This is a genomic window from Streptomyces sp. NPDC033845, assembly GCF_055576225.1.
Genome location: NZ_JBVIRI010000009.1, coordinates 115343 through 172274, shown reverse-complemented (window position 1 = coordinate 172274; position 56932 = coordinate 115343). Strand labels below are relative to the sequence as shown.

General features: G+C 73.9%; 49 protein-coding genes (2 of these 49 cut by a window edge). 35 read left to right on the top strand and 14 right to left on the bottom strand.

Going from position 1 to position 56932, the window contains the following annotated elements:
- Together ACZ50K_RS20895 and asnB are read left to right on the top strand one after the other, a co-directional pair.
- Positions 1-22 carry the 3' end of a thioesterase II family protein gene (locus tag ACZ50K_RS20895; RefSeq protein WP_468905030.1) on the top strand. The gene continues 749 nt to the left of window position 1, outside the view, so 22 of the gene's 771 nt are visible here — the last part of the coding sequence; the start codon falls outside the window, past its left edge; the stop codon is at positions 20-22.
- A 58-nt stretch (positions 23-80) separates the two neighbouring features.
- Positions 81-1925, top strand: coding sequence for an asparagine synthase (glutamine-hydrolyzing) (asnB, locus tag ACZ50K_RS20890; RefSeq protein WP_468905027.1), 1845 nt, complete (start codon positions 81-83; stop codon positions 1923-1925).
- A gap of 47 nt (positions 1926-1972) precedes the next feature.
- On the opposite strand, the gene ACZ50K_RS20885 is transcribed toward asnB, so the two are convergent.
- Entirely contained in the window at positions 1973-2428 is a 456-nt protein-coding gene (locus ACZ50K_RS20885) for an Lrp/AsnC family transcriptional regulator (RefSeq protein ID WP_468905025.1), read from the bottom strand.
- 126 nt (positions 2429-2554) lie between these two features.
- Here ACZ50K_RS20885 and ACZ50K_RS20880 point away from each other — a divergent pair, with 126 nt between their 5' ends.
- A complete protein-coding gene (locus ACZ50K_RS20880; protein WP_468905022.1) occupies positions 2555-3556 on the top strand; it encodes an asparaginase in 1002 nt (333 codons plus the stop codon).
- 121 nt (positions 3557-3677) lie between these two features.
- Positions 3678-6890, top strand: coding sequence for an NACHT domain-containing protein (locus ACZ50K_RS20875; RefSeq protein WP_468905020.1), 3213 nt, complete (start codon positions 3678-3680; stop codon positions 6888-6890).
- Here the strand turns inward: ACZ50K_RS20875 and meaB are convergent.
- From meaB to ACZ50K_RS20855, 4 genes are read right to left on the bottom strand one after another with little or no spacing between them, the layout of a single operon-like run.
- On the bottom strand, positions 6881-7870 hold the full coding sequence (gene meaB / locus ACZ50K_RS20870; RefSeq protein WP_468905017.1) for a methylmalonyl Co-A mutase-associated GTPase MeaB: 990 nt from the start codon (positions 7868-7870) through the stop codon (positions 6881-6883). The two genes, ACZ50K_RS20875 and meaB, sit on opposite strands and share 10 nt — an antisense overlap.
- A 9-nt stretch (positions 7871-7879) precedes the next feature.
- Complete coding sequence (gene scpA, locus ACZ50K_RS20865; RefSeq protein WP_468905014.1) at positions 7880-10066, bottom strand: methylmalonyl-CoA mutase; 2187 nt, start codon at positions 10064-10066, stop codon at positions 7880-7882.
- On the bottom strand, positions 10063-11949 hold the full coding sequence (locus ACZ50K_RS20860) for a methylmalonyl-CoA mutase family protein (protein ID WP_468905011.1): 1887 nt from the start codon (positions 11947-11949) through the stop codon (positions 10063-10065). Before ACZ50K_RS20860 ends, scpA begins: the two co-directional genes overlap by 4 nt.
- Before the next feature lie 23 nt (positions 11950-11972).
- The gene (locus ACZ50K_RS20855; protein WP_468905009.1) at positions 11973-13226 is read right to left on the bottom strand and encodes an ROK family transcriptional regulator; all 1254 of its coding nucleotides are present in this window, start codon (positions 13224-13226) and stop codon (positions 11973-11975) included.
- Positions 13227-13937: 711 nt separating this feature from the next.
- Between ACZ50K_RS20855 and ACZ50K_RS20850 the strand changes: the two genes are divergently transcribed.
- The 6 genes from ACZ50K_RS20850 (at position 13938) to ACZ50K_RS20825 (ending at position 20090) form a co-directional block, all read left to right on the top strand.
- Positions 13938-14984: a TauD/TfdA dioxygenase family protein gene (locus ACZ50K_RS20850; protein ID WP_468905007.1), complete on the top strand. Its 1047-nt coding sequence runs from the start codon at positions 13938-13940 to the stop codon at positions 14982-14984.
- A gap of 168 nt (positions 14985-15152) precedes the next feature.
- On the top strand, positions 15153-15725 hold the full coding sequence (gene ssuE, locus ACZ50K_RS20845) for an NADPH-dependent FMN reductase (protein ID WP_468905005.1): 573 nt from the start codon (positions 15153-15155) through the stop codon (positions 15723-15725).
- A 40-nt stretch (positions 15726-15765) separates the two neighbouring features.
- Positions 15766-16800, top strand: coding sequence for an ABC transporter substrate-binding protein (locus ACZ50K_RS20840; protein ID WP_468905002.1), 1035 nt, complete (start codon positions 15766-15768; stop codon positions 16798-16800).
- An 8-nt stretch (positions 16801-16808) separates the two neighbouring features.
- Entirely contained in the window at positions 16809-17600 is a 792-nt protein-coding gene (locus ACZ50K_RS20835) for an ABC transporter ATP-binding protein (RefSeq protein ID WP_468904999.1), read from the top strand.
- Complete coding sequence (locus tag ACZ50K_RS20830; protein WP_468904996.1) at positions 17597-18637, top strand: ABC transporter permease; 1041 nt, start codon at positions 17597-17599, stop codon at positions 18635-18637. Before ACZ50K_RS20835 ends, ACZ50K_RS20830 begins: the two co-directional genes overlap by 4 nt.
- An 88-nt stretch (positions 18638-18725) precedes the next feature.
- Positions 18726-20090: an LLM class flavin-dependent oxidoreductase gene (locus ACZ50K_RS20825; protein ID WP_468904994.1), complete on the top strand. Its 1365-nt coding sequence runs from the start codon at positions 18726-18728 to the stop codon at positions 20088-20090.
- Positions 20091-20225: 135 nt separating this feature from the next.
- Here the strand turns inward: ACZ50K_RS20825 and ACZ50K_RS20820 are convergent, their stop codons facing one another.
- From ACZ50K_RS20820 to ACZ50K_RS20810, 3 genes are all read right to left on the bottom strand, one after another.
- The gene (locus tag ACZ50K_RS20820) at positions 20226-21143 is read right to left on the bottom strand and encodes an NADP-dependent oxidoreductase (protein WP_468904991.1); all 918 of its coding nucleotides are present in this window, start codon (positions 21141-21143) and stop codon (positions 20226-20228) included.
- A gap of 82 nt (positions 21144-21225) precedes the next feature.
- A complete protein-coding gene (locus ACZ50K_RS20815; protein WP_468904989.1) occupies positions 21226-21972 on the bottom strand; it encodes a DUF2470 domain-containing protein in 747 nt (248 codons plus the stop codon).
- Positions 21973-22019: 47 nt separating this feature from the next.
- Complete coding sequence (locus ACZ50K_RS20810) at positions 22020-22640, bottom strand: TetR/AcrR family transcriptional regulator (protein ID WP_468904987.1); 621 nt, start codon at positions 22638-22640, stop codon at positions 22020-22022.
- Between the two features lie 97 nt (positions 22641-22737).
- Here ACZ50K_RS20810 and ACZ50K_RS20805 point away from each other — a divergent pair, with 97 nt between their 5' ends.
- From ACZ50K_RS20805 to ACZ50K_RS20790, 4 genes are all read left to right on the top strand, one after another.
- Positions 22738-23133, top strand: a complete 396-nt coding sequence (locus ACZ50K_RS20805; RefSeq protein ID WP_468904985.1) for a cell division protein SepF — start codon at positions 22738-22740, stop codon at positions 23131-23133.
- A gap of 67 nt (positions 23134-23200) precedes the next feature.
- A complete protein-coding gene (locus ACZ50K_RS20800; RefSeq protein ID WP_468904982.1) occupies positions 23201-24526 on the top strand; it encodes an AAA family ATPase in 1326 nt (441 codons plus the stop codon).
- The gene (locus ACZ50K_RS20795) at positions 24523-24882 is read left to right on the top strand and encodes a nucleotide pyrophosphohydrolase (protein WP_468904980.1); all 360 of its coding nucleotides are present in this window, start codon (positions 24523-24525) and stop codon (positions 24880-24882) included. Before ACZ50K_RS20800 ends, ACZ50K_RS20795 begins: the two co-directional genes overlap by 4 nt.
- Before the next feature lie 120 nt (positions 24883-25002).
- On the top strand, positions 25003-25602 hold the full coding sequence (locus ACZ50K_RS20790; protein ID WP_468904977.1) for a DUF6099 family protein: 600 nt from the start codon (positions 25003-25005) through the stop codon (positions 25600-25602).
- A 111-nt stretch (positions 25603-25713) separates the two neighbouring features.
- On the opposite strand, the gene ACZ50K_RS20785 is transcribed toward ACZ50K_RS20790, so the two are convergent.
- Complete coding sequence (locus ACZ50K_RS20785; RefSeq protein ID WP_468904975.1) at positions 25714-25914, bottom strand: hypothetical protein; 201 nt, start codon at positions 25912-25914, stop codon at positions 25714-25716.
- Positions 25915-26124: 210 nt separating this feature from the next.
- Between ACZ50K_RS20785 and ACZ50K_RS20780 the strand changes: the two genes are divergently transcribed.
- From ACZ50K_RS20780 to ACZ50K_RS20765, 4 genes are all read left to right on the top strand, one after another.
- Positions 26125-27048, top strand: a complete 924-nt coding sequence (locus ACZ50K_RS20780; protein ID WP_468904973.1) for an LLM class F420-dependent oxidoreductase — start codon at positions 26125-26127, stop codon at positions 27046-27048.
- 5 nt (positions 27049-27053) lie between these two features.
- Positions 27054-27917 (top strand): homocysteine S-methyltransferase, encoded by an 864-nt coding sequence (gene mmuM, locus ACZ50K_RS20775; protein ID WP_468904972.1) that lies wholly within the window; start codon positions 27054-27056, stop codon positions 27915-27917.
- A gap of 122 nt (positions 27918-28039) precedes the next feature.
- Positions 28040-29560 carry a 3' terminal RNA ribose 2'-O-methyltransferase Hen1 gene (locus ACZ50K_RS20770; RefSeq protein ID WP_468904970.1) on the top strand — a complete coding sequence of 507 codons (1521 nt, stop codon included), beginning with the start codon at positions 28040-28042 and terminating at the stop codon, positions 29558-29560.
- Complete coding sequence (locus ACZ50K_RS20765; protein WP_468904967.1) at positions 29557-32190, top strand: polynucleotide kinase-phosphatase; 2634 nt, start codon at positions 29557-29559, stop codon at positions 32188-32190. Before ACZ50K_RS20770 ends, ACZ50K_RS20765 begins: the two co-directional genes overlap by 4 nt.
- Positions 32191-32204: 14 nt before the next feature.
- Here ACZ50K_RS20765 and ACZ50K_RS20760 read toward each other — a convergent pair whose 3' ends face one another.
- Complete coding sequence (locus ACZ50K_RS20760; RefSeq protein WP_468904964.1) at positions 32205-33641, bottom strand: MFS transporter; 1437 nt, start codon at positions 33639-33641, stop codon at positions 32205-32207.
- A gap of 352 nt (positions 33642-33993) precedes the next feature.
- Between ACZ50K_RS20760 and ACZ50K_RS20755 the strand changes: the two genes are divergently transcribed.
- From ACZ50K_RS20755 to argF, 3 genes are all read left to right on the top strand, one after another.
- Positions 33994-34491: a hypothetical protein gene (locus ACZ50K_RS20755; protein WP_468904961.1), complete on the top strand. Its 498-nt coding sequence runs from the start codon at positions 33994-33996 to the stop codon at positions 34489-34491.
- Between the two features lie 46 nt (positions 34492-34537).
- Positions 34538-35764 (top strand): arginine deiminase, encoded by a 1227-nt coding sequence (locus tag ACZ50K_RS20750; protein ID WP_468904958.1) that lies wholly within the window; start codon positions 34538-34540, stop codon positions 35762-35764.
- 113 nt (positions 35765-35877) lie between these two features.
- Positions 35878-36882, top strand: a complete 1005-nt coding sequence (gene argF / locus ACZ50K_RS20745) for an ornithine carbamoyltransferase (RefSeq protein ID WP_468904956.1) — start codon at positions 35878-35880, stop codon at positions 36880-36882.
- A 50-nt stretch (positions 36883-36932) separates the two neighbouring features.
- On the opposite strand, the gene ACZ50K_RS20740 is transcribed toward argF, so the two are convergent.
- On the bottom strand, positions 36933-37394 hold the full coding sequence (locus tag ACZ50K_RS20740; RefSeq protein WP_468904953.1) for an ATP-binding protein: 462 nt from the start codon (positions 37392-37394) through the stop codon (positions 36933-36935).
- A gap of 220 nt (positions 37395-37614) precedes the next feature.
- On the opposite strand from ACZ50K_RS20740, the gene ACZ50K_RS20735 reads away from it, so the two are divergent.
- Complete coding sequence (locus tag ACZ50K_RS20735) at positions 37615-38442, top strand: enoyl-CoA hydratase family protein (protein ID WP_468904947.1); 828 nt, start codon at positions 37615-37617, stop codon at positions 38440-38442.
- 4 nt (positions 38443-38446) lie between these two features.
- On the top strand, positions 38447-40693 hold the full coding sequence (locus ACZ50K_RS20730; RefSeq protein WP_468904944.1) for a bifunctional salicylyl-CoA 5-hydroxylase/oxidoreductase: 2247 nt from the start codon (positions 38447-38449) through the stop codon (positions 40691-40693).
- Positions 40694-40718: 25 nt separating this feature from the next.
- On the opposite strand, the gene ACZ50K_RS20725 is transcribed toward ACZ50K_RS20730, so the two are convergent.
- Both ACZ50K_RS20725 and ACZ50K_RS20720 read right to left on the bottom strand, forming a co-directional pair.
- Positions 40719-41528 carry a PaaX family transcriptional regulator gene (locus tag ACZ50K_RS20725; protein WP_468904942.1) on the bottom strand — a complete coding sequence of 270 codons (810 nt, stop codon included), beginning with the start codon at positions 41526-41528 and terminating at the stop codon, positions 40719-40721.
- Positions 41529-41532: 4 nt separating this feature from the next.
- A complete protein-coding gene (locus ACZ50K_RS20720; protein ID WP_468905376.1) occupies positions 41533-43158 on the bottom strand; it encodes an AMP-binding protein in 1626 nt (541 codons plus the stop codon).
- 130 nt (positions 43159-43288) lie between these two features.
- Between ACZ50K_RS20720 and ACZ50K_RS20715 the strand changes: the two genes are divergently transcribed.
- From ACZ50K_RS20715 to ACZ50K_RS20705, 3 genes are all read left to right on the top strand, one after another.
- Positions 43289-44437: an acyl-CoA dehydrogenase family protein gene (locus ACZ50K_RS20715; protein ID WP_468904939.1), complete on the top strand. Its 1149-nt coding sequence runs from the start codon at positions 43289-43291 to the stop codon at positions 44435-44437.
- Positions 44434-44832 (top strand): RidA family protein, encoded by a 399-nt coding sequence (locus ACZ50K_RS20710; protein ID WP_468904936.1) that lies wholly within the window; start codon positions 44434-44436, stop codon positions 44830-44832. Before ACZ50K_RS20715 ends, ACZ50K_RS20710 begins: the two co-directional genes overlap by 4 nt.
- A gap of 124 nt (positions 44833-44956) precedes the next feature.
- A complete protein-coding gene (locus ACZ50K_RS20705) occupies positions 44957-45412 on the top strand; it encodes a hypothetical protein (protein ID WP_468904934.1) in 456 nt (151 codons plus the stop codon).
- Between the two features lie 61 nt (positions 45413-45473).
- Here ACZ50K_RS20705 and ACZ50K_RS20700 read toward each other — a convergent pair whose 3' ends face one another.
- Complete coding sequence (locus ACZ50K_RS20700) at positions 45474-46844, bottom strand: aminopeptidase P family protein (RefSeq protein WP_468904931.1); 1371 nt, start codon at positions 46842-46844, stop codon at positions 45474-45476.
- Between the two features lie 211 nt (positions 46845-47055).
- Between ACZ50K_RS20700 and ACZ50K_RS20695 the strand changes: the two genes are divergently transcribed.
- From ACZ50K_RS20695 to ACZ50K_RS20655, 9 genes are all read left to right on the top strand, one after another.
- Positions 47056-49437 (top strand): collagenase, encoded by a 2382-nt coding sequence (locus tag ACZ50K_RS20695; protein ID WP_468904929.1) that lies wholly within the window; start codon positions 47056-47058, stop codon positions 49435-49437.
- Positions 49438-49508: 71 nt separating this feature from the next.
- Positions 49509-50687, top strand: a complete 1179-nt coding sequence (locus ACZ50K_RS20690) for an NAD(P)/FAD-dependent oxidoreductase (protein ID WP_468904928.1) — start codon at positions 49509-49511, stop codon at positions 50685-50687.
- The gene (locus tag ACZ50K_RS20685) at positions 50684-50992 is read left to right on the top strand and encodes a (2Fe-2S)-binding protein (RefSeq protein ID WP_468904926.1); all 309 of its coding nucleotides are present in this window, start codon (positions 50684-50686) and stop codon (positions 50990-50992) included. The genes ACZ50K_RS20690 and ACZ50K_RS20685 overlap by 4 nt, the downstream gene beginning before the upstream one ends.
- Positions 50973-52418, top strand: a complete 1446-nt coding sequence (locus tag ACZ50K_RS20680) for an FAD/NAD(P)-dependent oxidoreductase (RefSeq protein ID WP_468904924.1) — start codon at positions 50973-50975, stop codon at positions 52416-52418. Before ACZ50K_RS20685 ends, ACZ50K_RS20680 begins: the two co-directional genes overlap by 20 nt.
- Positions 52419-52495: 77 nt before the next feature.
- Positions 52496-53419 (top strand): dihydrodipicolinate synthase family protein, encoded by a 924-nt coding sequence (locus ACZ50K_RS20675; protein WP_468904922.1) that lies wholly within the window; start codon positions 52496-52498, stop codon positions 53417-53419.
- A gap of 31 nt (positions 53420-53450) precedes the next feature.
- Complete coding sequence (locus ACZ50K_RS20670; protein WP_468904919.1) at positions 53451-54455, top strand: proline racemase family protein; 1005 nt, start codon at positions 53451-53453, stop codon at positions 54453-54455.
- Positions 54443-55519 carry a proline racemase family protein gene (locus ACZ50K_RS20665; RefSeq protein ID WP_468905373.1) on the top strand — a complete coding sequence of 359 codons (1077 nt, stop codon included), beginning with the start codon at positions 54443-54445 and terminating at the stop codon, positions 55517-55519. Before ACZ50K_RS20670 ends, ACZ50K_RS20665 begins: the two co-directional genes overlap by 13 nt.
- Before the next feature lie 35 nt (positions 55520-55554).
- The gene (locus tag ACZ50K_RS20660) at positions 55555-56484 is read left to right on the top strand and encodes an ornithine cyclodeaminase family protein (RefSeq protein ID WP_468905371.1); all 930 of its coding nucleotides are present in this window, start codon (positions 55555-55557) and stop codon (positions 56482-56484) included.
- Positions 56485-56535: 51 nt separating this feature from the next.
- Positions 56536-56932 carry the 5' portion of a GntR family transcriptional regulator gene (locus ACZ50K_RS20655; RefSeq protein WP_468904916.1) on the top strand. Its footprint extends 263 nt past the window's final position, so only the first 397 of its 660 coding nucleotides appear in the window; it begins with the start codon at positions 56536-56538; the stop codon falls past the right edge of the window.

Here is a 56932-nt window from a genome sequence, read left to right as displayed (position 1 = left end):
GCCGTGGCTGTCCGCCCCGTGAGGGGCACACCGAATTCCGACACATCAGCAGATACGCGTATCCAAACGGGGGTTGTGACATGTGCGGTATAGCCGGCTGGGTCTCCTTCGACACCGATCTGACCCGTCGGGGCGAGACCATCGACGCGATGACCGGGACCATGGCGTGTCGCGGTCCCGACGGCAGCGGCACCTTCGTCCGCACCCACGTCGGCCTCGGACACCGGCGCCTCGCCGTCATCGACCTGCCCGGCGGGGTGCAGCCGATGACGGTGGGCACCCCGGCCGGCGACATCGCCCTGGTGTACTCCGGCGAGGCCTACAACTTCCAGGAACTCCGCACCCGTCTGAAGTCCCTCGGGCACGCCTTCCGGACCGACAGCGACACCGAGGTGGTCCTGCACGCCTACCTGGAATGGGGCGAGAGCCTCGTCGACCACCTCGACGGCATGTACGCCTTCGCCGTCTGGGACGGGCGGGAGGGCCGGCTGCTGCTGGTGCGCGACCGCATGGGCATCAAGCCGCTCTTCTACCACCCCACCCCGGACGGTGTCCTCTTCGGCTCCGAGCCCAAGGCGATCCTGGCGAACCCGCTGGTGCGCAAGGCCGTGGACACCGACGGGCTGCGCGAGCTGTTCGCCCAGACCAAGACCCCGGGCTGGGCCCTGTGGAAGGGCATGCACGAGCTGCTGCCGGGCACTCTGATGAGCGTGGACCGCGACGGCATCCGGCAGCGGACGTACTGGCGGCTGGAGGCGGCCGAGCACACCGACAGCCGCGAGGACACCGTGGCACGGATCCGCGAGTCCCTCACCGGGGTGGTCGACCGGCAGCTGATCTCGGACGTCCCGCAGTGCGTGCTGCTCTCCGGCGGCCTGGACTCCAGCGCGCTCACCGGGCTGGCGGCCGAGCGCCTGGGCCTGCGGGGCGAGCGGGTCCGCACCTTCTCGGTGGACTTCGCCGGCCAGGAGGAGAACTTCGTCCCCGACGAGATGCGGGAGACCCCCGACTCCCCGTTCGTCCGCGACGTGGCGGCGCACGTCGGGTCCGCGCACCGGGACGTGGTGCTGGACCCGGCGGACCTCTCCGACCCGGCGGTGCGGCGCGCGACCGTGGCCGCCCGGGACATCCCCAACGGGTTCGGCGACCTCGACAGCTCCCTCTACCTGCTGTTCAAGGCGATCCGGGAGCAGTCCACGGTGGCGCTGTCGGGGGAGTCGGCGGACGAGGTGTTCGCCGGCTACCCCTGGTTCCACCACGAGCCGCTGACCCGGGTCCGGACGTTCCCGTGGATGGCGGTCATCCCGCCGCTGAGCCTCGCGGCCCGTACCGACCACGTCGAGCCGGGTCTGCGGGCGCGGCTGGACGTGGCGGGCTACACCGCCGACCAGTACGCGAGCGCCCTCGGCCAGGTCGAGTACCTCGACGGGGAGTCCGAGCAGGACCGCCGGATGCGCGCCGTCTCGCACCTCCACCTGACCCGTTTCGTGCGCCACATGCTGGACCGCAAGGACCGGCTGTCGATGGCGGTCGGCCTGGAGGTCCGGGTGCCGTTCTGCGACCACCGGCTGGTGGAGTACGTCTACAACACCCCGTGGGCGCTCAAGTCCTTCGACGGGCGGGAGAAGAGCCTGCTCCGGCACGCCACCGCGCACGTGCTGCCGCGCTCGGTCGTGGAGCGGGTCAAGAGCCCGTACCCCTCCCCGCAGAACCCGCAGTACGCGGCGAACCTCCAGCAGCAGGTGAAGGAGCTCCTCGCGGAACCGGACGCGGCGGTGTTCGCGCTGGTGGACCGGGACTGGTCGCAGCAGGTCGTGGGCCAGGACCCGGCGACCATGAACACCGCCGTCCGGGCCGGTCTGGAGCGGGTGCTCGACCTGCACACCTGGCTGGACCTGCACTCCCCGGAGCTGCTGCTGGACTAGCGGCCGCCGGACCGGGCGGCTGCCGGACCGGGCGGGACGGAGTGTGCTCAGGAGCCCACCGGAAGGCCGGTGGGCTCCTTGATGCGCTTCATGATGATCTGCGAGTTGACCTCGGTGACGCCCGAGAGCGCGGTCAGCTGCTCGATCCACAGCCGCTCGTAGGCGCGGAGGTCCGCCACCGCGATCCGGAGCAGGCAGCCGGGGCTGCCGAAGAGCCGGTACGCCTCGATGACGTCCGGAATGTCCTGGAGCGCGGCCTCGAAGGCCTCCACCGCCTCCCGGTCCCGGCGGACCTCCACCGATACCAGCACCTCGAACCCGCGCCCGACCGCCGCCGGGTCGATCACCGCCCGGTAGCCCTGGATCACCCCGTCCTGCTCCAGCTGCCGGACCCTGCGCAGACAGGGGGCGGGGGTGAGGCCCACGCGCTGGGCGAGCTCCTGGTTGCTGAGCCGGCCGTCCCGCTGGAGCTCGCGCAAGATATCTCTGTCAATCGCGTCCATGACGCAATTATCCCTCACTGTTTGTGAACCGGAGCCTTGGATTCGCAATCGTATTGCGCACCGGTCTCCCTATCATTGCGGCGTACGAATGGGTGTGCGGAAAACGGACGGAAGGGCGGGCAGACCGTGGGACGGATCGTCGTCATCAGCACCGGCGGGACGATTGCGAGCCGCTGGCAGGGTTCCGGTTTCGCCGCGGACGCGGACGGGCGCGAGGTCATGGCCACCGCCCCGCTCCCGGAAGGCGTGATCGTCGAGGTCGTCGACCTCTTCAGCGTCAACAGCCCCCGACTGACCACCGCACACCAGCTGACCCTGCTGCGCACCGTCCACGAGGTGCTGGCCGACCCCGGGGTCGAGGGCGTCGTCGTCACCCACGGCACGGACACCCTGGAGGAGTCCGCGTTCCTGCTGGACCTCCACCACCACGACGAGCGGTCCGTGGTGTTCACCGGATCGCAGCTGCCGATGGACGCGGCGGACGCGGACGGCCCCGGCAACCTCTACGACGCCCTGCTGGTGGCCTCCCGGACCCGCGGACTGGGCGTCCTGGTCTCCTTCGCCGGCCGGGTGCACGGCGCCCGCGGCACCATCAAGACCCAGACCCTGGCGGCCGACGCCTTCTCCGACCCGTCCGGCGAATGGCTCGGAAAGATCGGCTTCGGCAAGGTGACGGTCCTGCGGAAGCCCCGCCGGCCTGTTCCGCTGGCCCTGCCCCCGATGCCCGACACCCAGCCCCGGGTGGACATGGTCATGCACCACGCCGACGGCGATCCGGTCCTGCTGAACGCGGCCATCGAGGCCGGCGCCCGCGGGGTCGTCCTGGTCGCCACCGGGGCGGGCAACGCCACCCCGGAGATCGTGGCGGCCGTCGAGGCGGCGGTGGCGCGCGGGGTCCTGATCGCCCTGACCACCCGGGTCCCGGCCGGCCCGGTCACCGAGATCTACACCCACGGCGGAGCCGTGGACCTGGTGGCGGCGGGCGCCGTCCCCACCGGCACCCTGCGGGCCGGACAGGCCCGGATCGCCGTACTGGCGGCCCTGCTGGCCGCCGGCGACCCGGTCGAACAGGGCCGCGTCCTGCGCAGCATCCTGGAGGCCCCCGCCTCGGTCCCGGCCGACGCCTGACCTTCTGCCGTCTTCCGCCCGCCGTCCGCCGTCCACGGGGTTTTCCACAGGCCCCGGGGGCGGCCGCGGCGCACCGCCTAGGATTCTGAGTGTCATTCAGAACCGGGTGGGGGGCTGGGTCATGGAACCGTTGAGCGTAGGGGTGCGGCTGGCGTCGACGGCGGTCGCCCCGCTGGTCAAGAGGCTGTTCGTGCACGACCAGCCCGGAGCCGGGCTGGTCGACAAACCGGTCAAGCTGTCGGGCTATGTCTCCTTCCGCGGCGAGCAGCGCACGCTCACCGCCGCCGATCTCCGGAAGCTGGCGGGCAAGCTGGTCGACCAGGCGCTGAGACACGGCGAGCGGCCCGTCGGGGAGGACGAGCGGGAGGCGGTGGCCGATGCCCTCGCCACCACCCTGCGCGCCCTCGGGGACATCGAGCTCACCGACCTCGACGCGGTCCGCCTCGGCCACCGCGAGTTCGCCCGCGAACTGCGGCGCGCCGCCGGCGCCGACCCGGCCCGGGACCTCTCCGCCGACGCGACCCACTTCTACGAGCGGCTGCTGGACACCGCCTGCCTGCACATCCTCCAGTTCTTCACCCAGCGGTCCACCTTCGTGGCCCACGCGCTGGTGCAGCAGACGCGCGGCCTCGGCGAACTCACCGCCAAGGTCGACGAACTGATTCGCCGCCAGCCCCTGCCGGGCGGCGAGGACGCCGCCTTCGAGCAGGACTACCTCGCCCATGTCGTCGCCAGACACGGCAAGCTGACGATCTACGGCATCGACCTCAACAACACCCCCGGCCGCTGGCCGCTGGACGTGGCCTATCTGAACCTGGAGGTCACCTCCTCGTACGGCTGGTCGGCCTGGCCCGACGCGGAGCACGACCCTGACGACCCCTTCGTCCTGCGCCGAGCGCTCATCGACCAGAAGCCCGCGGACCGGGCGCTGACCGAGACCCCCCGAGTGCTCCTCCGCGGTGAGGCCGGTTCCGGCAAGAGCACCCTGGTCCAGTGGCTGGCCGTCACCGCGGCCCGCCAGGACCTGGACCAGCACCTGGAGTACCTGGCGGACCGGATCCCGTTCGTCCTCCCGCTGCGCACCCTCACCCGGCACGGCGAGCGGCTGCCCGCCCCCAAGGACTTCCTGTCGGCCACCGGCTCCCCGCTCGCCGGGACCCAGCCGGCCGGCTGGGAGCACCGGGTGCTCAGGGCCGGCCGGGCACTGGTCCTGGTCGACGGGATCGACGAGGTCCCCGACCCGGAGCGGGAGCGGACGCGCAGATGGCTGCGCGAGCTGATGGACACCTATGCGGGGGGCAACCGCTGGCTGGTCACCTCCCGCCCGTCCGCGGTGCGGGAGAAGTGGCTGGAGGAGGAAGGGTTCGCGGAGCTGACTCTGTCCTCCATGGGCCCGGCCGAGGTCGCCACCTTCATCCGGCGCTGGCACCGGGCCGCCCGACCCGACGCCGAGGACCGGGCCGTCCACGACGGATACGAAAGGCAGCTGCTGGCCGCCGTCCGCGCCAAACCGGATCTGGGCCGGCTCGCCACCAACCCGCTCATGTGCGGACTGATCTGCGCCCTGCACCGGGACAGGAAGGGCTTCCTGCCGTACGGCCGGAAGGACCTCTACGAGGCCGCCCTGACGATGCTGCTGAGCCGCCGGGACCGGGAGCGGGACATCAAGGGGCCCGAGCTTCGCGAGGAACCGCAGCTGGAGCTCCTCCAGCGGCTGGCCTACTGGCTGATCAAGAACGGCCGGACCGAGCTGGACCGCTCCAGGGCGGAGGAGATCATCGGCCGGATCCTGCCCTCCGTGCCGGAGGCCGCCACCCTGGGGGAGGCCCCGGCCGTCTTCGAGCACTTCCTCCAGCGCAGCGGCCTGCTCCGCGAACCGGCTCCGGGCGTCGTCCACTTCGTGCACCGCACCTTCCAGGACTTCCTGGGGGCCCGGGCGGCCGTGGAGGAGGGAGACTTCGGGCTCCTCGCCGAGCACGCGGACGACGACCAGTGGGAGGACGTCATCCGGATGGCCGTCGCCCTGGCCCACCGCCGGGACCGGGTCGTCCTCTTCCGCGACCTCCTGGACCGGGGCGACCGGGCCGAGGACACCCGGATCCGGGCCCGCATCCACCTGCTCGCCGCCTCCTGCCTGGAACAGGCGACCGTCCTGGACCCGGAGGTGCGCGAAGCGGTCCAGCTGCGGACGGAGGCCCTGATCCCCCCGGCGACCGAGGAGGAGGCCCGGTCCCTGGCCGGGGTCGGCCCGCTGCTCCTGGACCTGCTGCCCGGACCGGACCAGGTGGACTCGCTGAACGGCTACATGACGGTGGTCGCGGCCTCGCACGTGAGATCGGATGCGGCGATCGGGTTCCTGGCACAGTACGTCCGGCACCCGCTGATCCTCGTGCGGGCCCAGCTGATGTGGTCGTGGTCGCGGTTCGACACGGCCGAGTACGCCGAGGAGATCATCGCCCGGCTCGATCCGGACGACCTCGACTACATGGTCCAGTCCGACGAGCAGCTGGAGCAGCTGACCCGCGTCGGGGTCCGGCCCCTGAGGATGCAGGTCAGGGCGGGAGTGGGAGTGGTCCGCATCCGGGAGTACCTCCGCCGTACCCCGCTCCGGTCACTGATCATCTCCCACCCGGAGGTGGAGGACCTGGAGTTCCTGTCCGGGCACCGGCAGCTGCGCAAGCTGACCGTCGAGAGATGTCCCCGGCTCGCCGGACTGTCCGGGATCGAGGGCCTACCGGTCATGGAGCTGGAGGTCGTCTCGCCGCGGGCCGCCTTCGACCTCGGCGCGCTGTCGCAGCTGCCCCACCTGAGGCAGCTCGCCCTGCGGGGCACCGCCTCCCTGGCCATCGGCGGGGCGTTGGGGTCGGGCACCCCGCTGCGTGAGCTCCGCCTCGGCCACGGGATCCGGCTCACCGACGGCCTGCGGGGAATCGGCACCTGCACCGGTCTGGAGGAACTGGTCCTGAGCGATCCGGATGCTGGGTGCTCGCCCGAGGACTGGCGGGAACTGCTCCGGCTCCGCTCGCTCACCCATCTGCGGGTCCCCGCCCCCCTGCTGGACTCCCTGCCGACGGACGGCGGCGCGGCCGCCGTCACCTCCCTGGTCCTCACGGGCGGCGAGGACTCCCTGCGGGCCGCGGTCGCTCGGCTGCCCGCCGGCTTCCCCCGGCTGCGGACCCTGCGGCTCGACGCCGATCCGGAGCTGAAGGACACCCTGGACATCGCATCGCTGGCCGGGCTGCCCGAACTGGTCACCCTGGAACTCTCCGTACCGGAGGACCGGATACGTGGAGCAGCTGCACTGCCCGAGTCGGTGCAGCTGCGTCACTTCTGATCGCCGAAGGCGGCCAGGATGCGGTCCGCCGCCAGGGTGGCGGTCAGTTCGCCGTTGCGGACCGCTTCCTCCAGGCCGGGGGCCAGGGCGCGGACCGCGGGGTCGGAGCGGAGGCGGTCGAGGAGTTCCTCGCGGACCATCGACCAGGTCCACTCCACCTGCTGGGTGCTCCGCTTCGCGGCCAGCCGGCCGGTGGACTCCAGCAGGGTGCGGTGGGCCTCCAGCCGGGACCACACCTCGTCCAGACCGGTGCCCTCCCGGGCGCTGCAGGTCAGGACGGGCGGGGTCCAGCCCGCGTCCACCGGGTGCATCAGGCGGAGCGCCCCGGACAGCTCCCGGGCGGCGGCCCGGGCGTCCCGCTCGTGCGGGCCGTCCGCCTTGTTGACGGCGAGGACGTCCGCGAGCTCCAGGACGCCCTTCTTGATGCCCTGCAACTGGTCGCCCGTCCGGGCGAGCGAGAGAAGAAGGAAGGAGTCGACCATGCCCGCCACCGCGGTCTCCGACTGGCCCACACCCACCGTCTCCACCAGGATCACGTCGTATCCCGCGGCCTCCATCACGATCATCGACTCGCGGGTGGCCTTGGCGACCCCGCCCAGGGTCCCGGCGGACGGGGAGGGGCGGACGAACGCGGCCGGGTCCACCGCCAGCCGCTCCATCCGGGTCTTGTCGCCGAGGATGGAGCCGCCGGTGCGGGTGGACGAGGGGTCCACGGCCAGCACCGCCACCCGGTGCCCGAGCCCGGTCAGCAGGGTGCCGAAGGCGTCGATGAAGGTGGACTTGCCCACCCCGGGGACCCCGCTGATGCCGATCCGGCGGGCCGCCCCCGCGTGCGGGAGCAGCTCCGTCAGCAGCTTCTGGGCGAGGACCCGGTGATCGGGGCGGGTGGACTCGACGAGGGTGATGGCGCGGGCCACCAGGGCGCGCCTCCCGTCGAGCACGCCCTTCGCGTACGCGTCGATGTCGATTCTGGGGGGCATTCCCTCGGCCTACAGGTCGAGGCCGAGGTCACCGGCCAGCCGGGTCACCAGGTCGTACGCCGCGTCGGGGATGATCGTGCCGGGCGGGAAGACCGCCGTGGCGCCCATCTCCAGCAGCGTGGGGACGTCCGCCGGCGGGATGACCCCGCCGACCACGATCATGATGTCCTCCCGGCCCTCCGCCGCGAGCTGCTCGCGCAGCGCCGGCACCAGGGTGAGGTGTCCCGCGGCCAGCGAGGACACGCCCACCACGTGGACGTCCGCCTCGACGGCCTGCCGGGCGACCTCCTCCGGGGTCTGGAACAGCGGGCCGACGTCCACGTCGAAGCCCAGGTCGGCGAAGGCGGTCGCGATCACCTTCTGGCCGCGGTCGTGACCGTCCTGGCCCATCTTGGCGACCAGGATGCGGGGCCGTCGGCCCTCCGCCTCCTCGAACCGGTCGACCAGCGCGCGGGTGCGCTCCACCGACGGGGACTCGCCTGCTTCGTTGCGGTACACACCGGAGATCGTACGGATCTGGCTGGCGTGCCGCCCGTACACCTTCTCCAGGGCGTCCGAGATCTCGCCGACGGTGGCCTTGGCGCGGGCCGCGTCCACGGCCAGCGCGAGGAGGTTCCCGTCGCCGCGGTCGGCCGCGTTGGTGAGGGCCCGCAGGGTGTCCTGGGTGACGGCCTCGTCGCGTTCCTCGCGCAGCCGCCGCAGTTTGGCGATCTGCTGGGCGCGGACCGAGGAGTTGTCGACCTTGAGGACGTCGATCTGCTCGTCCGAGTCCACCCGGTACTTGTTGACGCCGATCACCGGCTGCCGGCCCGAGTCGATCCGGGCCTGGGTGCGGGCCGCCGCCTCCTCCACCCGGAGCTTGGGGATGCCCGCGTCGATGGCCTGCGCCATTCCGCCGGCCGCCTCGACCTCCTCGATGTGCTGCCAGGCCCGGCGCGCCAGGTCGTAGGTCAGCTTCTCCACGTAGGCGCTGCCGCCCCACGGGTCGATGACCCGGCAGGTGCCCGACTCCTGCTGGAGCAGCAGCTGGGTGTTGCGGGCGATCCGGGCGGAGAAGTCGGTGGGCAGCGCGAGGGCCTCGTCCAGGGCGTTGGTGTGCAGCGACTGGGTGTGCCCCTGGGTGGCGGCCATGGCCTCGATACAGGTGCGGGTGACGTTGTTGAACACGTCCTGCGCGGTCAGCGACCAGCCGGAGGTCTGCGAATGGGTGCGCAGCGACAGCGACTTGCTGTTCTTCGGGTCGAACTGCTTGACCAGCCGGGCCCACAGCAGCCGGGCCGCGCGCAGTTTGGCGACCTCCATGAAGAAGTTCATGCCGATCGCCCAGAAGAACGACAGGCGCGGCGCGAACGCGTCCACGTCCAGCCCGGCACCCAGCCCGGCCCGCAGGTACTCCACGCCGTCGGCGAGGGTGTAGGCCAGCTCCAGGTCGGCCGTGGCCCCCGCCTCCTGGATGTGGTAACCGGAGATCGAGATGGAGTTGTAGCGGGGCATCTTCTGCGAGGTGAAGGCGAAGATGTCGGAGATGATCCGCATCGACGGCTTCGGCGGGTAGATGTAGGTGTTGCGGACCATGAACTCCTTGAGGATGTCGTTCTGGATGGTCCCGGCGAGCTTGTCGGGGGAGACGCCCTGCTCCTCCGCCGCCACGATGTACAGGGCCAGGACCGGCAGCACCGCGCCGTTCATGGTCATGGACACCGACATCTTGTCCAGCGGGATCCCGTCGAACAGCTGCCGCATGTCGTAGATGGAGTCGATGGCCACGCCCGCCATGCCGACGTCGCCGGTCACCCGGGGGTGGTCGCTGTCGTAGCCGCGGTGGGTGGGCAGGTCGAAGGCGACCGACAGGCCCTTCTGGCCGGCCGCCAGGTTGCGCCGGTAGAAGGCGTTGGACTCCTCTGCGGTGGAGAAGCCGGCGTACTGCCGGATCGTCCAGGGCTGGTTGACGTACATGGTGGGGTAGGGGCCGCGCAGATAGGGGGCCACGCCCGGGTAGGTGGCCAGGAAGTCCAGGCCCTCCAGGTCCCGCCCGGTGTAGAGCGGCTGCACGCCGATGCCCTCGGGGGTCTCCCACAGCAGGTCCGCGGGGGAGCTGCCGGTGGACTCCTTGACGGCGGCCCGCCACTGGTCCTCGGAGCCCGCCGCGGCGGGCCCGGGGCCGAGCGGGAGCTCGGAGAAGTCGGGGATGCTCATCGGGCGACTCCCATCCGGTCGAGTACGGAGGACAGCACGGCGACCGCGTCGCAGCCGGCGAAGACGTACTCGTCCACGGCGTCGGCGGCGGTGCCGGGCCGGCCGGCGAGGAACAGGGTGCGGGCACCGGCGGCGCGCAGGGCGGCGGCGACCCCTTCGGCCTGCTCCTCGTACAGGGCGTCGCTGGAGCAGAGGACGGCGGTGCCGCCGTCCGCCCCGCTGGCGGCGAAGGCCGCGGCGGCGGTCTCCACGGTCACCGTCACCGGGTCGTGGACGGCCTCGATGCCGCCCGCCTGGAACAGGTTGGCGGCGAAGGTGGCCCGGGCGGTGTGTGCGGCGGCCGGGCCGAGTGCGGCCAGGAAGATCCGGGGCCGGGAGCCGGTGGCGGCCAGATGGGCGTCCGAACGGGCGCGCAGCGCCTCGTACGCCTCGTCGCGGCGGACCCGGGGGAGTCCGCCGGCGGGCCGGGCGGGGGCCGGTTCGCGGGTCGGCAGGGTCTCGGAGAGCAGCGGGAACTCGCTGACCCCGGTGACGGGTTCGCGGCGGGTGGCCAGCTTCCTGGAGCGTTCCGCCCAGGTGGCGGCGAGCCGTTCGGCGACCATGCCGGAGCGCAGGGCGGCGGCCAGTCCACCGGCCTTCTCCACGGTCTGGAAGAACACCCAGGCCGCGTGCGCGAGTTCGTCGGTGAGCTGTTCCACGTACCAGGAGCCGCCGGCCGGGTCGATGACCCGGGCCAGATGGGACTCCTCCAGCAGCACCGTGGAGGTGTTGCGGGCGATCCGGCGGGCGAAGGCGTCCGGCAGGCCGATCTCCTGGTCGAAGGGGAGCACGGTGACCGAGTCGGCGCCGCCCACCCCGGCGGCCATGCAGGCCACGGTGGTGCGGAGCATGTTCACCCAGGGGTCGCGTCGGGTCATCATCACCGGGGAGGTCACCGCGTGCTGCCGCTGGGCGCCGGCCGCCGGGGCCCCCGAGGCCTCGGCGATCCGGGCCCACAGCCGGCGGGCGGCGCGCAGCTTGGCGATGGTCAGGAACTGGTCGGCGGTGGCCGCGTAGCGGAACTCCAGCTGCCCGAAGGCCGCTTCGGTGCTCAGCCCGCCCTCGGTGAGGGCCCGGAGGTAGGCCACCCCGGTGGCCAGGGACAGGCCCAGTTCCTCGGCGGTGCTGCCGCCCGCCTCGTGGTAGGGCAGGGCGTCCACGGTGAGGGCGCGCAGACCGGGCCGGCCGGCCGCGTTCTCCCGGGCCAGTCCGACGGCCGGGGCCGGGTCCAGGGCCTCGCCGGTGCGGGCCTCGTGGCCGAGCGGGTCGGCGCCCAGGCTGCCGCGGATCTCCGCCGGAGAGGTTCCGCGCTCGGCGTGCAGGCGCAGCAACTCGGCTGCCGCCTCGGCGTATTCGGCGCCCGCGTCCAGGGCGATCGGGGCGAGGTCCAGATAGACCCCGTCCAGGGCCCGGGCGAGTCCGGAGACCGGCAGGCCGGCCCGGCCCACGGTGAGCCACAGCGAGGTGACCCCGTTCTCCAGGTCGGCGAGGACCGCCTCGTTCAGCCGGGCCGGGTCGGTGTGCACCAGCCGCTGCCGTACGTCCCAGCCCCCGGCGGCGTTGCCGGCCGCCCGGCCGCCGCGTACGAAGGGGGCGAACCCCGGCAGTCCGGTGGCCGGCACCCCGGGCGCGTCGGGGGTGCCGGCGGTGGAGGCCGCGGTGTACAGGGGGCGGGTGCGGAGCCCGTCCTGGAGCTTGGTGGACAACGCGTCTTCCGCGGCGGTGCCGGAGGCTTCCCTGCCCGACTTTCGCAGTACGCCCTCTACCAGGCGCTGCCACTGCTCATGTGTCGCGTCAGGGAACTCGGCGGCCAGGGAGAGCCCGTCGTCAGGCTGGACCGTCATGGCTCGAATGCTAGGGGGGCCGCTCATGCGAGACCATAAGCGTCGGATGTGATCTCGCCCTCTCGGCGGATACCGGATGTTCCGGATGGAACGGGCGTTCCGGATGTGCCCGAGGGATCGTGGAACAGCGGCCCCAGCAGCACCGCCGCCGCGGCCTGGGGCAGCACGGCCGCCCCGGGGAGCGGCACCACGATCCGCCGTGGGTCGGTGACCACGTGCGACAGCTCGACCGCCGCGCCGCGGATCTCCTCCAGATAGGTCTCGTGCAGCAGGCTGGCCAGCTCGGTGACCACCATGACCGCCGGGTTGAACACGTCCAGCAGCAGGGCGGCGGCCCGGCCCACCGACCGGGCCCGCTCCCGGACGAGGCGGTCCGCCCGGGCGTCCCCGGCCGCCGCCGCGTCCACCAGCAGGCCCACCACCGGCTCCGGAACGATGCCCTGCCGGACCGCCTCCTCGGCCAGCGCCCCCTCCGAGACGGTCGCCTGGAGGCAGCCGGTGCGCCCGCAGCCCGGGCAGGAAACCGTGGACCCCGGTACCGGCAGATGGGTGACGTCCCCGGCCGCCGCGCCCGGCCCCTGGTGCAGGGAGCCCGCCACGGCGAACGCGGCGTCCACCACATTGCCGATGAACAGGTGGACCAGACTGCTGCGGGCCTCGGGCCGGCCGAAGAGCAGTTCGGCCCCGGCCACCGCCCGTGCGTGGTTGTCCACCCGCACCGGCAGCCCCAGGGCCTCGGCCAGCTCCCGGCCCAGCGGCCGGTCCCGCCAGCCGAGCACGTCGTGGCGGACCACCACCCCGTCCACCGGCCGGATCCGGCCACCGAGCGCCACCCCGACCCCGAGCAGTGGCCGACTGCCGCCGAACTCGTCCAGGAACCGGGCCAGTTCGGCGGCGATCAGGGCGGGGGAGTGGTCTCCGCGGTGCGGCATCGTGCGCTGGGCCAGCACCCGGCCGCGCAGGTCCACCAGCCCGAAGGTGGAGGACGGCACCCCGATGTGCAGGGCGGCGGCCACCGCCCCGCCCACCGGCCCGGTGTGCAGGTCGAGCGGGATCCGCGGCCTGCCGATGCCCCCGGTGGCGGCCCGGTCGGCGGGTTCGCGCAGCTCCCGCAGCAGGCCGCTGCGGATCAACCCGGTGGTCTGCCGGGACACGGCGGCCGGACTCAGCCCGCAGAGCCGGGAGATGGCGCTGCGCGCCACCGGACCGTGGTCCAGCACCGTGCGCAGCACCGCGGCCGCGTTCACCGACGCGCGGTCGTCCCCTGCGTGTGTCACGTCGACTCCTCGTCTCCTTCGTCGGCAGCATGGCGGTTGCGTTGCGGGGCCGTGAAATCCCCCGGTGGTACCGACCGGTCGGTGGCACCCTCGCCCATACCCCCGGAGTCGGGCTGAATCCGCAGGTCAGAAGGGGTGCGGTGCGGGACGGTGAACGCCAGTGCGGAGAACGATTGAACCAGGACTGCGGCTCCGGGGGCGTTACGGCCGCCCCGGGCGGGCCTTGACCGTTTCCGGCCACGCTGACACGCTCCGAGCCATGACCGCGACCGAGAACCTCGCCCCGCGGCTCCACACCTCCGGCCCGGGCCACGCCCCGGCGGGATGTCCGGGCCGCTGTTGTCCGGCCCGCCGCCGCGCCTAGCCCGACCCTCCGGCGGCCCGGACCCGTACCGCCGGTGACCCCGCCCGCAGGGCGCGGTCCGCGCACCGGCCGGGTCCGTCCCGGCGCCGCGGGCCGCCGGCCCGTCTGACGGGCTCCGTCCGACCGGCTCCTTCTGCCGGGCCGGCTCGCGCACGTTCCGTCCGGCACTCCCCGTTCCGCTGTCGCACCACCCCGCCGAGCCGTCGGCGCGGGCTCCGAACCCACACCCCCGGCGCCCGCGCCGGCTCACGCCCCGAGCCGTGCCCGTACCCGTATTTCTTCCGCTGCGGAAAGAATCTCGTTCCGCTTTCCCCCCGGTCCCGCACCGGTGCCCCAGGAGGCATGTCATGGCCACTGCAATCCAGACCGAGTCCCAGACCGACTCCCAGACCGAGCCCCAGTCCCCCACCGAGTCCGCGTCCGAGTCCCAGGCCCGTTCCGGGCTGACCGTCACGAAGATCGGCGGCCGGATCGGTGCGGAGATCGGCGGGGTCCGCCTCGGCGGGGACCTCCCGCCCGAGACCGTCGCCGGGATCCGGGCCGCCCTGCTCGCCCACAAGGTGGTCTTCTTCCGCGGCCAGGACCACCTCGACGAGGACTCCCACGAGGCCTTCGCCCAGCTCCTCGGCACCCCCGTCGCCCACCCCACCGTCCCCTCCGCGGACGGCCGTTACGCCCTCGGCATCGACTCCCACCACGGCGCCCGCGCCAACCAGTGGCACACCGACGTGACCTTCGTGCCCGCCTACCCGGCCTTCTCCATCCTCCGCGCCGTCACCATCCCGCCCTACGGCGGCGACACCCTGTGGGCCAACACCGCCACCGCCTACGACAGCCTCCCCGAACCGCTCCGCGCCCTCGCCGACGGCCTGCGCGCCGTCCACTCCAACGAGTACGACTACGCGGCCCTGCGGCCCGACGCGCTGCCCGAGGCCCTGGCCCAGTACCGCGAGGTGTTCACCTCCACCAAGTTCCTCACCGAGCACCCGGTGGTCCGGGTGCACCCCGAGACCGGCGAGCGCACCCTGCTGCTCGGCAACTTCGTGCAGCGGATCAGCGGCCTCACCGGCCGGGACTCCCGCACCCTGCTGGAGCTGTTCCAGGCGCACGTCGAGAGCCCCGAGAACACCGTCCGGCACTCCTGGCAGCCCGGGGACGTCGCGATCTGGGACAACCGCGCCACCCAGCACTACGGGGTCGACGACTCCGACGACCACGAGCGCACCCTGCGCCGGGTGACCGTCGACGGTGACGTCCCGGTGGGCCCGGACGGCCGGCCCTCCGTCCTGATCAGCCCGGAGACCGTGCCCGACCCGTCCTTCGGCATCCCTTCCGGCGCGTCCACCGACGCAGCGGCCACCGAGGCCGCCGAGGCACCCGCCGCCACCGTCTGACCGCCCACCGCCCGACCGCCCCCGGCCCGTCACCACCCCACCCGCCACTGCCCGACCACCAGGGCCGCCCCGGTCCGTCCGCCGGGCCGGCCCCACCACCGGCACCCGCCGTCACCGCCACCACAGGCACCCGCCCGCCCCGCCCGCGCCGCCCCGGAAAGAGAACCCGTGCCCCGCATCCTCGCCCTCACCGGTAGCCCCTCCCTCCACTCCCGCACCGCGGTGGTGGCCGAGCACGCCCTGCGCCGCCTCGGCCACGACGGCCTGGAGACCGGCCACCTGGCCGTCCGCGACCTGCCCGCCGCCGATCTGCTCGCCGCCCGCACCGGACAGCCCGAACTGCGCCGGGCGCTGGCCGCCGTGGCCGAGGCCGACGGCCTGGTCATCGCCACCCCCGTCTACAAGGCCTCGTACACCGGGCTGCTCAAGGCCTTCCTCGACCTGCTCCCGCAGGACGGACTGGCCGGCAAGACGGTCCTGCCGCTCGCCACCGGCGGCAGCCTCGCCCACGTCCTCACCATCGACTACGCGCTCCGCCCGGTGCTCGCGGCCCTCGGGGCCCGCCACGTCACCGCCGGCCGGTTCCTCCTCGACTCCTCGGTGGAGCGCGGGGACGGTCCGGACCGGCTGCGCCCCGAGGCCGAACTCGACCTCTACCAGGCGGTGGACGAGTTCGCCCGGGCCGTCCACGCCGACCACGCCACCCGTTCCGTCCGGCTGCCCGCCGCCGCGACCTCCTGACCCGTCGACCGATCCGCCGTACCGACAAGGAACCATGATCATGTCCGCAGCACGCATCCCGTCCACCACCTCCCGGCGCCAGTTCCTCACCCTGCTCGGCATCTCGGCGGCCGCGGTGAGCTGCGGCACGGCCACCGCCAAGAACGGGGGCTCCGGCGGTCAGGTCAAGACCCTCAAGTACCAGGGCTCCGTCGGCCAGGTGACCCTGGCCGAGCTGGCCGCGGACCTCGGCTACCTCGGGGACCTGAAGCTGGAATGGGTCGGCAACACCATCAGCGGCCCGCAGGACATCCAGTCGGCGGCCACGGGTCAGATCCACTTCGGCGGCGCGTTCAACGGCGCCATCGTCAAGCTCGCCGCGGCCAAGGCCCCGATCCAGGCCGTCGTCTCCTACTACGGCAGCGACCAGTACGCCTACAGCGGCTACTACGTCCTGGCGGACAGCCCGATCCGGTCCGCGCGCGACCTGATCGGCAAGAAGGTCGGCATGAACACCCTGGGCGCCCACTCCCAGGCCATGCTGGAGATCTACCTCGGCCGCAACGGCCTCTCCAAGGACGAGATCGGCAAGGTCGAGTCCCTGGTGGTCCCGCCGGTCAACACCGAACAGGCCCTGCGGGCCGGCCAGATCCAGGTCGGCGTCCTGGGCGGGGTGCTGCGCGACAAGGCCCTCGCGGCCGGCGGCATCCGCCCGCTGTTCACCGACTTCCAGCTGCTGGGCGCCTTCAGCGCCGGCTCGTACGTGATGACCAAGCGGTTCCTGAAGGAGAACCCGGACACCGCCCGCACCTTCGTCACCGGGGTCGGCCGGGCCATCGAATGGACCCGGACCACCCCCCGCGACCAGGTCATCGCCCGGTTCACCGAGATCGTCGGGAAGCGCGGCCGCAACGAGGACACCGCCACCCTCAAGTACTGGCACTCCTACGGGGTCGCCGAGACCGCCGGCCGGATCCCCGACAAGAGCTTCCAGCTGTGGCTGGACTGGCTGGGCGAGCGCGGTGAGGTGAAGAAGGGCCAGCTGACCGCCACCGACCTGTTCACCAACGAGTTCAACGCTCCCGGAAAGGGGTGACCACCGCCATGGCGAAGATCGTCTTCGACGGGGTCGGCAAGTCCTTCGGCGAGTTCACCGCCCTCGACGGCATCGACCTGGAGATCGAGAGCGGCGAGTTCACGGTGGTCGTCGGCCCCAGCGGCTGCGGCAAGTCCACCCTGCTGGACCTGCTCGGCGGTCTGGCCCGCCCCACCGCCGGCCGGATCCTGCTCGACGGGAAGCCGGTCACCGGGCCCGGTCTGGACCGGGGCATCGTCTTCCAGCAGTACGCGCTGCTGCCGTGGCGGACCGCCCAGGGCAACGTGGAGTTCGGCCTGGAGGCCACCGGCGTGCCCCGCCGGCACCGGGCCGCCCGCGCCCGGGAGTTCCTCGACCTGGTCGGGCTGACCGGCTTCGAGGGACGGCACCCGCACCAGCTGTCCGGCGGCATGCGGCAGCGGGTGGCCATCGCCCGGGCGCTGGCCTACGACCCGGACGTGCTGCTGATGGACGAGCCGTTCGCGGCCCTGGACGCGCAGACCCGGGAATCCCTCCAGGACGAGCTCCGGCGGATCTGGCAGAGCACCGGCAAGACCGTCGTGTTCATCACCCACGGCATCGAGGAGGCCGTCTACCTCGGCCAGCGGGTGGCCGTCATGACCTCCCGGCCCGGCCGGATCAAGGAAGTGGTCCCGGTGTCCTTCGGCGACCGCTCCGGGCTGCTGGGCGAGGACCTGCGGTCCAGCCCGGAGTTCGCCCGCTACCGGCACGAGATCTGGACCCTCCTCCACGACGAGGTGGCCCGCGCCCAGCAGCTTGAGAAGGAGTCCGTCGCATGACCCCGCCCACCACGACCGGACCGGCCCCCACCACGACCGGACCGGCCCCCGCCGCCCCGTCCGCCCCCGCCGGGGCGAACGCCACGGCTCCGGCCGACGCACCAGTGGCAGTTCCGGCCGGAGCCCCGGCCGACGCGCTCGCCGACGTACGGGACGAGGACCGGGCCGGAGCGGCCGCCGGTGTGCCGGAGCGGGCCCCGGCCGAGGCGCCGGACGGCACGCCCCGCAAGGCGCCGGCCGGGCGCGGCGGGCGGGCCGCCGGGGCGGCCGTGCTCCGGGTGCTGCGCGCCCTGGCCCTGCGGTCCGCCGCGATCCTCGCCCTGGTCGCCCTCTGGGAGATCGCCCCGCGGGCCGGCCTGGTCGACGCGACCTTCCTGCCGCCGATCAGCGAGGTGGCCGTGGCCTGGTGGGAGCTGGTGCTGGACGGCCAGCTCGCCGAGCACGTGGAGGCCAGTCTGGTCCGGGCGCTCGGCGGGTTCGGGATCGCCGTCGCGGTGGCCGTCCCGCTGGGCCTGCTGATCGGCTGGTACCGGCCGGTCGCCGATCTGCTCGGCCCGCTGCTGGAGGTGTTCCGCAACACCGCCGCGCTGGCCCTGCTGCCGGTGTTCGTCCTGCTGCTCGGCATCGGCGAGACCTCGAAGGTGTCCATCGTCGTCTACGCCTGCGTCTGGCCGGTGCTCCTCAACACCATCAGCGCCGTCCGCAACGCGGACCCCACCCTGGTCCGGCTGGCCCGGTCGATGGACCTCTCCACGCCCCGGCTGTTCCAGAAGGTGATCCTCCCTGCCTCCGTACCGGCCGTCTTCACCGGGATCCGGCTGGCCGGGGCGGTGTCGGTCCTGGTGCTGGTGGCGGCCGAGATGATCGGCGCCAAGGCCGGCCTGGGCTATCTGATCAACGCCTCCCAGTTCAACTTCGCGATCCCGCAGATGTACGCCGGGATCATCACCATCTCGGCGATCGGCGTGGCCTTCAACCAGATCCTCGTCTCCGTCGAACGCCGGCTCAGCCTCTGGCGCGTCCCGACCAACCCCTGACCCGAGGCCCTCCCGCCGCCCGACGGTCCTCCCACCGCCGGACGGTCCGCCCGCCGCCCGACCGCCCCGAACACACCCAGGAAGCGCCATGACCGACCAGACGCCCCAGACCGACCGGACCTCCCCGACCTCCCGGACCCTGCACCTCAACGCGTTCCTGATGAACGCCGGCCACCACGACGCCGCCTGGCGGCACCCCGACAGCAGCCCCGAGCGGGTCACCGACCTGGCCTACTTCCAGGACCTGGCCCGGACCGCCGAGCGCGGCAGGCTGGACTCGATCTTCTTCGCCGACGGCCTCGCCCTCTGGGGCAAGGCCCGCCACAACGCCCTCGGCGGTTTCGAGCCGCTCACCCTGCTGGCCGCCATCGCCGCCGTCACCCGGCACGTCGGCCTGATCGCCACCGTCTCCACCACCTTCAACGAACCCTTCCACCTGGCCCGGAAGTTCGCCTCCCTCGACCACATCAGCGGGGGCCGGGCCGGCTGGAACATCGTCACCTCCGGCACCGTCGACGAGGCCCGCAACTTCAACCGGGACGAACACCTCGAACACCATGTCCGCTACGAGCGGGCCCACGAGTTCCTGGACGTGGCCACCAAGCTCTGGGACAGCTGGGAGGACGACGCGATCGTCCTCGACAAGGAGAACGGCGTCTACGCCGACACCGACCGGCTGCACCCGGCGGCGCACCGCGGCGAGCACTTCCAGGTGGCCGGCCCGCTCAACGTGCCCCGCTCCCCGCAGGGCTACCCGCTGCTGGTGCAGGCCGGATCCTCCGAGGACGGCAAGGAGTTCGCCGCCCGGCACGCCGAGGCCGTCTTCACCGCCCAGCAGACCCTCGGGGACGCCCAGACCTTCTACAAGGACCTCAAGTCCCGGCTGTCCCGCTACGGCCGCACCGAGGACGAACTGCTGGTCCTCCCCGGCATCGCCCCCGTCATCGGTTCCACCGAGGCCGAGGCCAAGGCCCTGGAGCAGCAGCTCACCGACCTCCAGGTGCCCGAGTACGGGCTGGCCCAGCTCTCCGGGATGCTCGGCGTGGACCTCTCCGGCCTCCCGCTGGACGGACCGCTGCCCGACCTCCCGGAGGAGCGGGACATCAACGGCAACAAGAGCCGGTTCACCCTGGTCGCCGAACTCGCCCGGCGGGACGGGCTGAACCTGCGGCAGCTGATCGCCCGGCTCGGCGCGGGCCGCGGCCACCGGGTGTTCGCCGGGACCCCCGAGCAGATCGCCGACCAGCTCCAGGAGTGGTTCGAGAACGGCGCGGCGGACGGGTTCAACATCATGGCCCCGGTGCTGCCCACCGGACTGACCGACTTCGTCGACCAGGTGGTGCCGATCCTCCAGCGGCGCGGGCTCTTCCGCACCGAGTACACCGGGCGCACCCTGCGCGAGAACTACGGTCTGGCCCGCCCGGCCAACCGGAACCTGCGGGCCGGGGTCTGAGCCGGGCCGCCTGACGGGCGGCGGCCGCCGCCGGGGTCCCGACCGGACCCCGGCGGCACCGTCGTGTCCGGGCAGGTCGTGTCCGGGCAGGTCGTCTCCGGGCGTGACGTGTCCGGCTGCGTTCGTGGCAGGGGCTCAGACGGTGATGACGATCTTCCCGCGGGTGCGTCCGGACGCGCTGAGCTCCCAGGCCTTGGCGGCGTCCGCCAGCGGCACCGCGTGCGCCACGCTGACCGAGAGCCTCCCGGTGTCGGCGAGTTCGGCCAGGAAGGCGAGATCGGTGGTGTCGGGCCGGACCCACAGCTGGTGGGCGCCCTTCTCCGCCGCCCGGTAGTCGGCGATGGACACCACCCGGTCCGGGCGGCCGACCAGCGACTGCAGCGGCTCCACCCCGTCCCCGTGGAAGTCCAGACCGGCGTCGACGCCCCCGGGGGCCAGGGCGCGGATCCGGTCCGCCAGGCCCTCCCCGTAGAGCACGGGTTCCGCGCCCAGCGAGCGCAGGTAGTCGTGGTTGTGGGCGCCGGCCGTGCCGATCACTCGCAGTCCCAGGGCGACGGCGATCTGCACCCCGAGGGAGCCGGTGCCGCCGGCCGCGGAGTGGATCACCACGGTCTCGCCGGCCGTGACCCCGACCCGCCGCAGCGACTGGTACGCGGTCAGGCCGGCCAGGGGGATCCCCGCGGCCTGCTCGAAGCCCAGCTCCCGCGGCTTGCGGGCGATGGTGCGGACCGGGGCGGAGACCAGCTCCGCGTAGGTGCCGAGCTCCAGCCACTCCTTGCGGACGTATCCGTAGACCTCGTCGCCGACCGCGTATTCGGAGGTGTCCTCGCCGAGGGCCTCGACGACCCCCGCCACGTCCCAGCCGGGTATGACGGGGAAACGCGTCTCCAGGATGGGGTCGAGGAAGCCGGACGCCAGCTTCCAGTCGATGGGGTTCACTCCCGCGGCCTTGACCCGGATGAGCACCTCGCCGGGGCCGACCTTGGGTTCGCGGATGTCAACGAGCTTGAGGGAGGCGGGAGTTCCGTATGCGTCGTAGCTGATTGCCTTCATGGCCAGGGCCAACCGTCCGCCCCGGAGGGGTATTCCTGGTCCGGCCCGTTTCCCTTGGGCGGTTTGTCTTCTCCGTCCCGGATCAGGCGGGCAGGGTGTTGCGGTGCGAGTGGCGGCGCGCCGCGCTCAGCAGGGCCTGGATCTGGGCGCCGGACTGCTCGACGTCGTCCAGCGGGGACGGGAACGGGAGCCGTACGTCGCGGTGGCCGAGCCGGCGCTCCAGCCGCAGGGTCAGCCCGTACCGGTCGAGCGCCACCGGCAGGGCGCGCAGCACCGGGCCGCCCGCGGAACCGGCCGCCGGCACCAGCCGGAGCAGCAGGGTGACCAGCTCGGGGTGGTCGTCGAGGAGATGGGTGAGCATGCCCGCCTCGTAGGTGGCGAGCGGATCCGGGTAGGCCTCGTCGAGTTCGTCGAGCCCGAGGTGGGTGAGGGTGCCGTCCCCGGTCTCCAGCACCGCGTGGCCGTACTCCACGCAGGTGCTCGCCGAGAGGTCGGGGCCCTCGGCGGCGAACGGGGTCAGCAGCCGGCCCAGCACGGTGACCCGGGCGCGCACCCGGTCGCGGACCGGGGTGGGGGCGATGTCGGTGAACTCCAGCCGGATCGCCGGGCGGGCGTCGGCGGCCCGGCCCGGGGCGGCGGCCGGGGCGGGGTGGAGGTGGAAGCGTCCGAGCACGTCCGAGCCGTCCATCTGCCGGACCTCGGTCCGCACCCCCTCGGTGATCACCGTCATGGAGTGGGCGGCGGCCAGCACGGACCGCACCCGTTCGGCGTCGGTGGGCCGGGCGGGGTGGGCGGTGCTGGTGGCCGGGGTGGCGCCGGGCATGCGCATGCGGATCTCTCCATCATCCCGAGGAGGGGTGGTTAGGTATGCCTAACCTAACCCATCCTGTCCTCGCTGAGTAGCCTCCGCGCCGCCCGGCCCAGTCCGCGCACGATCCGCTCGGGGTCCATGCCCAGGGTCTGGCGCTGGTACTGGAAGGTCTCCGGGGCCAGCGGACTCAGCGCGATGTCCGCGCAGGCGTCGGGATCCTCCACCCCGGCCTCGGCCAACAGGGTGCGCACGTGCCGGCGCCAGTGCGCGTACGCCTCGGTGTGGAACCGGGCCGCGCCGCCCCCCGCGCCCAGGGCCAGCGGAAGATGCCGTTCCAGCAGCTCGACGGCAGCCTCGTAGAAGGCGGCGAGCCGCTCCGCCGCGGGCGCCCCCGGCCCCAGCGGGGGCGGGCCGCAGTCCAGCCGGCCCTGGAGCAGCAGCTCGTGCTCGTCCAGCAGGGCCGCGGCCACCGACCGGGTGTCGGGGAACCGGCGGTACAGGGTGGCCCGGCCCACCCCGGCCTCCTTCGCTATCGAATCCATGGTGACCGTCCGCGGATCCTGCGAGGAGAACAACTGCTCCGCCGCGGCCAGGATCTGCTCGTGGTTGCGCACGGCGTCGATCCGCCGGGTCCGGGGGAGGGGCGGGGCCAGGGGCAGGGGACGGGCCCCATCGCTACCGCTCATGGCGCGACCCTACGTCGTTCGTGTCGGTGTTGGGCTGAACGGGTGAAACGAGAGAGGATGGCCCGATGCACATGAAGCGTGGGGCCGAGGTGGGCCGGTGAGCAGGTACGACGTCACCGACGAACAGTGGGAGGGGCTCGCGCAGGTCGTGCCCCTGCGCAGTCGCAACGAGTGGCCCTCGCGGGTGGACCACCGGACCATCCCCACCGCCCCCGGGGACACCGGCGCCGAGCAGCGGCGTTTCGTGGTCATCCGGGTCCAGGTCTTCGCGGACGCCCGCGAGGTCGCCGAGTACCTGATCGCACAGATCCCGGTGCTGCTCGACCTGACCGGCGCCGACGGCGAAGTGGCCAAGCGGATCCTGGACTTCAGCAGCGGTGTGGTGTTCGGGCTGGGCAGCGGGATGCACCGGGTCGACCGGAACGTCTTCCTCCTCGCCCCGGTGGGCACCGAGGTGGAGGGGATCGCGGCCGCGGCCGTCCCCCGATCGTAGGAAGACGGCCGCGGCGGAACGGTTCGGCGGTGCAACCGGCCGTCCGGGCGGCCGTACCGTCCGCCGCATGGACCTCACCACCGCCCCGAGCGCTCCGGCCGTGCCCGATCCCCGGACCGGCGACTGGCGGTCCGGCCACCGGCCGGCCGAACCCGCCGGGTCCGCCCCGTCCTCCGATGCGCAGCCACGGCCGGTCCTGGCCGAACTCCGGCTCTCCGCCTACGGAAGGCACCGCGGCACCCTCCTGCGGCTAGGACCGGTCACCCTGCTGTCCGGACCCAGCGGCTGCGGCAAGTCCCAGGCCCTGGAAGCCTGCACGGCCCTGGCCGGACTCGCCGCCGGGGCCTCCCTGGGCGAGGTGTTCCCCGAACCGATGGCCTGGGTGCCCGACGGGGCCCGGCCGGACCCGGCCGGCCGGCGGGGGTTCCGCATCGGCTGCACCGTGGACGGACCGCTCGGGCCGGTCCGGCTGGACCTCGCGGTGCAGGCCTACCCGGGGCTGCGGATCGTCGGCGAACGCCTCAGCATGGGCCGGCAGGTGCTGCTCGCCACCGCCCTGCGCGACCCCGGACGGCCGTTCGTCCAGGGCGCCTGGCTGACCGGACCCGTCGGACCCGTCGGAGCCGACGGATCTGTCGGTCCCTCCGGTACGGGGGCGGGGACCGGGGCCGGGGCGTTCGGGCCCGCCGGGGCGGTCACCCGGGGGCCGCTGCCCGACGACCGGCTCGGCACCGCCCTGCTGCCGCTCCGGGTGGCCGGCCGGACCGAGGGCCAGCGCCGGGTACTGGCCGCGGCCGAGCAGACGGTGATCGCGCTCCGCTCCGTCTACGCCTGCGACCCCGCACCCGCCGGCATGCGCGCCCCGGCCCCCCTGGGCGCCGGCCGGCTGGCCCCCGACTGCGCCAATCTGGCCGATGTGCTGCGCCGCACCCGCGGCGAATGCGGCACCCGGCACGCCCTGCTGGTGGCGGCGGCCCGGGCGGGCTGCGCCGGACCGGTGCGGGACCTGGTCACCCGGACCGGCCCGGACGGGCGGACCACCGCCGAACTGCTGCGGGCCGAGGGACCGGCGGCCGGACCGGCCGACGCCTCCCCGCTGGGGCGGCTGGGCGACGGGGAGCTGAGGTTCCTGGCGCTGGCCCTGGTCCTGTTGACCGGACCCGGGGTGCTCGCCGTCGACCCGGCCGCCGAACTCCCGGCGGCCCGGCAGGCCCTGACCGTGCTCGCCGACGGCTTCGACCGGGGGCTGGACTCCCGGCAGCGCACCGAACTGCTGCGGCTGGCCAGGCTGTGCTGCGAACGCGGACACCTGAGGCTGATCGCGGCGGTGGGGGAGGAGGCGATGGGGGCGCGCGGACTGCCGGGGGTGGGGGTGGTAGACCTGGTGCCATGAGTGCAGACGAGCGGCTGGGACAACTCCAGCGAAGGCTGGCCGAGTTCGCGGAGGCCCGCGGCTGGGAGCCGTACCACACCCCGAAGAACCTGGCCGTGGCGCTGAGCGTGGAGGCCTCCGAACTGGTCGAGATCTTCCAGTGGCTGACCCCCGAGCAGTCGGAGCGGGTCATGGAGAAGCCGGACACCGCACACCGGGTGGCCGACGAAGTGGCCGATGTGCTGGCGTATCTCCTGCAGTTCTGTGAGGTTCTCGGGGTCGATGTGCTGGATGCGCTCGCCGCGAAGATCGAAAGGAACGAGCTCCGCTTCCCGGTGCCGGAGGGTCAGGGCCCCGACCGTCACTCTTCGGAGTGATGAATTCGTCCACAGACTTGATTCTGTCCACATTTTCCGAATACCCCTAGCTTTACGGGCCCGCTGCCCTCACTCTGGGTAGTGGTGATGACAGGGTGTCGTGCGGACGGGGGACGGCATATGGATGCGGTACGGCTCATCGCGGCCGGCCGGCACGCGCTGGCACGGAGCGGGGCGGCGATGGACATCGTGGCCGAGGCCTGGCAGGCCCAGGCCCTGGCCCAGGGGATCGGCGGCCTGATGGCGACGGAGGGGCCCCGGGAACTGAGAGCGGAGGCCCGGGGGCTGGGCGAAGCGGGAGCCAGAGGCTGCCGGGTCCTGGACCGCGCACAACTGCGCGGAGAGACGGGGGAGACCGGCGAGAGCGCGCAGCGAACCGGCGAGGACGCCGGAGCGGGCGGCGGCGGGAGCGGGACCGGTGGCGGGTGCGGTGGTGACGGCGGGGGCGGCAGCGCCCGGAGCAGAGCGCCGGCCCAGCCGGCGAGGGCGGCCCAACTGACCGGAGTGGCGGACGTCCGGCAGACCCTCCTCGGTCTGCAGGCGCTGCTGGGCGAGGTCGGGATAGCGCTGGTCGGCGTGGCCTGCGCCACCGATGACGACGCCCTGTACTGGCCGTGCATAGAGGCCATCGACGCGGCCGACGAGTCCAACGACCGTGTCCGCTCCATCCTGCGCCGCATGACCATCCACGAACGCGACTCCGCCTCCGGAGTCGCCTAGCGGGTGCCTGGCGGGTGCCCGGCGGATCAGGGCGGCCGGAAGTGGGGTGCCGGGGCTGGGGTGTCGGGGAGCGGGCGGGTCCCGCCGCGCGGGGCGGCGGGACCGGGGCGGTCAGCCCGGGAAGGGGGAGGGGCGGCCGCTGTCGGGGGCGCGCTCCGCGGTGGACTGGAGGTCGGCGTCGAGCTGCGAAAGGTCGGCGTTCAGGGCGGCCATCAGCTCTTCCATCTGCTGGAGGAGCCCCTTCGGCGCGCCGCTCTGCGCGGGCACCGGGGGCTCCTGCCCGGTGTGCTCGGGCACGGAATCCTGGGACATGGCGGCGGCCTCCTCGGCCCGGGCCCTTCCGGAAGCGGAAGGGTGCGGTGGACGCACCGGCGGTGAATGGGGCGGCCGGCGCGCGGGCCGGGCGGTCCGGCTCCGTCCGAGCCAACGATCCCCATCGGCCCTGGTCACTGGCGGAACACGGGCCGGGGCTCGACGTTGACGGAGATTCACCCGGCGGGGTGGGAAGGGCAGGATGGACCCATGGACCTCCGCATCTTCACCGAACCGCAGCAGGGCGCCGACTACGACACCCTGCTGACCGTCGCCCGCGCCACCGAGGACCTCGGGTTCGACGCCTTCTTCCGCTCCGACCACTACCTCCGGATGGGCTCCGGGGACGGGCTGCCCGGGCCCACCGACGCCTGGATCACCCTCGCCGGGCTGGCCCGGGAGACCAAGCGGATCCGGCTGGGCACCCTGATGACGGCCGGCACCTTCCGCCTCCCCGGGGTGCTCGCCATCCAGGTCGCCCAGGTGGACCGGATGTCCGGCGGCCGCATCGAGCTGGGCCTGGGCGCCGGCTGGTTCGAGCAGGAGCACACCGCGTACGGGATCCCCTTCCCGGCGGAGCGGATCGCCCGGCTGGAGGAGCAGCTCGCGGTGATCACCGGGCTGTGGGCCACCGAACCCGGCAAGACCTTCGACCACGCCGGGACCTACTACCGGCTGGAGGACTCCCCGGCGCTGCCCAAGCCGGCCCAGTCGAAGGTGCCGGTGCTCATCGGCGGCCACGGTGCCAAGCGGACCCCCGCCCTGGCCGCCCGGTACGCGGACGAGTTCAACATGCCCTTCGCCTCCGTCGCCGACAGCGAAAGGCAGTTCGGGCGGGTCCGGGCCGCCGCCGAGGCCGCCGGCCGCCCCGCCGGGGACCTCGTCTACTCCAACGCCCTGGTGGTCTGCGTGGGCAAGGACGACGCGGAGGTGGCCCGCCGGGCCGCCGCCATCGGCCGGGAGGTCGAGGAACTCAAGGCGAACGGCCTCGCCGGATCGCCCGCCGAAGTGGTGGAGAAGATCGGCGCCTACGGGCAGATCGGGGCCTCCCGGATCTACCTCCAGATGCTCGACCTCGACGACCTGGACCATCTGGAGCTGATCTCCGCCCAGGTCCTCCGGCAGCTCGGCTGACCGCCGTGCCCCGCGCCACCACCGACCTCGCGGCGGCCCTGGCCCACCGGACGGTGCTGCTCGACGGCGGACTGAGCAACCAGCTCGCCGCCCAGGGCTGCGACCTGTCCGGCGGGCGGTGGACCGGCCGGGTCCTCGACGAGGCCCCCGCCCAGATCGAAGCCGCCCACACCGCGTACGTCCGGGCCGGCGCGGAGGTGCTGATCACCGCCTCCTACCAGCTCGGCGACGAACCCGAGCTGCTCCGGCGCAGCGTGGACCTGGCCGGCCGGGCCGCCGACGCGGCCCCGCACCCGGTGTGGGTGGCCGCCTCGGTCGGCCCGTACGGCGCGGTGCTCGCCGACGGCTCCGAATACCGGGGCCGGTACGGGCTGGGCGTGCCCGCGCTGGCCGCCTGGCACCGGCCCCGGGTGGAGGCCCTGCTGGCGGCCGGGCCCGATGTCCTCGCCCTGGAGACCGTCCCGGACACCGACGAGGCCGAGGCACTGCTCGGCCTGCTGGCCGGCAGCGGGGCCCGCGCCTGGCTCTCGTACACGGTGGAGGGCGGTCGCACCCGGGCCGGCCAGCCGCTCGACGAGGCCTTCGCGCTGGCCGCCGAGACCCCGGGGGTCATCGCCGTCGGGGTCAACTGCTGCGATCCGGAGGAGGTGCTCCCGGCCGTCTCCCTGGCCGCCGCCACCGGTCTGCCCGTGGTCGTCTACCCCAACGACGGGTCCCGCTGGGACGCCGCCACCGCCCACTGGGAGCCGCCCCCGGTCCACCGTTCCGTGCCCGCCCGCGCCTGGCGGTCCGCCGGCGCCCGGCTGATCGGCGGCTGCTGCCGGGTCGGCCCCGCCGAACTCACCGCCCTGGCCCGCGCACTGGACTGACCCGGCCCGGCACCCCGCCCGGAGCCCCCGGCCCCGCCCCGCCCCCGGGGCGGCCGGGGCGGGGGCCGGGGAGCGGGAAATCCAGTGGCCCCGGGCGGCCCGCCCGGCCCATCCTGAACCGCATGTTCCTGACGATCTCCATGACCGGCAACGCCGAGAACCCCGCCACCGACCTGGGCTTCCTGCTGCACAAGCATCCCGACCGCACCCAGTCGTTCGGCACCTCGCACGGCACCGCCCACGTCTTCTACCCCGAAGCCGAGGAGCAGCGGTGCACGGCCGCGCTGCTCCTGGAGATCGACCCGGTGGCCCTGGTCCGCGCCGGCCGCGGCAAGGGCCGGGGCGGGGCCCCCGACGCGGCCCTCGCCCAGTACGTCAACGACCGCCCCTACGCCGCGTCCTCGCTGCTCGCCGTCGCGCTCGGCGGGGTCTTCCGGACCGCGCTGAAGGGACAGTGCGCGGCCCGCCCCGGACTGCCGGAGCGGATGCTGCCGCTGCGGGTGGAGATCCCGGTGCTGCCCGCCCGCGGCGGACCGGAGCTGGTCCGCAGGCTGTTCGGGCCGCTCGGCTGGACCACCGTCGAGGCCGTCCCGATCGCCCTCGACGAGGAGTTCCCGCAGTGGGGCGACTCCCGCTACGTCCGCCTGGTCCTCGAAGGCGAGCTCCGGCTCGCCGACGCCCTGCGCCAGCTGTACGTGCTGCTGCCGGTCCTCGACGACGCCAAGCACTACTGGGTCGCCCCCGACGAGGTGGAGAAGCTGCTGCGGGCCGGTGACGGCTGGCTGGCCGGCCACCCCGAGCACCAGCTGATCACCGCCCGCTACCTGGCCCGCCGCCGGGCCCTCACCCGGGAGGCGATGGCCCGCCTGGAACTGGTCCGGCTGGCCGAGGCGGACGGCAGCGAGGTCGAGGAGCTCGACAACGCGGTGGACGAGACCGAGGACACCGCCGAGCGGCCGGTGCCGCTGGCCGTCCACCGGCGCGAGGCGATCCTCGACGCGCTGCGCGGCGCCGAGGCACGCCGGGTCCTGGACCTCGGCTGCGGTCAGGGCCAGCTGGTGCAGGAACTCCTCAAGGACGTGGCCTTCACCGAGATCGTCGGAGTGGACGTCTCCATGCGGGCCCTGTCCACCGCCGCGCGACGGCTCCGGCTTGACCGGCTGGGCGAGCGGCAGGCCGCCCGGGTCGCCCTGCTCCAGGGCTCCCTGGCCTACACCGACCGCCGGCTCGCCGGCTATGACGCGGCCGTGCTCAGCGAGGTGATCGAGCACCTGGACCTGCCCCGGCTGCCGGCCCTGGAGTACTCGGTGTTCGGCGCGGCCCGCCCCCGGACGGTCCTGGTGACCACCCCGAACGTGGAGTACAACGTCCGCTGGGAGTCGCTGCCCGCCGGGCACGTCCGGCACGGCGACCACCGCTTCGAGTGGACCCGCGCGGAGTTCCGCGACTGGGCCGCCGGGGTCGCCGACCGGTACGGGTACGCGGTGGCCCACCGGCCGGTGGGGCCCGAGGACCCGGACGTGGGCCCGCCCACCCAGATGGCCGTCTTCACTCTGCACTCCACCGACCCCGCGACAGCAACGGCACCCACCACCGCAACCGCAACCACGACCGAGACCCCGAAGGAGGGCGAGGCCGCATGAGCACCGAGTTCGATTCCCAGTCCGATTCCCGGTCCCAGTCCCAGTCTGGGTCCGCTTCCGCGGCACCCGCCCCGGTCGCCCACCGCCGGCTGCCCGTCACCGACCTCTCCCTGGTCGTGCTGATCGGTGCCACCGGCTCCGGCAAGTCCACCTTCGCCCGCAAGCACTTCAAGCCCACCGAGGTGCTGTCCTCCGACTTCTGCCGGGGCCTGGTCGCCGACGACGAGAACGACCAGAGCGCCAGCAAGGACGCCTTCGAGGTGCTCCACCACATCGCCGGCAAGCGGCTGGCCGCCGGCCGGCTCACCGTGGTCGACGCCACCAGCGTCCAGCCGGAGGCCCGCCGCCAGCTGGTCCAGCTGGCCCGCGCCCACGACGTCCTGCCCATCGCCATCGTCCTCGACATGCCCGAGGAGGTGTGCGCCCGCCGCAACGCGGCCCGCCCCGACCGGGCCGGACTGCCCCGCCAGGTCATCCAGCGGCACCGCCGCGACCTGCGCCGCTCGCTGCGCGGCCTGGAGCGCGAGGGCTTCCGCAAGGTGCACGTGCTGCGCACCGTGGAGGAGGCCGACAGCGCCGAAGTGGTCCTGGAGAAGCGCTTCAACGACCTCACCCACCTCACCGGCCCCTTCGACATCGTCGGTGATGTGCACGGCTGCTCCGCCGAGCTGGAGACCCTGCTCGGCCGGCTCGGCTACCGGGACGGGGTCCACCCGGACGGCCGCACCGCCGTGTTCGTCGGCGACCTGGTGGACCGGGGCCCCGACAGCCCGGGAGTGCTGCGCCGGGTCATGGGCATGGTCCGGTCCGGCAACGCCCTGTGCGTGCCCGGGAACCACGAGAACAAGCTGGGCCGTTACCTCAAGGGCCGCAAGGTGCAGCTGACCCACGGTCTGGCCGAGACCGCGGAGCAGCTGGCCGGGGAGGACGAGGCGTTCGTCGCCGAGGTCGGTGCCTTCATCGACGGCCTGGTCAGCCACTACGTGCTGGACGGCGGCCGGCTGGTGGTCTGCCATGCCGGTCTGCCGGAGAAGTACCACGGCCGGACCTCCGGCCGGGTCCGCAGCCACGCGCTCTACGGGGACACCACCGGGGAGACCGACGAGTTCGGGCTGCCGGTGCGCTATCCGTGGGCCGAGGAGTACCGCGGCAAGGCGGCCGTGGTCTACGGCCACACCCCGGTCCCGGACACCTCCTGGGTCAACAACACCCTCTGCCTGGACACCGGGGCCGTGTTCGGCGGCCGGATGACCGCGCTGCGCTGGCCGGAACGCGAGCTGGTCGACGTGCCGGCCGAGAAGGTCTGGTACGAGCCGGTGCGGCCGCTGGTCGCCGAGGCCCCCGGGGGTGCGGACGGCCGTCCGCTGGACCTGGAGGACGTCCACGGCCGGCGGACCGTGGAGACCCGGCACCTGGGCCGGGTCACCGTCCGCGAGGAGAACGCGGCCGCGGCGCTGGAGGTGATGAGCCGGTTCGCGGTGGACCCGAGGCTGGTCCCGTACCTGCCGCCGACCATGGCGCCGCCCGCCACCTCCCGCGAGGAGGGCTGGCTGGAGCACCCGGCCGAGGCCTTCGCCCAGTACCGCGCGGACGGGATCGGGCGGGTGGTGTGCGAGGAGAAGCACATGGGCTCCCGCGCGGTGGTGCTCCTCTGCAGGGACGCCGCCGCGGCCGCCGAGCACTTCGGGGTGACCGGGTCCGGTCCGGCCGGCGGGGTCACCGGCTCGGTGTACACCCGGACCGGACGGCCCTTCTTCGACGACCCGCGGGTCACCGAGGAGGTGCTGGCCCGGCTGCGGTCCGCGGTGGACTCCGCCGGACTGTGGGAGGAACTCGACACCGACTGGATGCTGTTCGACGGCGAGCTGCTGCCCTGGTCGCTGAAGTCCACCGGGCTGCTGCGCCACCAGTACGCGGCGGTCGGCGCCGCCTCCGGTGCGGTGTTCCCGGCCGCGCTGGCGGCCCTGGAGGCGGCCGGGGCGCGCGGCGCGGACACCGCCGGGCTGCTCGGCCGGCAGCGGGAACGGGCCGCGGACGCGGCCGCTTTCACCGCGGCGTACCGGCGCTACTGCTGGACCACCGACGGCCTGGACGGGGTGCGGTTCGCCCCGTTCCAGCTGCTGGCGGCCCGCGGCCGCAGTCTGGCCGCGGTCCCGCACGACGAGCAGCTGGCCTGGCTGGACCGGCTGGTGGCGGCGGACCGCGCCGCCGGAACCGGGCTGCTGCACGGCACCCGCCGGCTGCTGGTGGACACCGCCGACCCGGAGTCGGTGCGGGCCGGCACCGACTGGTGGCTGGAGCTGACGGAGGCGGGCGGCGAGGGCATGGTCGTCAAACCGCTCGCGGCCTGTGCGGCGGGGAAGGACGGGCGGCCGGTGCAGCCCGGGCTCAAGGTGCGCGGCCGGGAGTACCTGCGGATCGTCTACGGCCCGGAGTACACCCGGCCGGAGAACCTGGAGCGGCTGCGCCAGCGGTTCCTCGGGCACAAGCGGTCGCTGGCCCTGCGGGAGTACGCGCTGGGGCTGGAGGCCCTGGAGCGGCTGGCCGCCGGTGAGCCGGTGTGGCGGGTCCACGAGGCGGTGTTCGCCGTACTGGCCCTGGAGTCGGAGCCGGTGGACCCCCGGCTCTGAGCCGGCCGCCCGCGTTACGAGGCCGTGCCCGCGGGGACGCGTTCCGCCGCGGGCGCGGCGGGTGCGGCGGCACCGGAGCGGCGCAGCCGCGCCGCCAGGGCCACGGCCTCGTCGCGGCTGGCCACCGAGGGCGGGGAGCCCGGCAGCGGCTTGCCGGCGCTCTCCTTCATCGCCAGCGCGGCGATCAGTCCGACCAGGCCGGCCAGCATCGTGTAGTAGGCGGGCATCAGGTCGTCGCCGGTGGCGCCGATGAGTCCGGCGACCACCAGGGGGGTGGTGCCGCCGAACAGGGACACCGAGACGTTGAAGCCGAAGGACAGCGAGGCGTAGCGGTTCCGGGTGGGGAAGAGGGCGGGCAGCGCGGAGGACATCGCCCCCAGATAGGTGACCAGGGCCAGGCCGAGCACCAGCAGGCCGGCGAACACCGGCAGGGTGCCGCCCCGGCCGATCAGCAGGAAGCAGGGCACGGCCAGCACCACGAAGGCGGCGGAGCCGGCGATCAGCACCGGCCGGCGGCCGATCCGGTCGGAGAGCCGGCCCACCGAGTTCACCAGCGCCAGCAGCACCACCATCACGGCGACGATGGCCATCAGGCCGCCGGTCTCGTCGAAGCCGAGGGTGGAGAGGTAGGTGGGCATGTAGGACAGCAGCATGTAGTCGGTGATGTTGAAGGCGGCGACCAGGGCCATGCAGAGCAGCATCGCCCGGGGGTCGGCGAACAGCACCTTGCGCAGCGGGACCTTCTCGGCGGCCCGCTCCGGGGCGCCGGCGGCCGGGCCCTGTTCCTCCATCGCCCGGAAGGCGGGGGACTCGTCGAGGCGCATCCGCAGGTAGAGGCCGACCAGGCCCAGCGGGCCGGCGATCAGGAACGGCAGGCGCCAGCCCCAGGCCAGCATGGTCTCGTCGCCGAGCAGCAGGGTCAGTCCGGTCACCAGGCCGGCCGCGGCGATGTAGCCGATGAGGGTGCCGAACTCCAGGAAGCTGCCCCAGAAGCCGCGCCGCCGGTCGGGGGCGTACTCGGCGATGAAGGTGGCGGCGCCGCCGTATTCGCCGCCGGTGGAGAAGCCCTGGACCATCCGGCACAGCACCAGCAGCACGGGTGCCCACAGGCCGATGGTGGCGTAGCCGGGGATCAGGCCGATGGCGAGCGTGGCGGCGGCCATCATGATCATGGTGAGGGCGAGGATCCGCTTCCGGCCCACCCGGTCGCCCAGCGGTCCGAAGACCATTCCGCCCAGCGGTCTGACCAGGAAGGCCGCGGCGAAGGCGGCCAGCGAGGACAGCACCTGGGCGGTGTCGTTGCCGGAGGGGAAGAAGACCTTGCCGATGGTGACCGCCAGGTAGCTGTAGACCCCGAAGTCGAACCACTCCATCGCGTTGCCGAGCGCGGTGGCCCTGACGGCCCTCTTGACCGCCTGCTCGTCGGTGACCGTGATCTCGGACGGGTTCACGAGGTTACCTTTCGTGACGACTGGATTGCTTGCCTCTTACACGAAACCCCGTGAGCGGTGATCCATTCTCCATCGAAGGTCCCTCCGGGCGGGACCAAGGTCCCGGCCCGGAGTAGGGCCGAAGGTCCCGAATCGCGCATGCCGGACGCGCGGGGTGACGCCGGGGCCCACGCTGTGTACCCTCCGCCCCCGGAATTCCCCCGGAACCCCGGTCGTCACGGAGGGTGACGGTCGGGGGGTCCGTGCCGGGCCGTCCGGCCCCGCGGAAGGTGACCAGGTCGGCGCGGGATCGTTCTTCCAGGGCAGCGGTGTGTACGTACCGGACCAGAAGGACGGAACCTTAGATATGAAGATGACCGCGCGCGGAAGCATTGCGGCGCTCATGACCTGTATGGCCGCAGCGGGGGCGGCGACGCCCGCCGTCGCCGACGCGGTCCCGGTGGACGTGCCGATGGGCGCCGTCGAGTCCTCCCTGGGACTGGACGCCCCGAAGGTGGGCACCGGTGTCCCGATGCCGGTGGTGGGTGCCATCGAGGCGCCCCGCCACCACACCGGGGAGATGCTGCCCACCCCGCTCCTGCCGGCCCTGCCGGTGGGCATGGACCTGGGGGAGACCCTGGTCAGCTCGCCGGTGCCGAACCTGCTCCAGCGTCCGGAGGCGGACGGCGAGGGTTCCGTGGCGGCACCGGCCACCACCCTGCTGGCCCGCGGTCCCGGAGCGGTGGTCGGCGCACCGCTGAGCATGCCGGACGGATCGAACTACGGGCTGCCCAACGTGGTGGCCCCCAAGCTCGGTGTGATCACCCCGGAGCTGACCGGCGCGCCGACGGCGCTGCTCGGTCTGCGCTGAGCCAACAGGACGTCAAGAAGCCGCCTGGTCTGCGAATGTGTACGCCATGGGATTCCATGTCGACTCCGAGACCGGGCGGCTTCGCCGCGTCATACTGCACCGGCCCGACCTGGAGCTGAAGCGGCTCACCCCGAGCAACAAGGACGCGTTGCTCTTCGACGACGTGCTCTGGGTGCGGCGGGCCCGGCAGGAGCACGACGGTTTCGCCGACGTGCTGCGCGACCGCGGGGTGGCGGTCCACCTCTTCGGCGACCTGCTGTGCGAGTCGCTGGACGTCCCGGAGGCCCGCCGGCTGGTGCTGGACCGGGTCTTCGACGAGAAGGAGTACGGTCCGCTCGCCACCGACCACCTGCGCGCCGTGTTCGAGGCGCTGCCCTCGGCGGAGCTGGCCGAGGCGCTGGTCGGCGGGATGACCAAGCGGGAGTACCTGGAGCGGCACCCGGAGCCGGTCTCGGTCCGCTTCCACGCCCTGGAGCTGGACGGGTTCCTGCTGGGGCCGCTGCCCAACCACCTGTTCACCCGGGACACCTCGGCCTGGATCTACGACGGGGTGTCGATCAACGCGATGCGCTGGCCGGCCCGGCAGCGGGAGACCGTGCACTTCGAGGCCATCTACAAGCACCATCCGCTGTTCACCGCCTCCGGCGCCTTCCACTACTGGTCGCAGGGGCAGTCCGACTACCCCTCCACCATCGAGGGCGGTGACGTCCTGGTCATCGGCAAGGGGGCGGTGCTGATCGGGATGAGCGAGCGGACCACCCCGCAGGCGGTGGAGATGCTGGCCCGCGGGCTGTTCGCGGCGGGCTCGGCGCACACCATCGTGGCGGTGGACATGCCCAAGCGGCGGGCGTTCATGCACCTGGACACGGTGATGACCATGGTGGACGGGGACACCTTCACCCAGTACGCGGGCCTGGGCATGCTCCGTTCGTACACCATCGAGCCGGGCGGCTCGGAGGGGGAGCTGAAGGTCACCGACCACGCCCCGGAGCACATGCACCGGGCCATCGCGGCGGCCCTCGGGCTGGACGCGATCCGGGTGCTGACCCCGACCCAGGACGTGCACTCGGCCGAGCGGGAGCAGTGGGACGACGGCTGCAACGTGCTGGCGGTGGAGCCCGGGGTGGTGGTGGCCTACGAGCGGAACGTCACCACCAACACCCATCTGCGCAAGCAGGGCATCGAGGTGATCGAGATCCCGGGCAGCGAGCTGGGGCGCGGCCGCGGCGGACCGCGCTGTATGAGCTGTCCGGTGGAACGGGACCCGGTCTGAGGTGTGGTGCGGGGCCGCGCCCGGTGTGATGCTGTGCACACTCGATGAATAGTGATGCAGGGAATCGTATATAGTTCCAACATCCTTCGTCCGTGTGATCCTGGAGCACCCTCATGGCCATCGACCTCGCCGGCCGCAGTTTCCTCAAGGAGCTCGACTTCACCGCCGCCGAGTTCCGCGGTCTGGTCGAGCTGGCAGCCGAGCTGAAGGCGGAGAAGCGGGCGGGCGCCGAGGTGCGCCGGCTCCGGGGCCGCAACATCGCGCTGATCTTCGAGAAGACCTCCACCCGCACCCGCTGCGCGTTCGAGGTGGCCGCCGCCGACCAGGGCGCGCACACCACCTACCTGGACCCCTCCGGCTCGCAGATCGGCCACAAGGAGTCGGTCCGGGACACCGCCCGGGTGCTCGGCCGGATGTTCGACGCCATCCAGTACCGGGGTGACAGCCAGGAAGCCGTGGAGGCGCTCGGGGCCCTCGCCGGGGTCCCCGTCTACAACGGGCTGACCGACGACTGGCACCCCACCCAGATGCTCGCCGACGTGCTCACCATGACCGAGCACACCGACAAGCCGCTCGACGCCGTCGCCTTCGCCTACCTCGGGGACGCCCGCTTCAACATGGGCAACTCCTATCTGGTCACCGGGGCGCTGCTGGGCATGGACGTGCGGATCGTCGCCCCGAAGTCCTACTGGCCGGCCGAGGCGGTGGTGGCCCGGGCCCGGGCGGCGGCCGAGGTCTCGGGCGCCCGGATCACCCTCACCGAGGACGTGGCCGAGGGCGTCGCGGGGGCCGACTTCGTCGCCACCGACGTCTGGGTGTCCATGGGGGAGCCCAAGGAGGTCTGGGACGAGCGGATCGGCGCGCTGGCCGGATACGCCGTCACCATGGACGTGCTGCGCGCCACCGGGAACCCCGCGGTGAAGTTCCTGCACTGCCTGCCGGCCTTCCACGACCTGGAGACCAAGGTCGGGCGGGACATCTTCGAGCGGCACGGGCTGGATTCGCTGGAGGTCACCGACGAGGTGTTCGAGTCGGCGCACTCGGTGGTCTTCGACGAGGCCGAGAACCGGCTGCACACCATCAAGGCCGTACTGGTCGCCACCCTGGCCGGCGCATAGCCATACGGCCTCCGCAGTCGCCCCGCCTCCGCCGCCCCGCGGCGCGGCCGCTAGACGGCGGCGACCGGGCGGGTGGGCAGGGTGAACCAGACGGCCTTGCCCTGCGCGGTGGGCCGGTGTCCGCAGGCGGAGCTGAGCGTGCGGATCAGCAGCAGGCCGCGGCCGTGCTCCTGCCAGGGGTCGGGGGCGGCCGGATGCCGGCCGGGCCCGAGGTCGCCGGGCGGCCGGGGGTCCCCGTCGTGCACCTCCACCTGGCAGCCGTCGGCCAGCAGCTCCACCACCAGCTCGATGGGGGAGTCGCCGACGGTGTGCTGGACGGCGTTGGCGACGAGCTCCGCGGTGAGGAGTTCGGCGGTGGCGCTGTCGGCGGACTCGGTCAGCTCGGCCAGGGCCGTCCTGACCAGGGCGCGGGCGATCGGCACGGCGGCCGTGGTGTGCGGCAGGGCGATCCGCCAGGCCGTGGCGGACCGGGGGCCGGGTATGGCGGGCTCCTCGTCGGAGGGGTCGGGCATGGGGGACCGTCCATTCCGTCGTCGGGTCGGGTCGGGTCGGGGGGAGGGAGGGCGAAGCACTCCCTGTTTCAACGATACGAAAGTGAACTCTGATCGCGTAGGGCACCCCGTCGGCCACCGCGGGGGACCCCGGGCGGAAGGGGAGGGGACCTTCGGCCGGTGTGACCACCCTGTCGCGTTTCTCTGACGGTAGTCACCAACCGGTGATACCGTCGAGGACGTGAGCCCCTTCACCGGTTCCGCAGCAGCCACCGAGCGGTGGCGCCACCTCCGGGTCACCCGGCAGGACGGCGTGGCCACCGTCACCCTCGACCGCCCCGAGAAGCTGAACGCGCTCACCTTCGGCGCCTACGCCGACCTGCGCGATCTGCTCGCCGAACTCACCCGCGAACGCTCCGTCCGCGCCCTCGTCCTCGGCGGCGAGGGCCGAGGCTTCTGCTCCGGCGGCGATGTGGACGAGATCATCGGCGCCACCCTCGCCATGGACACCGCCGAACTCCTCGACTTCAACCGGATGACCGGACAGGTGGTCCGCGCCCTCCGTGAATGCCCCTTCCCGGTCATCGCCGCCGTACACGGGGTGGCGGCCGGCGCCGGCGCGGTCCTCGCCCTCGCCGCCGACTTCCGGATCGCCGACCCCACCGCCCGGTTCGCCTTCCTCTTCACCCGGGTCGGCCTCTCCGGCGGCGACATGGGCGCCGCCTATCTGCTGCCCCGGGTCGTCGGCCTCGGCCACGCCACCCGGCTGCTGATGCTCGGCGAACCCGTCCCCGCCGCCGAGGCCGAACGGATCGGCCTGCTCAGCGAGATCACCGAGGAGGGCAAGGCCGGGGTCCGGGCCGCCGAACTCGCCGCCCGGCTCGCCGCCGGTCCCGCCCTCGCCCACGCCCAGACCAAGGCCCTGCTCACCGCCGAACTCGACATGCCGCTCGCCGCCTCGGTGGAACTCGACGCCAACACCCAGGCCCTGCTGATGCACGGCGAGGACTACGCCGAGTTCCACGCCGCCTTCACCGCGAAACGGGCGCCCGACTGGCGGGGACGGTGACACCGTGCGGACCCCCCTGGACATCGCCGTCACCGGCGGCGGCCCCGGCGGCCTCTACGCCGCCGCCCTGCTCGCCCGCCGCGGCCACCGGGTCACCCTGTGGGAGCGCAACGCCCCCGAGGACACCTTCGGCTTCGGGGTCGTCCTCTCCGACGAGACCCTCGGCGGCATCGAGAACGCCGACCCCGAGGTCTACCGGGCCCTGAGCGCCGAGTTCGTCCGCTGGGACACCGTCGACATCGTCCACCGCGGCCGGCTCCTCACCTCCGGCGGCCACGGCTTCGCCGCCCTCGGCCGCCGCCGGCTGCTGGAGGTCCTGCACCGGCGCTGCACCGACCTCGGGGTCCGGCTCCGCTTCCGCACCGGGGCCCCCGACGCCTTCGCCCTGGCCCGGACCCACGACCTGGTCGTCGCCGCCGACGGGGTGCACAGCGCCACCCGCGAGCGCGCCGCCGACCGGTTCGGCCCCACCCTGACCGCCGGCCGCTGCCGCTACATCTGGCTCTCCGCCGACTTCGCCCTGGACTCCTTCCGCTTCGAGATCGCCGAGACCGAGCACGGGGTCGCCCAACTGCACGCCTACCCCTACGCCCCGGACGCCTCCACCGTCATCGTCGAGATGCGCGAGGAGGTCTGGCAGGCCTCCGGCCTCGACCTGTGCGACCAGGACGAGTCCGCCGGCCGCTGCGCCAAGCTCTTCGGCGAGGCCCTGCGCGGACGGCCGCTGACCGGCAACCGCTCCGCCTGGACCCGGTTCAGCACCGTCGTCAACAGGCACTGGTCCCACGAGAACGTGGTACTGCTCGGCGACGCCGCCCACACCGCCCACTTCTCCATCGGCTCCGGCACCAAACTGGCCGTCGAGGACGCCCTCGCCCTCGCCGAGGCGGTCACCGCCGAACCCGACGTGCCCGCCGCCCTGGCCGCCTACGAGACCGCCCGCCGCCCGGCCGTCGCCAGCACCCAGCGCGCCGCCGCCGCCAGCATGCGCTGGTTCGAGGAACTCGCCGGATACGTGCACCAGCCCGCCCGGCAGTTCGCCTTCAACCTGCTCACCCGCAGCCGCCGCGTCACCCACGACAACCTGCGGCTGCGCGACCGCCGGTTCACCGGCGCCGTGGAAGCCGAGTTCGGCTGCCCCCCGGACGGCACCCCGCCCATGTTCACCCCGCTCACCCTGCGCGGACTGACCCTGCGCAACCGGGTGGTGGTCTCGCCGATGGACCTGTACTCGGCCACCGACGGAATCCCCGGCGACCCGCACCTGGTGCACCTCGGCGCCCGGGCCCTCGGCGGCGCCGGACTGGTCATGACCGAGATGGTCTGCGTCAGCCCCGAAGGCCGCATCACCCCCCAGTGCACCGGCCTCTACACGGACGCCCAGGCCGCCGCCTGGACCCGGATCGCCGAGTTCGTCCACACCTCCGCCCCCGGCACCGCCCTCGGGATCCAGCTCGGCCACTCCGGCCGCAAGGGCTCCACCCGCCGGATGTGGGAGGGCATGGACGACCCCCTCCCGGAGGGCAACTGGCCGCTCGTCGACCCCAGCGGACTCCCCTACCGCCCCGGGGTCTCGGCCGTCCCCGGTGCCCTGACCCGCCCCGGCCTCGACGCCGTACGGGAGCGGTTCACGGCCGCCGCCGCCCGGGCCGCCGACTGCGGGTTCGACCTCCTCGAACTCCACTGCGCCCACGGCTACCTGCTGTCCGGCTTCCTGTCCCCGCTGACCAACCGGCGCACCGACGCCTACGGCGGCCCCCTGGAGAACCGGCTCCGCTTCCCGCTGGAGGTCTTCGACTCCGTCCGCGCCGTCTGGCCCGCCGACCGGCCCATGACCGTCCGGCTCTCCGCCACCGACTGGGCACCCGGCGGCACCACCCCCGAGGACGCCGAGGCCGTCGCCGCCGCCTTCGCCGCGCACGGCGCCGACGCCATCGACGTCTCCACCGGCCAGGTCGTCGCCGACGAGGCACCCGAGTTCGGCCGCTCCTACCAGACCCCCTACGCCGACCGGATCCGCAACGCCCTCGGCGTCCCGGTGATCGCCGTCGGCGCGATCTCCTCCTGGGACGACGTCAACTCCCTGCTGCTGGCCGGCCGCGCCGACCTCTGCGCCCTGGGCCGCCCCCACCTCTACGACCCGCACTGGACCCTGCACGCCGCCGCCGACCAGGACTACGCCGGACCCGCCGCACCCTGGCCCGCCCCCTACCGGGCCGGCAGCCGCAAACCCCCCACCGGCCGCGGCTGAACCGCCCCGGCCCGGCGGCCCCGGCTCAGCGGGCGCAGAACTCCGCGCCGAGGTCCCGGAGCCGGGCGTGCAGTTCGGTGAACACCGCCGCCGAGCGCTCGCCCGGCCAGTCGGAGGGCAGCAGGGCGCGCGGCAGCACCGGATCCGCGTACGGCAGCCGCCGCCAGCTGTCCAGGGCCAGCAGGTACTCCCGGTAGGCGGTCTCCGGGTCCGGTGCCGGCCCGCCCTGGAGGGCGCGCAGCACCGGCTCGTGCAGATCGAGGAACCCCTCGTGCTGCTTGGCCAGCGCCGTCAGGTCCCACCAGCGGGCCACCGCCTCCGCGGTGGCCGCGAAGCCGAGGTGCGCGCCGCGGAACAGCTCCACGTACGAGGTGAGGCCCAGCCGGTCCAGGGCGTGCCGGGTCTCGGTCTCCAGCCGGGCCGGGGCGATCCACACCCCGGGCGCCACCGTGCCGAAGCCGAGCCGGGCCAGCCGGGACCTCAGCAGGTGCCGCTTGGACCGCTCCTGCTCCGGGACCGAGAAGGCGGCCAGCAGCCAGCTGGGCTCCTCGGGGCCGTCCGGGGTCCGGGCGTAGATCCGCCGGTCCCCGTCCTCCAGGAGTTCGCGGGCCTCCTCCGAGAGCCCGTATCCGGCGGAGCCGTCCGCGGCCCGGCCCGACAGCAGGAAACCGCGCCGTTTCAGCCGGGACACCGAGGAGCGCACCGAGGGCGGGTCCACCCCGGCCGCGCCCAGCAGCCGGATCAGCTCGGACACGGCGACGGGCCCTTCGGCGGTGCGTCCGTAGGCGCCGTAGAAGGTGACGATCAGGGAACGCGGGGTGTGCTGCTCGGCCACGGGTTCACTCTAGATCGCGCAGCCGGAACCGTTGCAGCTTGCCGGTGGCGGTGCGCGGCAGGGCGGGCAGGAAGACGAACAGCCGGGGGCACTTGTGCGGGGCCAGCTCGGCCTTCATGAACTCCCGGAGCTCCTCGGTGCCCACCCCGGCGCCCTCCCGCAGGACGGTGTAGGCGACCACGATCTGGCCCCGGTGCTCGTCCGGCCGGCCCACCACGGCGGCCTCCGCCACCAGCGGGTGCCGCAGCAGGGCCTCCTCGACCTCCGGTCCGGCGATGTTGTAGCCGGCCGAGACGATCATGTCGTCGGCGCGGGCCACATAGCGGAAGTAGCCGTCCGGGTCGCGGACGTAGGTGTCCCCGGTGAGGTTCCAGCCGTCCCGGACGTACTCCTCCTGCCGGGGGTCGGCCAGATAGCGGCAGCCCACCGGACCGCGGACGGCGAGCAGGCCCGGCTCGTTGTCCGGGACCGGCCGGCCCGCCCGGTCCACCACCCGGGCCTGCCAGCCGGGCACCACCCGGCCGGTGGTGCCGGGGCGGATGTCGTCGTCGGCGGCGGAGATGAAGATGTGCAGCAGCTCGGTGGCCCCGATCCCGTTGATGATCCGCAGACCGGTCCGCCGGTGCCAGGCCTCCCAGGTGGCGGCGGGCAGGTTCTCGCCGGCCGAGACGCAGCGGCGCAGCGCGGAGAGGTCGTGGCGGGGCTCCGGGCCCGGTCCGCCGGGCTCGCCGAGGTCCTCCAGCATGGCGCGGTAGGCGGTGGGCGCGGTGAACACCACGGTCACCCGGTGGGCGGCCAGGGCGGGCAGCAGCTGCCGGGGGCCGGCCTGCTCCAGCAGCAGGACGGAGGCCCCGGCCCGCAGCGGGAACACCACCAGTCCGCCCAGGCCGAAGGTGAAGCCGAGCGGGGGGCTGCCGGCGAAGACGTCGTCGGGGCGGGGGCGCAGCACCTGTCGGGAGAAGGTGTCGGCGACGGCGAGCACGTCCCGGTGGAAGTGCATGCAGCCCTTGGGGCGGCCGGTGGTGCCGGAGGTGAAGGCGATCAGCGCCACGTCGTCGGCCGAGGTCGGCACGGCGGTGAAGGGCCGGTCCCGGTGCCGCTCGGCCAGCCGCAGCAGGTCGCCGGGGTCCGGTCCGCCGTACGGGGTGACGCGCAGGCCCGGCACGGCGGCCCGGCGCAGGTCGTCCAGGGCCGAGGCGTGGCAGAGGGCGTGTCCGACCCGGGCCATCGAGCAGACCGTGCCGAGCTCCTGGGCGCGCTGCCGGTCGAGCACGGTGACGGCCACCGCGCCCGCCTTCATCACCGCCAGCCAGCAGGCGGCCAGCCAGGGGCCGGTGGGCCCGCGCAGCAGCACCCGGTTCCCGGGGACCACGCCGAGGTCGGCGGTGAGGGTGTGGGCCAGCCGGTCCACCCGCTCGCGCAGTTCCCCGTAGCTCCACACCTCCCCGCCGGCGGTGCGGAAGGCCGGGCGGTGCGCGCCGAACCGGTCGGCGGAGGCGTCCAGCAGCTCCGCCCCGCAGTTCAGCCGGTCCGGGTAGGCCAGTTCGGGCAACGGGAAGAGCAGCTCCGGCCAGGTGTGCGCGGGCGGCAGGTGGTCGCGCGCGAAAGTGTCGGTGTGGGCGGAAGGCATCAGCTTCACGGCGGGTACGCCCCTTAGCGACGGTCCGGGAGTTGTGGTGGAGCCGGCCGTGCGGTCGCGGAACGAGCGTATCGTGATGGTGACGACAGTCAACACGACGCGATAAAGCAGGGGACATCGGATGCCCGTATTCGCGCTTGAGGCGGAACAAGAGGACTGGGCCGGGGAACTGCGCACCCTGGCCGCCGACCGGCTGCGGCCGTTGGCCGAGAAGGGGGAGCCCGGGCGGATCAACCGCCCGCTGCTGCTGGCGCTGGGGGAACTCGGCCTGCTGGAACGGCTGTTCACCTCCGGGGCGCTGGAGCTGTGCCTGCTGAGGGAGTCCCTGGCCTACGGTTGCACCGAGGCGGAGACCGCGCTGGCCCTCCAGGGGCTGGGCGCCCACCCGGTGCACGCCGCGGGCAGTGCCGCGCAGCGGGACCGCTGGCTGCCGGCCGTCCGGGAGGGGCGTGCGGTGGCGGCCTTCGCGCTCTCCGAGCCGGGCGCCGGATCGGACGCGGCGGCGCTGGCCCTGCGGGCCGAACCGGACGGCGCCGGCTGGCGGCTCACCGGGGAGAAGCGCTGGATCTCGAACGCCCCGGGGGCCGACTTCTACACCGTGTTCGCCCGGACCGGGGAGGACCGGGGCGCCCGCGGGGTGACGGCCTTCCTGGTGCCGGCCGACCGCCCGGGACTGACCGGGGAGCCCCTGGACATGCTCTCCCCGCACCCGATCGGGGCGCTCCGCCTCGACGGGGTGCCGGTCGGGGCGGAGGACCGGCTGGGCGGGCCCGGGCGCGGGTTCCGGGTGGCGATGGAGACCCTCAACCGGTTCCGGCCCAGCGTGGGGGCCTTCGCGGTGGGCATGGCCCGGGCCGCCCTGGACGCGGCGCTGGCGCACACCGCGGACCGGCGGGCCTTCGGCGGGGTGCTGGCGGACCTCCAGTCGGTGGCCCACGGGGTGGCCGAGATGGCCACCCGCACCGAGGCCGCCAGACTGCTGGTCTACGCGGCGGCGGCCGCCTACGACCGGGACCCCGGGGCCTCCGAGGTGCCCCGGCGGGCCGCCATGGCGAAGCTGCTGGCCACCGAGACCGCCCAGTACGTGGTGGACCACGCGGTGCAGCTGCACGGGGCCCGCGCCCTCCAGCGCGGCCATCTGCTGGAGCACCTCTACCGGGAGGTGCGGGCGCCGAGGATCTACGAGGGGGCCAGCGAGGTGCAGCGCACCCTGATCGCCCGCGAGCTGTACCGGGCGGCGGGCCCGGCCGGGACGGAGGGGGAGCGGTGAGCCTGGAGCGGATCAACCCGCCGGAGCTGTCCCCGCCGGCCGGGTTCTCGCACGCGGTGGTGGCCACCGGGGGCCGGCTGGTGCTGCTGGCGGGGCAGACCGCGCTGGAGGGCTCCGGCAAGGTGGTGGGGGCCACCCTGCCGGAGCAGTTCGAACGGGCGCTGGCCAATCTGCTCGGCGCCCTGGCCGCGGCCGGCGGCACCCCGGCGCAGCTGGCCCGGGTCACGGTGTACGCGGTCGATGTGGCCGACTACCGCGAGTGCGCGCCCGAACTGGGCCGGATCTGGCGGCGGTTGGCCGGTCGTGACTATCCGGCGATGGCGGTGGTCGGGATCACCAGGCTGTGGGACGAGCAGGCGCTGGTGGAGCTCGACGGGATCGCGGTGCTGGACTGATCCTCCCGATCCGTTCGGGCGCGTGTTCGAGATCTTTTGACAGCCGGGCGGGTCGGGTGGACCGTGGTTACGGGTCGAAATGCCCCTTGTGTTCTCCGCAGACGACGTTCGGAGGTGCATGACCATGCGCCGTAGGATCGCAGCGGCCGTCCTGGCCGGGGCCGCCGGTATGGCCCTCGGCCTGACGCCCGTGAACAGCGCTTTCGCCTCGACGGCCCCGCAGACCGCGCCGCAGGCCGTCCCGTCCGCCGTACAGGGCGGTGGGGGTGGCGGTGGCGGCGGCTACTGGTGCGACGACGGCTGGCGCCCCCGCTGGGACCGCACCTGGTGCTACGAGGGCCGCGGCGGCTACGGCGGCTACGACCCGTACTGGAACGGCGGCGGTTACGGCGGCTACAACGACGGCTGGGGCCGCGGCGGTTACAACGACAGCTGGAACGCCGGCTACGGCGGCTACAACGACGGCTGGGGCGGCGGCCACGGCGGTCACAACGACGGCTGGGGCGGCGGAGGCGGCGGAGGCTGGGGTGGCGGCCACGGCGGTGGCGGCGGCGGTCACGGCGGCGGCTGGGGCCACTAGGGCCCGGTCCCACCCGGGGCGCTGACCCCCGAGCCTCCGCCGCGCCCGCCGCGGCGGGGGCTCAGCCGTGCAGGAGGTTCCCCATCCACTCCTCGATCCCGGCGACCGTCCTCGGCAGGGCGCCCGACATCAGTCGGGCGCCCTCCGACGTGATGACCAGGTCGTCCTCGATGCGCACGCCGATGCCGCGCAGCTCGGCCGGCAGGGTCAGGTCGTCGGGCTGGAGGTAGAGCCCGGGTTCCACGGTGAGCACCTGTCCCTCCTCCAGCACCCCGTCGAGATAGGTCTCGGCGCGGGCCTTCGCGCAGTCGTGCACGTCCAGCCCCAGCATGTGGCCGCTGCTGCACAGGGTGTACCGGCGGTGCAGATCGCCCTCGGCGTTCTTCAGCACCCCCCATTCGGCCAGGCCCTCGGCGATGACCCGCATGCCCGCCCGGTGGAAGTCGCGGAAGCTGGCGCCCGGCCGGAGCGCGGCCATCCCGGCCTCCTGGGCGGCCAGCACCAGTTCGTACACCTGCCGCTGGACGGGGGAGAAGCGGCCGGACAACGGGAGGGTGCGGGTGATGTCGGCGGTGTAGAGGCTGTCCGTCTCCACCCCGGCGTCCAGCAGCAGCAGTTCCCCGGGGTCCAGCCGTCCGTCGTTGCGGATCCAGTGCAGCACGCAGGCGTGGGCCCCGGAGGCCGCGATGGTCTCGTACCCGGTGCCGTTGCCCTCGGCGCGGGCCCGCAGTCCGAAGACCCCCTCGATCCAGCGCTCCCCGCGCGGGTGGGCCAGTGCCCGGGGCAGGGCGCGCACCACGTCCTCGAAGCCGGCGGTGGTGTGGTCCACGGCCAGTTGGAGCTGGCCGACCTCCCAGGCGTCCTTGACCAGCCGCAGTTCGGAGAGGGCGGCGGCCAGCCCGGCGTCCTCGGCCGGGTTCCGGCCGGCCGCCCCGCCCAGCTCGGACAGGTGGGCGCAGCGGATCCCGGTGAGCCGTTCGGCCTCGGCGAGGTCGGGGCGGCGGCCGACCCAGAACTCGCCGTAGCGGCGGTCCCGGAAGAACTCCTCGCCGCCGTCGGACCGCGGGGACCGGGGGCGCAGGTAGAGGACGGCCTCGTGGCCCTGCGGGCCGGCCGGCTCCAGCACCAGGACGTGGCCGGCCTGGTCCTCGCCGGTGAGCCCGGTGAGCCAGGCGTAGGCGCTGTGGGGGCGGAACCGGTGGTCGCAGTCGTTGGTGCGGACCTTGAGCTCGCCTGCCGGGATGACCAGCCGCTCGCCGGGGAAGCGGGCGGAGAGCCGGGCGCGCCGGGCCGGGGTGACGGCGTGGGCGGGCACCCGGTCGGCCTCCGGGAGCGGTGAGGCGGCCCAGTCGCCGGCCATGAAGCGGGACAGCTCGGCTGATACGGGCAGGTCGTGGCTGCCGATGTTGAGGCGCGCGGCGGGGTCGGACACGGGGCTCTCCCAGAGGATGCGAACTGATGCGAACTGGTGGGCGCACAGGTCTTGTCAGTGCAATTTCACATTACTATGTTACAGCTCACACCCCGGCACGTGAACTCCCGTCAACCGCCGTGTGACACGCGGCAGTTGCGGCACCGCATCCCCACACCCACCTCCCACTCACCTCTCCGACCTGGAGTCATCGGTGTCCTTGCACCCAGTCGTGCGCTCTTCCCTCCTCGCCACCGCCGTGTCGGTCGCCCTCGTCGCCTCCGCCGGACAGGGCGTGACCCGGGCCGCCGAGCAGACCACCGCAGCCCCCACGGCCCCCGCGGCCCCCGCCTCCCTCGCCGGTCCGCAGGCCCCGCCGGCCGCCCCGGCGCACGGCGAGAACCCGTTCGACGAGGTCCAGCGGCTGGCCGCCGCCCCCTCCACGGCCCCCGCCCCGGCGCCCGCGCCCGGCGGCACCGGTGCCGCGGCCCGGGTCCCCGGCCCGGCCGAGGCCGCCGGAGCCGAGGACCCCGCCGCCGCCAAGAGCCGGGCGAAGGCGCTGACCGCGCCCGCCGCCCGGGCGGCCGGCGTCCCCTGCACCCTCGACGGGATCACCGGACTGGGCCCCGAGCAGTTCGCCGACTTCCTCGCCGACCCGGCGGTGCTCGCCGGAGGCTGTCTGCGCACCCTCGTCTGGACCTGGGACCAGCGGCTGGCCCCGGTGATGTCCGACGCCCACGTCCAGGCCGTCTCCCGGCGGATATCCGCCCTGGCCGCCGCCCACGACGGCCTGAACTCCTCCCATCTGGAGGAGATGTTCACCTATCTGCACGCGGTGGCCTACCACGACCACAGCCGCCCCGAGATCGACGCCACCGACCCCGCGACCGTGGACGCCGTGCGGCAGGCGATCGCCGCCTTCGGTGCCGCCGCCCGCAGCTTCGACGTCACCCCCTCCAACGCCCGCACCCTGCGCGAGGCCCTCTACGCGGGCAGCGCCCCCGGTCTGCGCCAGCACCAGCTCGGGCTGATCCAGCGGGTGCTGGCCACCATGGGCCCGGACCGCCCCGCCACCCACCACGACCCGGCCTGGGCCGGTGCCGCGCTCGCCGCGCTCTCCGTGAACTACCTGGGCGTCTACCCCGGCAACCAGGACACCGCATTCCACGCGGCGGCCGCCGCGGACCCCGGCTACCGGGCCGCCTTCAGGGCCTTCGCCGGCCACACCCACCTCAAGGGCACCGCCAACGCCTGGGTGGCCCGCGACGCCCTCAGCGAATACGGCCGGTTCGGCCAGATATCCGGCCTCCGGGACGAGACCGTGGCCGGCCTCGGCGGGCTCCTCGGCCAGGTGAAGGCCGACTGGGGCGGCGGCAGCCCGCAGTGGGCCACCCTGGTGTCCTGGCTCGGCTACTACCAGGCCTGCAAGCCGTACGGGGTGTGCAAGGAGGACATCGAGGCCCAGATCTTCCCGCACACCTACACCTACGACGGCGGGGCCATCAAGGTCCGCACCGGGCTCCCGCAGTCCACCGTGGACAGGCTCTACTACGCGAGCAAGCAGGTGAAGGCCCAGTACCACCGGGTGCTCGGCACCGAGCAGCCGCTGGCCGGGGACCCCAACACCACCCTGAACATCGTGCTCTACGGCTCCCGCGCCGACTACGAGAACTACCACCCGATGCTCACCGGCATGGGCACCGCCAACGGGGGCGTCTACATCGAGCGCGGCGCCACCTTCTACACCTACGAGCGCCGGGTGCCGCAGGACTCCTCGCTGACCCTGGAGGAGCTGTTCCGCCACGAGTACACCCACTACCTCAACGGCCGCTACGCCGTCCCCGGCTTCTTCGGCGAGGGCCCCTGGTACGAGGGCGACCGCACCACGGCCATGGACGAGGGCACCGCCGAGTTCTTCGACGGGGCCACCCGCGACAACGGCATCCTGGTCCGCAAGTCCCTGGTCCGCAGCATCATCGCCGACACCGCCGGCGGCGGCCCCCGGATGACCCTGGAGCAGATCCTCAACGCCACCTACGAGGGCGACGGGTTCCGCTTCTACAGCTACGCCGGAACCTTCTTCGAGTTCCTGTGGACCGAGAAGCCCTCGCTGCTCCGCGAGATGTACACCCACCTGCGCAACGACGACGTGGCCGGCTACGACGCCTGGAAGCACCGCACCGGCGCCGACACCTACCTCCAGCGCGACTACACCAGGTTCCTGGACGCCCAGATCGCCAAGGTCGACCAGCTGTACGTGCCCGAGACCACCTTCACCCCGGTGGACCGGCTGCGGGACTCGGCGCTGGAGTCGGTGAGGTCCTCCTTCGCCGCCGCCACCTACAACAGCCCGGACTGCGTGGAGAACGGCGAGCCCGGCAAGCGCCGGTTCACCTGCACCGGGCGGATCACCGCCAATCTGAAGAACTGGCGCAGCGAGGACCAGAACTTCAAGGACATGTCCGAGACGGTGGACTACTTCATCCTCGACCGGGCCGGGGCCGTCTCCGACAACCTGGCCGACATGAACTGCTCCTTCGGGCCGGTGGAGATCTGGACCACCAAGGTCGCCGGCACCTCCGCGTACAGCTGCGAGGGCCCGCTGCGCGGCTGACCGCCGTGTTCCCGGACCCCGGGTCGGCCCGGGGTCTGGGATCCCTCTGAAGAATGTGACATATTACTGTCGTGCCCAAGAGACACTCCCTGGATGCCGTGATCATCGGTGCCGGCGTCGTCGGAGCCGCCTGCGCCTACTACGCCGGCCGCTCCGGACTCTCCGTGGCCGTCGTCGACCGCGGTCCCGTCGCGGGCGGGACGACCGGCGCGGGGGAAGGAAACCTGCTCGTCTCCGACAAGGAGGCGGGCCCCGAGCTCGAACTCGCGCTGCTGTCCACGAGCCTGTGGCGCGAGCTGGCCCCCGCCCTACCGGCGGAGACCGAGTACGAGCCCAAGGGCGGTCTCGTCGTGGCGCCCGACGAGACCACCCTGAAGGTCCTGCGCTCCTTCGCCGAGGGCCAGCGGACCGCCGGGGTGTCGGCCGAGGAGATCACCGCCGACCGGCTGCACGAACTGGAACCGCACCTCGCCCCGGGCCTGGCCGGCGGGTTCCACTACCCGCAGGACGCCCAGGTCCAGCCGGCCCAGGCGGCCGCCCGGATGCTCGCCGCCTCGGGAGCCGCCACCCATCTCGGCGAGGAGGTCACCGCGATCCTGCGGGACCGCTCCGGCGCCGTACGGGGCATCCGCACCCCGCGGCGCGAACTCCTCGCCCCCGCCGTGGTCAACGCCGCCGGCACCTGGGGCGGCGCGGTCGCCGAACTGGCCGGCACCAGCCTGCCGGTGCTGCCCCGCCGGGGCTTCGTGCTGGTCACCGAACCCCTGCCCCGGGTGGTCCGGCACAAGGTGTACGCCGCCGACTACATCGCCGACGTGGCCAGCGGATCCGCCGCCCTCCAGTCCTCGGCGGTGGTCGAGGGCACCCCGTCCGGCCCGGTCCTGATCGGCGCCACCCGGGAACGGGTCGGCTTCGACCGGAGCCTGTCCACGGAGGCCCTGCGCCGGCTGGCCGGGCAGGCCGCGGCGCTGTTCCCGGTGCTCGCGGACGTCCGGGCGCTCCGCACCTACCACGGCTTCCGCCCCTACCTGCCGGACCACCTCCCGGCCATCGGCCCCGACCCCAGGGTGCCCGGACTGCTGCACGCCTGCGGCCACGAGGGGGCCGGCATCGGCCTGGCCCCCGGCACCGGGCTGCTGATCGCCGCACACCTGGCCGGGACCCTTCTCCCGATGGACCCGCACCCGTTCCGCCCGGACCGCTTCGACACCGCGGCCGGCACCCCCCGCCCGAAGGAGTCCGGCCGATGAACCCGCGCCAACTGGTCGGCGGAGCGCCCGAAGCGGCGTACTCCATCGTCTTCGACGGCCGCGAGGTCCCCGCCCAGGCCGGCCAGAGCATCGCCGCGGCCCTCTGGGGCGCCGGGATCCTCGCCTGGCGCACCACCCGCGAGGGCGGCGCCCCGCGCGGGGCCTTCTGCGGGATCGGCAGCTGCTACGACTGCCTGGTCACCGTCAACGCCCGCCCCAACCAGCGGGCCTGCCTGGTCCCGGCCCGCCCCGGGGACACCGTCACCACCCAGGAGGGGACCGGCCGTGCCGAACTCGCCGTCTGAGCCCGCCGACCTGGCCGTGGTCGGCGCCGGGCCCGCCGGGCTGGCCGCCGCCGTCACCGCCGCCGACCTGGGCCTGCGGGTGCTGCTGCTCGACGCGGGGGAGCGGCCGGGAGGGCAGTACTACCGCCACCCCGCGCCCGCCCTCGGCGCGGCCCGCCCCGAGGCCCTGCACCACGGCTGGTCCGGGTTCGCCTCCCGCACGGCCCGGCTCGACGCCCACCGGGCCGCCGGACGGATCACCCATCTCGCGGGCCACCACGTGTGGACCGTGGTGCGCGCCGACAGCGCCGACAGCGCCGACCGCACCCCCGGCGCCCCGGAGGGCGAACCCGCCGGGCCCTGGCGGCTGCACGCCGTCGTCGGGCCCGAGGAGCGGGCGGCGACCGTCACCGCCGCCGCCGTGCTGCTGGCCACCGGGGCGTACGAACGCCAGCTGCCGTTCCCCGGCTGGACCCTGCCCGGGGTGATCGGGGCCGGCGGGGCCCAGGCCATGCTCAAGGGCGGTCTGGTGCTGCCCGGCCGGCGGGTGGTGGTGGCGGGCAGCGGTCCGCTGCTGCTGGCCGTCGCCGGCTCGCTGGCCGCCGCCGGGGCCGAGGTTCCCGCCGTGGTCGAGGCCGCCTCCTACCTGGGCTACGCCGGCCGGGTGCCCACCCTGCTCCGCAACCCCGCCAAACTCGCCGAGGGGGCCCTGTTCGGCGGCGCCCTGCTGCGCCACCGGGTCCGGCCGCTGACCCGGCGGGCCGTGGTCGCCGCGCACGGCACCGACCGGGTCGAGGCCGTCACCGTGGCCCGGCTGGACCGGGACTGGCGCCCGGTGCCCGGCTCCGAGCGGCGGATCCGCTGCGACGCCCTGGCGGTGGGCCACGGTCTGGTCCCGCAGCTGGAACTGGCCACCGGCCTCGGCTGCGCCACCCGCACCGCCCCGGACGGCACCGCCGCGCTGGTGCTGGACCGGGAGCAGCGGACCTCGGTGCCCGGCATCTGGTCGGCCGGTGAGACCGGTGGCATCGGCGGAGCCCAGCTGGCCCTGGCCGAAGGGGAGATCGCCGCCCACGCGGTGGCCGGGCGGCCGGCCCCGGCCGGTCCGCTGCGGGCCCGCGCCCGGCTGCGCGCCTTCGCCCGCGCGATGGGCGCCGCGCACCGGCCCGGCCCCGGCTGGACCGGCTGGCTGACCGGGGACACCGATGTCTGCCGGTGCGAGGAGGTGCCCGCCGCCCGGATCCGGGAGGCGGTGGACGAGCTCGGGGCCCGGGACGCCCGTACGGTGAAGCTGCTCACCCGGGCCGGGATGGGCTGGTGCCAGGGCCGGATGTGCGGCCCGGCCGTGGCCGCCCTCTGCGGGGCGGACCCGGGCCCCGACCGGCGTCCGCTGTCCTGCCCGGTGCCGCTGCGGCACCTGGCCGAACTGCCGCCGGAGACCGGCTGACTCCACCCCGCGCGAAGCCTTGTGGCTTCCGTATACCAGACAGTAAAATGTCACACACCACACAAGGGAGATTCTCGATGAGCCTCGCGCCCACCCCCGCGCCCCTGCCCGCCCGCAGCCGCCCCTGGCACGGCATCATGGTCGCCACGACCCTGCCGATGCGCCCCGACCACAGCGTCGACTACGAGGCCTACGCCGAACACGTCGCCTGGCTGATCGCCAACGGCTGCGACGGCGTGGTCCCCAACGGCTCGCTCGGCGAATACCAGACCCTCACCGACGAGGAGCGCGCCCGAGTGGTCCGTACCGCCGTCGAGGCCGCCGGGGACGGCGCCCGCGTGATGCCCGGCGTCGCCGCCTACGGCAGCGCCGAATCCCGCCGCTGGGCCGAGCAGGCCGTCGAGGCCGGCGCCGGCTCCGTCCTGCTGCTCCCGCCCAACGCCTTCCGCGCCGACGAGGACTCCGTCCGCGCCCACTACGCCGAGGTCGCCGCCGCCGGCCTGCCCGTGGTCGCCTACAACAACCCCATCGACACCAAGGTCGACCTCACCCCCGCCCTCCTGGCCCGGCTGCACACCGACGGCAGCATCGTCGCCGTCAAGGAGTTCAGCGGAGACGTCCGCCGCGCCTACGAGATCGCCGAACTCGCCCCCGGACTGGACCTGCTGATCGGCGCCGACGACGTCCTCCTGGAGCTCGCCCTGGCCGGCGCGGTCGGCTGGATCGCCGGCTACCCCAACGCCCTGCCCGCCTCCTGCGCCACCCTCTACCGGGCCGCCGTCGCCGGGGACCTCGACACCGCCCTGCCCCTCTACAAGTCGCTGCACTCCCTGCTGCGCTGGGACTCCAAGACCGAGTTCGTCCAGGCCATCAAGCTGTCCATGGACCTGGCCGGCCGGCCCGGCGGAGCCACCCGCCCGCCGCGCTTCCCGCTCACCGGCGAGACCGAGGCCGGGGTCCGGGCCGCCACCGAGAAGGCCCTCGCCGAGGGCCACCACTGACCCGTCCGGGAAGCCGAGAGAGGCCACCGCCATGCGCACCCGCCACATCTACCACGCAGTGGATTCGCACACCGAGGGCATGCCCACCCGGGTGATCACCGGAGGAGTCGGGGTGATCCCCGGCGCCACCATGGCCGACAAGCGCCTCCACTTCATCGAGCACATGGACCACCTCCGGACCCTGCTGATGTACGAGCCGCGGGGCCACTCGGCGATGAGCGGCGCGATCCTCCAGCCGCCCACCCGGCCCGACGCCGACTTCGGGGTCCTCTACATCGAGGTGTCCGGACTGCTCCCGATGTGCGGGCACGGGACCATCGGGGTGGCCACCGTGCTGGTCGAGACCGGCATGGTGCCGGTGGCCGAACCGGTCACCACCGTCCGGCTGGACACCCCGGCCGGACTGGTCAGCGTGGACGTCCGGGTGGAGGACGGCGCCGCCCGGTCCGTCACCCTCACCAACGTCCCCTCCTTCAGCGTCGGCCTCGGCCTCAAGACCGAGGTCCCCGGCTTCGGCACGGTCGGCTACGACCTCGCCTACGGCGGCAACTTCTACGCCTTCGTCGACCTCGACTCCCTCGGCCTGCCCTTCGACCGGGCCCGCAAGCAGGACCTGCTCACCGCCGGCCTCGCCGTCATGGACGCCGTCAACGCCGGCCCGGACCGGCCCGTGCACCCGGAGGACCCGGGCATCGCCGGGGTCAAGCACGTCTATCTCGCCGCCCCCGGCTCCGACGCCCGCCGCTCCCGGCACGCCATGGCCATCCACCCCGGCTGGTTCGACCGCTCCCCGTGCGGCACCGGCACCAGCGCCCGGATGGCACAGCTGCACGCCCGCGGACTGCTGCCGCTGGACACCGACTTCGTCAACGAGTCGTTCATCGGCACCGAGTTCACCGGCCGGCTGACCGCCGAGACCGAGGTCGCCGGACGCCCCGCCGTGGTCCCGACCGTCACCGGACGGGCCTGGATCACCGGCACCGCCCAGTACTTCCTCGACCCCACCGACCCGTTCCCCGGAGGATTCCTCCTGTGACCGACCAGCCGGTGCCGGGCACGGTCCGCACCACCGACTACCACACCGCCGGCGAGCCCTTCCGGATCGTCACCGGCGGACTCCCGCCGGTCCCCGGGGGCACCGTCGCCGAACGCTGCGCCACCGCCATCGGCCCCGGCGGCTCCGGCACCGCCCCCCGCCCCGGCCCCCTCGACGAGGTCCGCCGGATGCTGGTCCGCGAACCCCGCGGGCACGCCGGGATGTACGGCGGCTTCCTGGTCCCCCCGGACGACGACGGCGCCCACCTCGGCGTGCTGTTCTGGCACAAGGACGGCTACTCCACCGCCTGCGGGCACGGCACCATGGCCCTCGGCGCCTGGGCCGTGGACAGCGGCCTGGTCCCCGCCCCCGCCGACGGGGACGCCCAGGTGCGCATCGACGTGCCCTCCGGCCGGGTCACCGCCACCGTCCACCGGGACGCCGGCCGCACCACCGGCGTCACCTTCCGCAACGTGCCCGCCCGGGTCAGCGCCCGCAAGGTGCCGGTGGCCACCTCCCTGGGCATCGCCGAGGTGGACATCGCGCACGCCGGAGCCTGCTACGCCTCCGTCCGCGCCAGGGACTTCGGCCTCGGCGTCACCCGCGCCGACCTGCCCGCCCTGACCCGGATCGGACAGGAGGTCCGGACCGCCCTGGCCACCCACCCCGCCACCTGGCACCCCGGCGGCCCGCTGCTGTCCGGGGTCTACGGGGTGGTCCTCCACGAGGAGCTCCCCGACACCCCCTTCGGCCCGCACCAGCGCAACGTCACGGTCTTCGCGGACGGCCAGATCGACCGCTCGCCCTGCGGCTCCGGCACCTCCGCACGGCTGGCCCTGCTGGCCGAGGACGGCCGGCTCGCCCCCGGGGAGGACCTGCTGCACGAATCCGTGGTCGGCACCGTGTTCACCGGCCGGGTCCTGGGCCCCGCCGACCCGGCGGGCCCGCGGGGCACGGCCGGCGCCGGACTGGTCACCGAGGTCACCGGCACCGCCTACCGGACCGGCGAGCACACCTTCCTGCTCGACCCGCGGGACGGACTCGGCACCGGGTTCCTGCTGTGAGCACCCCACCCCCGGTCCACCTGGGCGCCACGGAGATGGCGGGGCTGCTCGGACCGGTGGAGGCGGCCGACGCGCTGGCCCGCGTCCTCCGCGAGGGCCTCGACCCGGAGACCTGCCCGCAGCGCTCCGCCCTCCCCGTCCCGGCCGGCGAACTGCTGCTGATGCCCGCCGCGGCCGGCCGCTGGGCCGGAGTCAAGATCGCCGGAGTGGCACCGGCCAACCCGGCCCGCGGACTGCCCCGGATCACCGGCAGCTACCTCCTGCTCGACGGCCCCACCCTGCGCCCGGTGGCGCTGCTGGACGGCGCGGCCCTGACCGCGCTGCGCACCCCCGCGGTCTCCGCCCTGGCGGTCCGCCACCTGGTCCCGCCCGGACGGCCGGTCCGGCTGCTGCTGTTCGGCTCCGGTCCCCAGGCGTACGGACACCTCGACGCCCTGCGCGCCGAACGGGAGCCGGCCGAGGTGGTGGTGGTCGCCCGGAACCCGGCCGGTGCCGAACGGCTGGCCGGGTACGCGGCCGGGCTGGGCATCCCGGCCCGGACCGGCACCCCGGCCGACGTGGCCGGGGCGGACCTGGTGGTCTGCTGCACCACGGCCCGTCAGCCGCTGTTCGACGGACGGCTGGTGGCCGACGGCACCACCGTGGTCGCGGTCGGCTCCCACGAACCGGACGCCCGGGAGACCGACACCGCCCTGGTGCGCCGCTCCGCGGTGTACGTGGAGGCGCGGTCGGCGGCGCTCCGCGAGGCCGGTGACCTGCTCGTCCCGGAGGCGGAGGGGGCCATCGGGCCGGGGCACATCACCGGAACCCTCGCCGACCTGGTGCACGGCCGCCGGCCGGCCGGCCGCGCACCGGGTCGGGCGGCCGGCTGTCCACAGCTCTTCAAGAGCGTGGGCATGGCCTGGGAAGATCTCGCTGTGGCCGTGGCTCTGTACCGGGCCACCGGAGCGGACAGCGAAACGTGACATTGTACGCTGTGCCTCTGCGTTTGATCTCGGAGGAGCGGAGGAACTGCGATGGGCGACCTGAAGCAGCACAGTCTCATCAAGGCCCAGGAACGGCTTCGCGATCAGGTAGGCCATGCCCTCCGAGCGGCCCTGATAGCGGGACAGCTGGAGCCCGGCCGGGTCTACTCCGCGCCCACCCTGGCGGCCGACCTCGGGGTCTCCGCCACCCCGGTGCGCGAGGCCATGCTCGACCTGGCCCGTGAGGGCCTGGTCGAACCGGTCCGCAACAAGGGCTTCCGGGTCACCGAGGTCAGCGAGCGGGACCTCGACCAGTACACCGAGCTGCGCACCCTGATCGAGGTCCCCACCATCGGGGTGGTCACCCAGATCGCCCCCCGGGAGAAGCTGGAGGAACTCCGGCCGATCGCCGAGGAGATCGTCGCCAGCGCCCGCGAGCACAACCTCA

Excerpts from the sequence above, each read along its gene's own strand:
- asnB (WP_468905027.1), top strand. The coding sequence starts at position 81 with ATGTGCGGTATAGCCGGCTGGGTCTCCTTCGACACCGATCTGACCCGT.
- ACZ50K_RS20885 (WP_468905025.1), bottom strand. The coding sequence starts at position 2,428 with ATGGACGCGATTGACAGAGATATCTTGCGCGAGCTCCAGCGGGACGGC.
- ACZ50K_RS20875 (WP_468905020.1), top strand. The coding sequence starts at position 3,678 with ATGGAACCGTTGAGCGTAGGGGTGCGGCTGGCGTCGACGGCGGTCGCC.
- meaB (WP_468905017.1), bottom strand. The coding sequence starts at position 7,870 with ATGCCCCCCAGAATCGACATCGACGCGTACGCGAAGGGCGTGCTCGAC.
- scpA (WP_468905014.1), bottom strand. The coding sequence starts at position 10,066 with ATGAGCATCCCCGACTTCTCCGAGCTCCCGCTCGGCCCCGGGCCCGCC.
- ACZ50K_RS20860 (WP_468905011.1), bottom strand. The coding sequence starts at position 11,949 with ATGACGGTCCAGCCTGACGACGGGCTCTCCCTGGCCGCCGAGTTCCCT.
- ACZ50K_RS20850 (WP_468905007.1), top strand. The coding sequence starts at position 13,938 with ATGGCCACTGCAATCCAGACCGAGTCCCAGACCGACTCCCAGACCGAG.
- ACZ50K_RS20840 (WP_468905002.1), top strand. The coding sequence starts at position 15,766 with ATGTCCGCAGCACGCATCCCGTCCACCACCTCCCGGCGCCAGTTCCTC.
- ACZ50K_RS20835 (WP_468904999.1), top strand. The coding sequence starts at position 16,809 with ATGGCGAAGATCGTCTTCGACGGGGTCGGCAAGTCCTTCGGCGAGTTC.
- ACZ50K_RS20830 (WP_468904996.1), top strand. The coding sequence starts at position 17,597 with ATGACCCCGCCCACCACGACCGGACCGGCCCCCACCACGACCGGACCG.
- ACZ50K_RS20825 (WP_468904994.1), top strand. The coding sequence starts at position 18,726 with ATGACCGACCAGACGCCCCAGACCGACCGGACCTCCCCGACCTCCCGG.
- ACZ50K_RS20820 (WP_468904991.1), bottom strand. The coding sequence starts at position 21,143 with ATGAAGGCAATCAGCTACGACGCATACGGAACTCCCGCCTCCCTCAAG.
- ACZ50K_RS20815 (WP_468904989.1), bottom strand. The coding sequence starts at position 21,972 with ATGCGCATGCCCGGCGCCACCCCGGCCACCAGCACCGCCCACCCCGCC.
- ACZ50K_RS20810 (WP_468904987.1), bottom strand. The coding sequence starts at position 22,640 with ATGAGCGGTAGCGATGGGGCCCGTCCCCTGCCCCTGGCCCCGCCCCTC.
- ACZ50K_RS20800 (WP_468904982.1), top strand. The coding sequence starts at position 23,201 with ATGGACCTCACCACCGCCCCGAGCGCTCCGGCCGTGCCCGATCCCCGG.
- ACZ50K_RS20795 (WP_468904980.1), top strand. The coding sequence starts at position 24,523 with ATGAGTGCAGACGAGCGGCTGGGACAACTCCAGCGAAGGCTGGCCGAG.
- ACZ50K_RS20790 (WP_468904977.1), top strand. The coding sequence starts at position 25,003 with ATGGATGCGGTACGGCTCATCGCGGCCGGCCGGCACGCGCTGGCACGG.
- ACZ50K_RS20785 (WP_468904975.1), bottom strand. The coding sequence starts at position 25,914 with ATGTCCCAGGATTCCGTGCCCGAGCACACCGGGCAGGAGCCCCCGGTG.
- ACZ50K_RS20780 (WP_468904973.1), top strand. The coding sequence starts at position 26,125 with ATGGACCTCCGCATCTTCACCGAACCGCAGCAGGGCGCCGACTACGAC.
- ACZ50K_RS20770 (WP_468904970.1), top strand. The coding sequence starts at position 28,040 with ATGTTCCTGACGATCTCCATGACCGGCAACGCCGAGAACCCCGCCACC.
- ACZ50K_RS20765 (WP_468904967.1), top strand. The coding sequence starts at position 29,557 with ATGAGCACCGAGTTCGATTCCCAGTCCGATTCCCGGTCCCAGTCCCAG.
- ACZ50K_RS20755 (WP_468904961.1), top strand. The coding sequence starts at position 33,994 with ATGACCGCGCGCGGAAGCATTGCGGCGCTCATGACCTGTATGGCCGCA.
- ACZ50K_RS20750 (WP_468904958.1), top strand. The coding sequence starts at position 34,538 with ATGGGATTCCATGTCGACTCCGAGACCGGGCGGCTTCGCCGCGTCATA.
- argF (WP_468904956.1), top strand. The coding sequence starts at position 35,878 with ATGGCCATCGACCTCGCCGGCCGCAGTTTCCTCAAGGAGCTCGACTTC.
- ACZ50K_RS20740 (WP_468904953.1), bottom strand. The coding sequence starts at position 37,394 with ATGCCCGACCCCTCCGACGAGGAGCCCGCCATACCCGGCCCCCGGTCC.
- ACZ50K_RS20720 (WP_468905376.1), bottom strand. The coding sequence starts at position 43,158 with ATGCCTTCCGCCCACACCGACACTTTCGCGCGCGACCACCTGCCGCCC.
- ACZ50K_RS20715 (WP_468904939.1), top strand. The coding sequence starts at position 43,289 with ATGCCCGTATTCGCGCTTGAGGCGGAACAAGAGGACTGGGCCGGGGAA.
- ACZ50K_RS20705 (WP_468904934.1), top strand. The coding sequence starts at position 44,957 with ATGCGCCGTAGGATCGCAGCGGCCGTCCTGGCCGGGGCCGCCGGTATG.
- ACZ50K_RS20685 (WP_468904926.1), top strand. The coding sequence starts at position 50,684 with ATGAACCCGCGCCAACTGGTCGGCGGAGCGCCCGAAGCGGCGTACTCC.
- ACZ50K_RS20675 (WP_468904922.1), top strand. The coding sequence starts at position 52,496 with ATGAGCCTCGCGCCCACCCCCGCGCCCCTGCCCGCCCGCAGCCGCCCC.
- ACZ50K_RS20670 (WP_468904919.1), top strand. The coding sequence starts at position 53,451 with ATGCGCACCCGCCACATCTACCACGCAGTGGATTCGCACACCGAGGGC.
- ACZ50K_RS20660 (WP_468905371.1), top strand. The coding sequence starts at position 55,555 with ATGGCGGGGCTGCTCGGACCGGTGGAGGCGGCCGACGCGCTGGCCCGC.